This is a genomic window from Pseudomonas lini (genome assembly GCF_030812475.1).
GTDB classification, from domain to species: Bacteria; Pseudomonadota; Gammaproteobacteria; order Pseudomonadales; family Pseudomonadaceae; genus Aquipseudomonas; species Aquipseudomonas lini_A.
Window position 1 is genome coordinate 1 of sequence record NZ_JAUSSR010000018.1, and the last position, 55,350, is coordinate 55,350.

At 58.9% G+C, this 55,350-nt stretch carries 55 protein-coding genes, 1 tRNA gene and 5 pseudogenes (1 of these 61 only partly in view); 21 read left to right on the forward strand and 40 right to left on the reverse strand.

Annotation, left to right across the window (positions count from 1 at the left end):
* Window positions 1-263: 263 nt before the first annotated feature.
* Window positions 264-779, forward strand: a pseudogene (locus tag J2W17_RS27330) (pyridoxal-phosphate dependent enzyme); the annotation flags it as partial.
* Window positions 780-828: 49 nt separating this feature from the next.
* Here the strand turns inward: J2W17_RS27330 and J2W17_RS27335 are convergent.
* A pseudogene (locus tag J2W17_RS27335) lies at window positions 829-1,209 on the reverse strand (diguanylate cyclase domain-containing protein); the annotation flags it as partial.
* A gap of 341 nt (window positions 1,210-1,550) precedes the next feature.
* Here J2W17_RS27335 and J2W17_RS27340 point away from each other — a divergent pair.
* Window positions 1,551-2,195 carry a hypothetical protein gene (locus J2W17_RS27340; RefSeq protein ID WP_307342169.1) on the forward strand — a complete coding sequence of 215 codons (645 nt, stop codon included), beginning with the start codon at window positions 1,551-1,553 and terminating at the stop codon, window positions 2,193-2,195.
* 164 nt (window positions 2,196-2,359) lie between these two features.
* Here the strand turns inward: J2W17_RS27340 and J2W17_RS27345 are convergent, their stop codons facing one another.
* Both J2W17_RS27345 and J2W17_RS27350 read right to left on the reverse strand, forming a co-directional pair.
* Window positions 2,360-2,794: a PRC-barrel domain-containing protein gene (locus J2W17_RS27345; RefSeq protein WP_307342173.1), complete on the reverse strand. Its 435-nt coding sequence runs from the start codon at window positions 2,792-2,794 to the stop codon at window positions 2,360-2,362.
* Between the two features lie 534 nt (window positions 2,795-3,328).
* Window positions 3,329-3,823 (reverse strand): PaaI family thioesterase, encoded by a 495-nt coding sequence (locus J2W17_RS27350; RefSeq protein WP_307342176.1) that lies wholly within the window; start codon window positions 3,821-3,823, stop codon window positions 3,329-3,331.
* A gap of 124 nt (window positions 3,824-3,947) precedes the next feature.
* Between J2W17_RS27350 and J2W17_RS27355 the strand changes: the two genes are divergently transcribed.
* Window positions 3,948-4,313 carry a hypothetical protein gene (locus tag J2W17_RS27355; RefSeq protein ID WP_307342179.1) on the forward strand — a complete coding sequence of 122 codons (366 nt, stop codon included), beginning with the start codon at window positions 3,948-3,950 and terminating at the stop codon, window positions 4,311-4,313.
* 51 nt (window positions 4,314-4,364) lie between these two features.
* Here the strand turns inward: J2W17_RS27355 and J2W17_RS27360 are convergent, their stop codons facing one another.
* Both J2W17_RS27360 and J2W17_RS31280 read right to left on the reverse strand, forming a co-directional pair.
* Window positions 4,365-5,429: a methyl-accepting chemotaxis protein gene (locus J2W17_RS27360; protein WP_444965464.1), complete on the reverse strand. Its 1,065-nt coding sequence runs from the start codon at window positions 5,427-5,429 to the stop codon at window positions 4,365-4,367.
* Between the two features lie 186 nt (window positions 5,430-5,615).
* Window positions 5,616-5,930: pseudogene (locus J2W17_RS31280) on the reverse strand (PAS domain-containing protein); the annotation flags it as partial.
* Window positions 5,931-6,080: 150 nt separating this feature from the next.
* Between J2W17_RS31280 and J2W17_RS27365 the strand changes: the two are divergent.
* Complete coding sequence (locus tag J2W17_RS27365) at window positions 6,081-6,539, forward strand: metallophosphoesterase family protein (RefSeq protein WP_307342185.1); 459 nt, start codon at window positions 6,081-6,083, stop codon at window positions 6,537-6,539.
* A gap of 67 nt (window positions 6,540-6,606) precedes the next feature.
* Here the strand turns inward: J2W17_RS27365 and J2W17_RS27370 are convergent, their stop codons facing one another.
* Window positions 6,607-6,966, reverse strand: coding sequence for a DUF6124 family protein (locus J2W17_RS27370; RefSeq protein WP_307342188.1), 360 nt, complete (start codon window positions 6,964-6,966; stop codon window positions 6,607-6,609).
* 633 nt (window positions 6,967-7,599) lie between these two features.
* Between J2W17_RS27370 and J2W17_RS27375 the strand changes: the two genes are divergently transcribed.
* Entirely contained in the window at window positions 7,600-7,695 is a 96-nt protein-coding gene (locus J2W17_RS27375; RefSeq protein WP_307342510.1) for an antitoxin Xre/MbcA/ParS toxin-binding domain-containing protein, read from the forward strand.
* Window positions 7,696-7,798: 103 nt separating this feature from the next.
* Complete coding sequence (locus tag J2W17_RS27380) at window positions 7,799-8,047, forward strand: hypothetical protein (RefSeq protein ID WP_307342191.1); 249 nt, start codon at window positions 7,799-7,801, stop codon at window positions 8,045-8,047.
* A gap of 200 nt (window positions 8,048-8,247) precedes the next feature.
* Here J2W17_RS27380 and J2W17_RS27385 read toward each other — a convergent pair whose 3' ends face one another.
* Complete coding sequence (locus J2W17_RS27385; protein WP_307342194.1) at window positions 8,248-8,880, reverse strand: alpha/beta fold hydrolase; 633 nt, start codon at window positions 8,878-8,880, stop codon at window positions 8,248-8,250.
* A gap of 274 nt (window positions 8,881-9,154) precedes the next feature.
* Here J2W17_RS27385 and J2W17_RS27390 point away from each other — a divergent pair, with 274 nt between their 5' ends.
* Entirely contained in the window at window positions 9,155-9,622 is a 468-nt protein-coding gene (locus J2W17_RS27390; RefSeq protein WP_307342197.1) for a hypothetical protein, read from the forward strand.
* 256 nt (window positions 9,623-9,878) lie between these two features.
* Here the strand turns inward: J2W17_RS27390 and J2W17_RS27395 are convergent, their stop codons facing one another.
* Complete coding sequence (locus tag J2W17_RS27395; RefSeq protein WP_307342200.1) at window positions 9,879-10,325, reverse strand: NUDIX hydrolase; 447 nt, start codon at window positions 10,323-10,325, stop codon at window positions 9,879-9,881.
* A gap of 152 nt (window positions 10,326-10,477) precedes the next feature.
* Here J2W17_RS27395 and J2W17_RS27400 point away from each other — a divergent pair, with 152 nt between their 5' ends.
* On the forward strand, window positions 10,478-10,912 hold the full coding sequence (locus J2W17_RS27400) for a bleomycin resistance protein (protein ID WP_307342202.1): 435 nt from the start codon (window positions 10,478-10,480) through the stop codon (window positions 10,910-10,912).
* 81 nt (window positions 10,913-10,993) lie between these two features.
* Here J2W17_RS27400 and J2W17_RS27405 read toward each other — a convergent pair.
* Window positions 10,994-11,069 (reverse strand) — tRNA-Phe (locus J2W17_RS27405).
* Window positions 11,070-11,193: 124 nt separating this feature from the next.
* Here J2W17_RS27405 and J2W17_RS31200 point away from each other — a divergent pair.
* The 3 genes from J2W17_RS31200 (at window position 11,194) to J2W17_RS31205 (ending at window position 14,062) form a co-directional block, all read left to right on the forward strand.
* Window positions 11,194-11,427: a LuxR C-terminal-related transcriptional regulator gene (locus J2W17_RS31200; RefSeq protein ID WP_373460049.1), complete on the forward strand. Its 234-nt coding sequence runs from the start codon at window positions 11,194-11,196 to the stop codon at window positions 11,425-11,427.
* Between the two features lie 29 nt (window positions 11,428-11,456).
* Entirely contained in the window at window positions 11,457-11,705 is a 249-nt protein-coding gene (locus J2W17_RS27410) for a hypothetical protein (RefSeq protein WP_307342204.1), read from the forward strand.
* Between the two features lie 1,706 nt (window positions 11,706-13,411).
* Window positions 13,412-14,062 carry a methyl-accepting chemotaxis protein gene (locus tag J2W17_RS31205; RefSeq protein ID WP_373460050.1) on the forward strand — a complete coding sequence of 217 codons (651 nt, stop codon included), beginning with the start codon at window positions 13,412-13,414 and terminating at the stop codon, window positions 14,060-14,062.
* Window positions 14,063-14,295: 233 nt separating this feature from the next.
* Here J2W17_RS31205 and J2W17_RS27420 read toward each other — a convergent pair whose 3' ends face one another.
* Window positions 14,296-16,011, reverse strand: coding sequence for an amidase (locus J2W17_RS27420; protein ID WP_307342210.1), 1,716 nt, complete (start codon window positions 16,009-16,011; stop codon window positions 14,296-14,298).
* 436 nt (window positions 16,012-16,447) lie between these two features.
* Here J2W17_RS27420 and J2W17_RS27425 point away from each other — a divergent pair, with 436 nt between their 5' ends.
* Window positions 16,448-18,124: an MFS transporter gene (locus J2W17_RS27425; RefSeq protein WP_307342213.1), complete on the forward strand. Its 1,677-nt coding sequence runs from the start codon at window positions 16,448-16,450 to the stop codon at window positions 18,122-18,124.
* Window positions 18,125-18,167: 43 nt separating this feature from the next.
* On the opposite strand, the gene J2W17_RS27430 is transcribed toward J2W17_RS27425, so the two are convergent.
* The 17 genes from J2W17_RS27430 to J2W17_RS27510 form a co-directional block, all read right to left on the reverse strand.
* Window positions 18,168-19,397, reverse strand: a complete 1,230-nt coding sequence (locus J2W17_RS27430; RefSeq protein WP_307342216.1) for a hypothetical protein — start codon at window positions 19,395-19,397, stop codon at window positions 18,168-18,170.
* Window positions 19,398-19,981: 584 nt separating this feature from the next.
* Window positions 19,982-20,941, reverse strand: a complete 960-nt coding sequence (locus J2W17_RS27435; protein WP_307342218.1) for a PDR/VanB family oxidoreductase — start codon at window positions 20,939-20,941, stop codon at window positions 19,982-19,984.
* Between the two features lie 68 nt (window positions 20,942-21,009).
* Window positions 21,010-22,044, reverse strand: a complete 1,035-nt coding sequence (locus tag J2W17_RS27440; RefSeq protein WP_154855547.1) for an aromatic ring-hydroxylating oxygenase subunit alpha — start codon at window positions 22,042-22,044, stop codon at window positions 21,010-21,012.
* 21 nt (window positions 22,045-22,065) lie between these two features.
* Window positions 22,066-22,293 (reverse strand): recombinase-like helix-turn-helix domain-containing protein, encoded by a 228-nt coding sequence (locus tag J2W17_RS27445; RefSeq protein WP_307342221.1) that lies wholly within the window; start codon window positions 22,291-22,293, stop codon window positions 22,066-22,068.
* 66 nt (window positions 22,294-22,359) lie between these two features.
* Window positions 22,360-23,325 carry a VOC family protein gene (locus J2W17_RS27450; RefSeq protein ID WP_307342225.1) on the reverse strand — a complete coding sequence of 322 codons (966 nt, stop codon included), beginning with the start codon at window positions 23,323-23,325 and terminating at the stop codon, window positions 22,360-22,362.
* The gene (locus J2W17_RS27455; RefSeq protein ID WP_307342227.1) at window positions 23,322-24,818 is read right to left on the reverse strand and encodes an aldehyde dehydrogenase; all 1,497 of its coding nucleotides are present in this window, start codon (window positions 24,816-24,818) and stop codon (window positions 23,322-23,324) included. The genes J2W17_RS27450 and J2W17_RS27455 overlap by 4 nt, the downstream gene beginning before the upstream one ends.
* Before the next feature lie 10 nt (window positions 24,819-24,828).
* Complete coding sequence (locus J2W17_RS27460; RefSeq protein WP_064678602.1) at window positions 24,829-25,632, reverse strand: aspartate dehydrogenase; 804 nt, start codon at window positions 25,630-25,632, stop codon at window positions 24,829-24,831.
* 10 nt (window positions 25,633-25,642) lie between these two features.
* Entirely contained in the window at window positions 25,643-27,325 is a 1,683-nt protein-coding gene (locus J2W17_RS27465; RefSeq protein WP_307342230.1) for a thiamine pyrophosphate-binding protein, read from the reverse strand.
* Complete coding sequence (locus tag J2W17_RS27470) at window positions 27,318-28,115, reverse strand: SDR family oxidoreductase (RefSeq protein WP_307342234.1); 798 nt, start codon at window positions 28,113-28,115, stop codon at window positions 27,318-27,320. Before J2W17_RS27470 ends, J2W17_RS27465 begins: the two co-directional genes overlap by 8 nt.
* 1 nt (window position 28,116) lies before the next feature.
* Window positions 28,117-28,953 (reverse strand): IclR family transcriptional regulator, encoded by an 837-nt coding sequence (locus J2W17_RS27475; RefSeq protein ID WP_082930373.1) that lies wholly within the window; start codon window positions 28,951-28,953, stop codon window positions 28,117-28,119.
* A complete protein-coding gene (locus J2W17_RS27480; RefSeq protein ID WP_307342238.1) occupies window positions 28,950-29,834 on the reverse strand; it encodes an alpha/beta fold hydrolase in 885 nt (294 codons plus the stop codon). Before J2W17_RS27480 ends, J2W17_RS27475 begins: the two co-directional genes overlap by 4 nt.
* A gap of 4 nt (window positions 29,835-29,838) precedes the next feature.
* Window positions 29,839-30,390 carry a cupin domain-containing protein gene (locus tag J2W17_RS27485; RefSeq protein WP_307342241.1) on the reverse strand — a complete coding sequence of 184 codons (552 nt, stop codon included), beginning with the start codon at window positions 30,388-30,390 and terminating at the stop codon, window positions 29,839-29,841.
* Window positions 30,391-30,403: 13 nt separating this feature from the next.
* On the reverse strand, window positions 30,404-31,171 hold the full coding sequence (locus J2W17_RS27490; protein WP_307342244.1) for an SDR family oxidoreductase: 768 nt from the start codon (window positions 31,169-31,171) through the stop codon (window positions 30,404-30,406).
* On the reverse strand, window positions 31,168-31,944 hold the full coding sequence (locus J2W17_RS27495; RefSeq protein WP_307342247.1) for an ABC transporter permease: 777 nt from the start codon (window positions 31,942-31,944) through the stop codon (window positions 31,168-31,170). The genes J2W17_RS27490 and J2W17_RS27495 overlap by 4 nt, the downstream gene beginning before the upstream one ends.
* A gap of 28 nt (window positions 31,945-31,972) precedes the next feature.
* Window positions 31,973-32,974, reverse strand: coding sequence for an ABC transporter substrate-binding protein (locus tag J2W17_RS27500; protein WP_307342250.1), 1,002 nt, complete (start codon window positions 32,972-32,974; stop codon window positions 31,973-31,975).
* Window positions 32,975-33,013: 39 nt separating this feature from the next.
* The gene (locus tag J2W17_RS27505) at window positions 33,014-33,865 is read right to left on the reverse strand and encodes an ABC transporter ATP-binding protein (protein ID WP_154855565.1); all 852 of its coding nucleotides are present in this window, start codon (window positions 33,863-33,865) and stop codon (window positions 33,014-33,016) included.
* 380 nt (window positions 33,866-34,245) lie between these two features.
* Window positions 34,246-35,160 (reverse strand): AraC family transcriptional regulator, encoded by a 915-nt coding sequence (locus J2W17_RS27510; protein WP_307342253.1) that lies wholly within the window; start codon window positions 35,158-35,160, stop codon window positions 34,246-34,248.
* Window positions 35,161-35,297: 137 nt separating this feature from the next.
* On the opposite strand from J2W17_RS27510, the gene J2W17_RS27515 reads away from it, so the two are divergent.
* From J2W17_RS27515 to J2W17_RS27525, 3 genes are read left to right on the forward strand one after another with little or no spacing between them, the layout of a single operon-like run.
* Complete coding sequence (locus J2W17_RS27515) at window positions 35,298-36,041, forward strand: SDR family NAD(P)-dependent oxidoreductase (RefSeq protein WP_307342258.1); 744 nt, start codon at window positions 35,298-35,300, stop codon at window positions 36,039-36,041.
* Window positions 36,042-36,071: 30 nt separating this feature from the next.
* Window positions 36,072-36,473 carry a VOC family protein gene (locus tag J2W17_RS27520; RefSeq protein ID WP_307342261.1) on the forward strand — a complete coding sequence of 134 codons (402 nt, stop codon included), beginning with the start codon at window positions 36,072-36,074 and terminating at the stop codon, window positions 36,471-36,473.
* Window positions 36,470-37,453 (forward strand): saccharopine dehydrogenase family protein, encoded by a 984-nt coding sequence (locus tag J2W17_RS27525; protein WP_307342264.1) that lies wholly within the window; start codon window positions 36,470-36,472, stop codon window positions 37,451-37,453. Before J2W17_RS27520 ends, J2W17_RS27525 begins: the two co-directional genes overlap by 4 nt.
* A gap of 123 nt (window positions 37,454-37,576) precedes the next feature.
* On the opposite strand, the gene J2W17_RS27530 is transcribed toward J2W17_RS27525, so the two are convergent.
* The 3 genes from J2W17_RS27530 to J2W17_RS27540 form a co-directional block, all read right to left on the reverse strand.
* The gene (locus J2W17_RS27530) at window positions 37,577-38,293 is read right to left on the reverse strand and encodes a class I SAM-dependent methyltransferase (RefSeq protein WP_307342267.1); all 717 of its coding nucleotides are present in this window, start codon (window positions 38,291-38,293) and stop codon (window positions 37,577-37,579) included.
* Window positions 38,294-38,489: 196 nt separating this feature from the next.
* Complete coding sequence (locus tag J2W17_RS27535) at window positions 38,490-39,044, reverse strand: YdeI/OmpD-associated family protein (RefSeq protein WP_307342270.1); 555 nt, start codon at window positions 39,042-39,044, stop codon at window positions 38,490-38,492.
* A gap of 52 nt (window positions 39,045-39,096) precedes the next feature.
* A complete protein-coding gene (locus J2W17_RS27540; protein WP_307342273.1) occupies window positions 39,097-40,104 on the reverse strand; it encodes an aldo/keto reductase in 1,008 nt (335 codons plus the stop codon).
* A 92-nt stretch (window positions 40,105-40,196) separates the two neighbouring features.
* On the opposite strand from J2W17_RS27540, the gene J2W17_RS27545 reads away from it, so the two are divergent.
* Window positions 40,197-41,099: a LysR family transcriptional regulator gene (locus J2W17_RS27545; RefSeq protein ID WP_307342276.1), complete on the forward strand. Its 903-nt coding sequence runs from the start codon at window positions 40,197-40,199 to the stop codon at window positions 41,097-41,099.
* Between the two features lie 113 nt (window positions 41,100-41,212).
* Here J2W17_RS27545 and J2W17_RS27550 read toward each other — a convergent pair.
* Window positions 41,213-41,537 (reverse strand): annotated as a pseudogene (locus J2W17_RS27550) (class I SAM-dependent methyltransferase).
* 135 nt (window positions 41,538-41,672) lie between these two features.
* Here J2W17_RS27550 and J2W17_RS27555 point away from each other — a divergent pair.
* The 3 genes from J2W17_RS27555 to J2W17_RS27565 all read left to right on the forward strand — a co-directional run bounded on the left by J2W17_RS27555 (window position 41,673) and on the right by J2W17_RS27565 (window position 43,874).
* Window positions 41,673-42,302 carry a hypothetical protein gene (locus J2W17_RS27555; protein WP_307342279.1) on the forward strand — a complete coding sequence of 210 codons (630 nt, stop codon included), beginning with the start codon at window positions 41,673-41,675 and terminating at the stop codon, window positions 42,300-42,302.
* Window positions 42,303-42,403: 101 nt separating this feature from the next.
* A complete protein-coding gene (locus J2W17_RS27560; protein ID WP_307342283.1) occupies window positions 42,404-42,673 on the forward strand; it encodes a hypothetical protein in 270 nt (89 codons plus the stop codon).
* The gene (locus J2W17_RS27565) at window positions 42,663-43,874 is read left to right on the forward strand and encodes a hypothetical protein (protein WP_307342286.1); all 1,212 of its coding nucleotides are present in this window, start codon (window positions 42,663-42,665) and stop codon (window positions 43,872-43,874) included. Before J2W17_RS27560 ends, J2W17_RS27565 begins: the two co-directional genes overlap by 11 nt.
* A 40-nt stretch (window positions 43,875-43,914) precedes the next feature.
* Here the strand turns inward: J2W17_RS27565 and J2W17_RS27570 are convergent, their stop codons facing one another.
* The 5 genes from J2W17_RS27570 to J2W17_RS27590 form a co-directional block, all read right to left on the reverse strand.
* Window positions 43,915-44,154 carry a hypothetical protein gene (locus J2W17_RS27570; RefSeq protein WP_307342289.1) on the reverse strand — a complete coding sequence of 80 codons (240 nt, stop codon included), beginning with the start codon at window positions 44,152-44,154 and terminating at the stop codon, window positions 43,915-43,917.
* Between the two features lie 183 nt (window positions 44,155-44,337).
* Window positions 44,338-45,945, reverse strand: a complete 1,608-nt coding sequence (locus tag J2W17_RS27575) for an MFS transporter (RefSeq protein ID WP_307342292.1) — start codon at window positions 45,943-45,945, stop codon at window positions 44,338-44,340.
* Window positions 45,946-46,047: 102 nt separating this feature from the next.
* Window positions 46,048-47,889: an amidohydrolase gene (locus J2W17_RS27580; RefSeq protein ID WP_307342295.1), complete on the reverse strand. Its 1,842-nt coding sequence runs from the start codon at window positions 47,887-47,889 to the stop codon at window positions 46,048-46,050.
* 128 nt (window positions 47,890-48,017) lie between these two features.
* Entirely contained in the window at window positions 48,018-48,590 is a 573-nt protein-coding gene (locus J2W17_RS27585; RefSeq protein WP_307342297.1) for an antibiotic biosynthesis monooxygenase, read from the reverse strand.
* Between the two features lie 66 nt (window positions 48,591-48,656).
* On the reverse strand, window positions 48,657-49,343 hold the full coding sequence (locus tag J2W17_RS27590; protein WP_307342300.1) for a hydrolase: 687 nt from the start codon (window positions 49,341-49,343) through the stop codon (window positions 48,657-48,659).
* 275 nt (window positions 49,344-49,618) lie between these two features.
* Between J2W17_RS27590 and J2W17_RS27595 the strand changes: the two genes are divergently transcribed.
* Window positions 49,619-50,080, forward strand: coding sequence for a Rid family hydrolase (locus tag J2W17_RS27595; RefSeq protein WP_307342304.1), 462 nt, complete (start codon window positions 49,619-49,621; stop codon window positions 50,078-50,080).
* An 18-nt stretch (window positions 50,081-50,098) separates the two neighbouring features.
* Here the strand turns inward: J2W17_RS27595 and J2W17_RS27600 are convergent, their stop codons facing one another.
* A complete protein-coding gene (locus tag J2W17_RS27600; protein ID WP_307342307.1) occupies window positions 50,099-51,076 on the reverse strand; it encodes a LysR family transcriptional regulator in 978 nt (325 codons plus the stop codon).
* Window positions 51,077-51,573: 497 nt separating this feature from the next.
* On the opposite strand from J2W17_RS27600, the pseudogene J2W17_RS27605 reads away from it, so the two are divergent.
* Window positions 51,574-51,696 (forward strand): annotated as a pseudogene (locus J2W17_RS27605) (GNAT family N-acetyltransferase); the annotation flags it as partial.
* Between the two features lie 83 nt (window positions 51,697-51,779).
* Here J2W17_RS27605 and J2W17_RS27610 read toward each other — a convergent pair.
* The 3 genes in view from J2W17_RS27610 to J2W17_RS27620 are tightly spaced (at most 9 nt apart) and all read right to left on the reverse strand, a layout consistent with a single transcriptional unit that may run on beyond the window.
* A complete protein-coding gene (locus J2W17_RS27610; protein ID WP_307342310.1) occupies window positions 51,780-53,408 on the reverse strand; it encodes an AMP-binding protein in 1,629 nt (542 codons plus the stop codon).
* Window positions 53,409-53,417: 9 nt separating this feature from the next.
* The gene (locus J2W17_RS27615) at window positions 53,418-54,170 is read right to left on the reverse strand and encodes an enoyl-CoA hydratase/isomerase family protein (RefSeq protein ID WP_307342313.1); all 753 of its coding nucleotides are present in this window, start codon (window positions 54,168-54,170) and stop codon (window positions 53,418-53,420) included.
* A 2-nt stretch (window positions 54,171-54,172) separates the two neighbouring features.
* Window positions 54,173-55,350 carry the 3' portion of a CaiB/BaiF CoA transferase family protein gene (locus J2W17_RS27620; protein ID WP_307342316.1) on the reverse strand. The gene runs 64 nt beyond the window's last position, so the window shows 1,178 of its 1,242 coding nt (coding positions 65-1,242); its start codon lies beyond the right edge, outside the window — the gene reads right to left on this strand; its stop codon occupies window positions 54,173-54,175.

Genomic DNA, 55,350 nt, shown 5'->3' on the forward strand with positions numbered 1-55,350 from the left:
CAGCAGTGAAACGATGCATCGCCGATGGTAGTGTGGGGTTTCCCCATGTGAGAGTAGGTCATCGTCAAGATTGAATTCCGAAACCCCTATCTGCGTATGCAGGTAGGGGTTTTGTTTTTGTCCGCTGTTTGTAGGAAGCTGCACACATGCCCGAACCGATAGTTAGCTGTGTGCTGATCCTGCTGATTCCAAAAGCGATGCTCTCCAAAGACATCAAGGCCTGACTGACTGCCGGCTGGCTCGACTCTATTCCATGAACAGGCGGGCAGGGCACGGTCGCCATGGAAATCCTGCGTCAACATCAAGGGCCGTTAGATGCAATCTTTGTCCCGGTGGGCGGTGGCGGCTTGATTGCCGGCATCGCCGCGTACGTCAAATACCTGCGGCCAGAGGTACGCATCATAGGCGTCGAGTCGGAACACTCCGCCTGCCTGTACGCTGCTTTACAGGCCGGTGAGCGGGTAATCCTGCCAAGCGTGGGCACCTTTGCCGATGGCGTAGCGGTCGCGCAGATCGGAGCCCATGGTTTCGAAGTGTGCCGGTTCTGCGTCGATGAGGTGATAACTGTCAGCAACGATGAGTTGTGCATGGCGACAAAGAATATCTACGACGACACCCGCTCGATCACCGAGCCTTCCGGGGCCCTGGCCGTGGCCGGAATCAAGAAGTACGTAGCGCGCACGGGTGTCAGGGGGCAGACCCTGATCGCCATCGACTCCGGTGCCAACATCAATTTCGACACGTTACGGCACGTGGCCGAACGAGCGGCATTGGGTGAGGTGTTGGCGTAATGGCGACTCTCTGATGACGATCTCCACAATCAGCGAATCAACGTGCCCGCTGCGGCTCGGCACTGGCGAGGGGCCGGTCGAGGCGGATACCGTCGCGTCCGCCACGCTTGGACGCATAAAGCGCGGTATCGCCTTGCTCGATCAGTGCTGCCAGGCTGCCCGGCGGATGGTCGAACAGAGTGGCCCCGATGCTCAGGGTCACCGCTTCGGGCGTGGCGAAGTCCTGTGAGGCAGCCTGGTGAAACCGGTCGCGTAGCGCACTGCCCAGTTCTAGGATTCGCTCATTCGATGCGTTATCCAGCAGGATGGCGGTCTCGCCGCCGCCCAACCGGGCCGTCAGCGCCCCATCGGGCAGTGCCGAACGAATCATCTCGCTCAGCGCGCCCAGCAATCGGCCGTCAGCCGTATGGTCGTGCAGTAATAGAAAAGCAAGCTAAGTAAGTTGCGCAATTTCATCCATATCCATTGATATCGATTGGCTATTTAGTCGAGAATAATTCGTTTTAATGAACGTTCGACGGGGAACTAATATTTACGAGCCAGGAATAAGATTGCTTACAGGATGCAGAGTTTTTCCCTATTCAGGGTATACCGCAGCGCACGGCTGTTTATATTGCTTTGGACATCAACAATCTGTTCCGCCATGACTCGATTTATCATCATTAGATAGCGTTCTGCAAGAAACTAGTATCCGTGATGCGCTTCCTCGGCCGCGCGGCACGGTCCTCCATAAATGCCGAAGGCTAGGAGACTACGAGCATGAACGAGAAACTCACCAACATCAGTCCTGAACTGACTTACGAGAGCGCGTTAAGTAAATCATCTGGATCGAGATCGGAGCTGACAATTCAAGGTCGGATAATCAGCCGGCCCGCCAATCAAATTGCCGGACCACGCGGGTGTATCCCGATTTTGTGGTGCCTCTGTGTGCACGATTCACCGGATAATCCTTGCCCCTGTAACGGGCCCATCATTTGGTTTCCCGAGCGTTCCATCAGAAGCCGCAGGAAGATGAAGCACGGGGGTGAAGGTTTAGTCGAGATTGATGTAGAGGCCAGCACCAGGGTCTTTCTGGAAGATACCCGAGAAGTTGGCGGCAAGGAGTCGGGCGCACGGCTAATGCGATTGGGGGCTGATGGTCAGTTTGAAGCAGTGGCAGATACGCTCTGGGTTCAAGAATTCACCTCAATGCGTATCGACCGGCTCCAGAGAGCCCTGGAGTTGATTGAAGGACATCCTCAACTCAGCGCTATCGCCAAGAAGAAGGGTGGGGGATTCTGGGGAAAGATCGTCGCTGCGTTTGAAGCTGGCTGGGCGATCGGTACTTTTATCGATGAAGAAACCGGTCTCTCGGACAAGATTTCTGATTGGATGATCGACACCTTTGGGCCTTGGCCTTTCTGATTCGTTTTAAAGAGGACAGCCGGAGATTCCGTTTAATCAGCTGGCCGTACTCTGACTCATACCCAGCTGTTACAGCGACCACTCCAACCGGGAACGGGCCTTCTGCTGAAAGCAGAAGGCCCGGGTGGCCGGCGCGCATCATTCTTCCGTTCGGATATAATCAGCTAGTTATTGTAATCGTAAGGTTTGGTTCCATAGAAAGTATGAATTTCTGATGCCCAAGATTCGTCGGCCATATTTGGCCAACTGTCCTTGTCAAAACCTGGAGCATTTTCGAGGCGCTCTTTCTCTACGTTTAGTACGAAGCGCTTGTTTACAGTATCGAGCGTCAGTGCATTCCAGGGTACCGCAAACAGTTTTTCGCCCATGCCAAGAAATCCGCCAAAGGACAGCACGGCATAACTCACTCTGCCGCTGCGAACATCAAGCATGATTTCCTTGATGTCCCCCAGGTCTTCTTCATTATGGTTATAAACATCATTTCCAATGAGTGTGTCTGCCCCCATCAGGTCCGGGCCAGGCCCCTGTTCCTCGGAGCCGGCATCTCGCAGGAGGTTGGTTTTATAAATGCCATAGGTATCGCGATCTACGTAGTTCATTACTATCTCCTATCAGCAATCGCCTATCAATCAGAATTGCACATACCGCCTTCATGGGCTGTATAGTTGGGAGTGATTCGCTTTGGAAAAAGTCGAATTTTTTGTCCGCGTGACGACGAGTGGCGATGGGAAGGTAAGACATAATTAATCAGCTTTTAATTAGGAAGCTGTTCATGTGTGGCGGCAGTATTGGTGTTATATAAAGGGGTATTCGTTCTATCGGATTTTGAATACTTGAACGAATCTGTTTCCTGTAATGGCAGATACGTCGTGATTTTTCGCCAGCGTGAGGGGGTACACAATAAGCTGTCTCGTCAATCGACCCAAGCGGTCATCGGGACTGTGGCCACTGATCCTCGATTTCATACCAGGACGCGTTAGGTCACTTCGACATGCTGCTGCTTGTCCGACGAAAACGATGTGTCCAGCGTGCCCAGCGCGATGGAAATCCAGTCCGCGGAGTCACCTCGGCTTCTCAACCAGAACAGCGACGAACCTGAATCGACGGTTGGCAGGTGCAGTATCGAACGACTGCTAGCGCCCGTGCGCCGCATCCGCCAGTTGCCCGGCATCGACCCTAACGAAAACCGAGTCGCCAACCGCCGTCAGCACGTCCCCCGCATACACCTCGCAGATGACCCGGGTCTTGCGTCCGACATCACCTTCGACCCTTGCCCGTAGCGTCAGCGGCACGCCCATGGGGGTCGGCTTGATAAACTTGATGCCCAGGTTGCCGGTGACGCAGTTGATGCGCGGAAGGCTGTCAGCCTCACGTTGTTCCTGCCGGTAGTGATAGGCCATCGCCGTCCAGTTCGAATGGCAATCGACCAGCATTGCGATGAGTCCGCCGTAGACCAGGTCCGGCCAGCCGCAGTACTTGGCTTCGGGCCTGTGCTCGGCCATGACATGCACGCCGTCCTCATCCCAGAAGCTCTTGATCTGCAGCCCGTGCGGGTTGCTGCTGCCGCAGCCGTAACACACGCCTTCCGGCGCGGCGCTGTCTTGCAGGGAGGTGTCGAGCGGGGCCATGTCTTGTCATCCTCAGGGAAGTGAAACTCGGTTATTTTAACCTCAGTGCCTTCATCGGTCGCGACAAAACAGGTTAGGCTCTTCGAACTGGAACGTAATATCTCGACTAAAGGACGCGACATTTATGGACATCCCTTTTGCTCAAATCAGCGAGCGCTTGGACAATCGCCGGTTTACGGTCGCGGACAACACCCACGGGCTATCCGGTACCGGCACCGTGTTTCATTACCATGTCGAGGGAAATGCCATTTCCGGCACCTACGAAGGCGGCCGGATCCGCATGGGTCAACAAGTCGGACGCGCGACAGGTCCCGATACCATCGAGCTTCTTTACCACTGCTTGACCACGGATGGCGAGATGCTCGCCGGCTGGTCTCGTGGCACGGTAGGCCTTGACCACGCAGGACGGACCACGCTGACCTTCGTATGGGGTTGGTTGTCGGGCGCAACGGGGGGTGGGGAGTCGAGCTACGTCGAGCTTGCCGTGTAGCGGTAGGAACTCAAAGCCCGCAGGAGCGGGCTTTTTAAGAAAGTTGATGGTTTATCTGTTAAATCGCTCGACCAATGAATACTGAGTTTTAGCGGTCTGGGTTAATTCCTTGCTCAGCTCTGCCGAATGCCTGGCTTGTTCAGATGTCTGGTCCGCCAGTTGAGCAATGGTCGTGATGTTACGGCTGATTTCCTCGGCCACGGCGGTTTGCTCTTCGGTCGCCGCGGCAATCTGGGTGGTCATGTCCGTGATATTCGCGACGGCCTCACTGATACCGACTAATGCCTTATCTGCCTCAAGCACCCACGCCACGCCTTCTTCGGCCTGTCGATGTCCGCTTTCCATGGTTTTAACCGCGTTGCTGGATGAGACCTGCAACTTGGAAATCAGGTTATGGATCTGGATCGTGGACTGAGTCGTGCGCTGTGCCAGCTGACGCACTTCATCCGCGACTACCGCGAAACCTCGACCCATGTCGCCCGCACGCGCGGCTTCGATGGCTGCGTTAAGCGCCAGCAGGTTGGTTTGATCGGCGATGCCTTTGATGACATCCACCACTGTCCCGATTTCATTGCTGTCCTTGGCCAACTGCGCCACCGTCAGCCCTGTCTCGCCCACCACCACGGAGAGGCGCTGAATGGCTTCTCGAGTGTCTCGGGCCACTTCGCGTCCACGTCCGGTCAGCACATTGGCTTCTTGAGTGGCATCGGCAGTGCGCTGGACGTGGCTGGCAACCTCCTGCGTGGTGGCCGCCATTTGATTGACTGCGGCCGACACCTGCTCGGTCTCTACCCGTTGGCGGTCCAGTCCACGGGAGCTATCGGCGGCGAGGCCATCGGATCTCCCGGCCAGACTGGTCAGTTGCTCTGCCGTGTCTTGCAGCCGAGTGAGGCAGGTCTTGAGCCGAGATGCCTGACTGACAAACGCCGTTTCAAGGCGTGCCTGAGAACCGCGTTCATCGCTGTACATCTGGGCCAGCAACGAGTCGGAGGTAGAGGCCTCAGCCATATCCAGTAGATGCAGCGCCCCTCGGTTCTGCCTGCGGGACACAAGCCACCCGATGGGAATCGATACCCCGACAGCCAAAATGAAAGCCACAGGCGCGCTGAGGAACATGCCGCCCAGCGTCCCCACCAACCCGATCGTCACCACAGGCAACCAGGCGAGCAGGGCGGGTTGCCATTGATCGCTGCGCGGGATGGCTGATTTTCCGAGACTGATGCGTTTGTAGAGGGCTTCGGCGCGGCGGATCTGCTCGGCCGTCGGCTTGACCCTGACCGATTCATAGCCAACGATCTCACGCCCTTCGAAGATCGGCGTGACGTACGCGTTGACCCAATAGTGGTCGCCGTTTTTGGAGCGGTTCTTGACGATGCCCATCCACGGCTTGCCAAGCTTGAGCGCGCCCCACATATGGGCAAAGATGGCGGAGGGTACATCGGGGTGACGAACGATATTTTGAGGCGCCCCGATCAGGTCGGATTTGTTGAAACCGCTGATATCAACGAACGCGTCATTGCAGTACGTGATGACGCCTCGTGCATCCGTTGTCGAGATGAGTTTTTGTTGAGGTCCAAGGGCAACCTCGCGCTGCGTAACCGGTTGGTTGTTTCTCATCTGTATTGCTCCTATGCCCTAAGCTAGGGGCATCGGCTGCAATGAGTGAAAGATTAACGAGTTATTCCAAAAGGACAGGTTGTGCGTCGGAAAAGCCGGTGGTCTCCGACAACGCCCCCCCTTCACCTTGAGCCCGCTTTGGAGCCCTGAATGAAAGTTGGCGTCATCTCCGATACCCATGGCCTGCTCCGCGCGGAAGCCCTCGCGGCCCTGGAAGGATGTGAACGGATCATCCACGCCGGCGACATCGGAAAACCCGAGATCCTCGAGCAACTGGCGTCAATTGCCCCGCTGCACGTAGTACGCGGGAACAATGACCTGGGCGCGCCTTGGGCAGACACACTCGCTGACCAGCTGCATTTTGATCTGAACGGCTGGCAGTCCTTGCTGGTGCATGACATTGCCGACGTTCCGGCGACGCTGGATGCCGGGATAAAGCTGGTGATCACCGGCCATTCGCATCAGCCACGGATTGAATGGCGCGGTGAACGGCTGTACCTCAATCCAGGCAGCGCGGGGCGGCGCAGGTTCAAGCTGCCGGTGACGCTGGCGCTGCTTGAGGTGCTTGATGGTTCGATTGAGTCGCGGCTGGTCTCGTTACTGGAATGACCAGTTGCTGAAATGCGGTCCCCAAAGAAAGAGACCGCTGCACAGCTTGTGTCGCTGACTCGTTCGCCTACGCGCGCGGATCGATCTGATCCAACACCTGGTTCGCCGTGATTTCCGCCAGCATGATGTTGTTGGAAATGCCCAGCAGGGCGTTGCGTGATCCGCCGTCCAGATGATCCACCAGGTGATGGACCATTACATCTACCGAGGCCAGTGTTTCGACGAGATAAACCACCAGGGTTTCAGTCGTGGCCTGTGGGTCTACGGTAAACAGGGTGCTGGGTTTGCGCGGCGTGGCCTTGATGTCGGCAGTCGAGGGGAAGTGGAGGTCGAGGGCGCGTTCGGCGGCTTCGTTGAGTTTGTTTGAATCGGGTTCGTACGGGGATACTGGATCGGCGTCCGGCGGGTTTGGTGAAGGTTTTATCATGTTTTCGTGCTCCAAAAATGTGGAGCCGTCACCCGACTTGCGACTAAACAAGGGGTGGCAGCTGTACGCAGGTTAGTCGACCGGGGAGACACGAAACCGGCGCGCCCAAAGGCGCCCTGCGCACAGCTACCATGAAGTGCAGGTATGAAATGACCTGACTGTCTGGATGCAAATACGCTTCGTGAAACCACGGGCGACTAAACCCGATCACTGATGGGCAGTGACACGAATCAAGTTACCGAGTGACCCCAAGGCGCACAAGCCGGCGGATTCTGGCGTACCCGTAGGCAACGGCGCAAGGTCTTGTAGCTTTCAGGAAGTAAGTTGTAGGGCGCTTAAACAAGTGCCTTCTGTGGATGTTTAAAGTGCATGAGCGCACGTTTCTGCACGCCTGATTTTTCGACCGGCAAGCCCCACCTTGAAGGTCTCCCCCGGCAAAGTTTTCACACAGGTTTGCTCCATAGTGGCTGACCAAATCTGTTGCATCGCACGCGCTAAATCCGCAATACTTCGCTCAACAACTAACCCTCACGACCGGCATGGCTTGACCATCTGGTTGGAGGGGGAAAAAGCCGGCGCTAGCCGGTTTTTTCGTTTCTGGAGTACGAGAAATGCAAGGATCGCCTGAGCCACCTGGACGGCGAGATTCCGATTGAGCTTGCGGAAACAATGGAAGGCGCGAATCGTGTTCTGGAGTACATAAGGAACTGCATTGCGCAGCGTGCTTGAAGACCCATCAAAAAAATTGGAACCGCTTTCAGACACGCTCACCTAATGATCAGCTAGTGGGTAATCCCACAGGCAATTTGCCAATACCGGCATACTCCGAGAGGTGGGCGACGTGGCTAAAGACGAGAAGAAAAGCAAAGGTGACGCTTCGAAAGCCAGCAAGGACTTGAAAGACAAAAAGTCATCACCGGCAAAGAAAACAGCAGCGGCCTCGGCTCTTTCGAAATCTTCCGACAAGAAAGACAAGAAAAAAGATGCCGAACCAAAGAAATCTGCAAAAAAAGCTGATAGCAAGCCAGAAAAGGCTAAGAAGTCAGAGAAGGCAGACAAGCCGGCGAAAAAGAAAAAATGACATCTGCAGTCTGCTAGGGCTTTACGCCCTAGCTTCCTCAGGCTGTTCGGCGCGGGCTCTTCATCGCCGTACTACTGGCGAAGGAATTCGCGTATCGCTTCGGCGGTTCGCCTGGCGCTGGTCACCACGAAAAAATGCCCCTCGCCCTGCAGGACCTGCAGTTCAGCACAGCGAATGGCGCGCCGCAGGATGTGTGCGTTTTACAGCCGCACCAGTGTGTCGCGGTCGCCGGTGAGGATCAGCGTGGGCTGGCGCAAACGGAACAGCCGCAGCAGGCTGGTCCAGCCGACCAAGGCGGTGAGCTGGTGGTAATAGGTTCGCGGGTTGACCGTGAGCATGCCGTTCACCATACCGAGGCGCAGCAGCGTCTGTATCGAATTGCGCGAGCCTTCTTGCTTGCGCAGTCTGGCACTTTTACTCCTGCCAAAAAAATCCAGAATGTCGGCGGGCTTCACCAGCATCGCCGGGCCGGCCGAGGTCGCCGCGAGGATCAGCCGGCGCACCCTGCTCGGGTAACGCAGGGCGAATTCTTGCGCCAACGCACCGCCCCAACTGAGGCCGAACACATCGACCTGGTCGATTCCCAATTGCTTGAGCATCTCGGCGATCAGGTCGGCATGACGCGGCAGACGCATCGGCCAGTGGGGCATTTGCGATTTGCCGACCCCGGGCACGTCCAACGTAATGGTCCTGTAGTCCATCAGTTCTTCGCGCAGGGGATCGAAGGTACGGATCAACCCACCCAGGCCGTTGAGCAAGAGCAGCGGTGAGCCTTGGCCGCGGATTGAAACGTTCAACTGCAAGTCTTCAATGGTTAATTTGCGCGTGGTCATGATGTCCCCCTTGGCCTACCCGCTGTTAAGACAGCGTCTGGTGCCAAACGACTGATTTTTGCCGATGGCTGCCTGTCGAATATCCAGATTCCAATGGAAAAATAATCCGGTCCGGGAGTTGAGCTGCAAAAAGAATCGGAATGTTTTTAGAGAGGTTTTTATAGTGTTTTGTCTGGGAGGTGACTTCGCCGGACATTTACGGTAAATGTGGCGGTGCGACATATCATTTAACTATAGCTTTTTTATTGAGTTTTGGGGCAAGGAGCAGCAAAATATGAAGCATTACTTTATTTTAGTCGTTGCGATGGCGCTGGGAAACATCTCCACGGCCTTCGCTAACTCCATGGCGGTCAACATGGATTCCTTGGAAAGTAGCTATGTAAGATGCATCGAGTCGCGTTTTGAAAACAGCTGCTGGGACAAGGCGTTTATTGGTCACTTCGACAAGTGGCAAAAAAACGAAACTACAATAATTACCAAAAGCCAAGAGGCATATCTTGCCTGGTTGGATGGGCGCTCGGTATACAAAGTTCACCTCGGCCCAAGTGTAAAACGAGCGGGAGTATTCGAGAATAGAAACTATCTAATTGAACGAGATGATGGCGAAGTCATAGGTCTGCATGTGGGCTACAGAAAAATTTTAGGCAGTTGGTACGTATATGCCCTCCAAGGCGGGCCTGATGACAAATTTATTCGATCAATACTCGACATGCCCGCTCCAGGCACGATCCCAACTAAATGATAGGAATATATATTTGGTACATGTTGGTCGTTTTTAGTTTTAAATAGATAGGCCGAGTGCACTGGCCGCTCTTCGCCGATTGCTGTCCCTCGCGACCGGTAGCAGGCCAAAAGCAGCCGTTTATGGAAGACCGCTTCCGACCCCTTGCAGGCATCAGTTTATGAGCCACTGGAGTAGATGAGCCAGGCTATGAAAGCCGCGAATGGAGAGAGGCCGCCACTCAGCAGGCCCCTCAGGTTCTGGTCTGAGGATTGTCCTACTCAAGTAGCGACAGCGTCTTGAGCAGATCCTGAAGGCCCTCAGGTATCAGAGGGGAGGCGGGGCTGAAATCCGTGCTGTTGCACCATCTGGCGGTGAACGATGCTCCGTCGCTTTCGTGACCTGCCAGTTCTTTTGTTTGGTAGACGAGTTCGTTATCGAATGTAGCGTCATAGACCTGAACGATTTCGTGCCCCGGCTTGCCGGCATAGGTGAAGAGGCTTTCCAGAGTGCCCAGCAGGCGAACGCCATGAATAGACAAGCCCAGCTCCTCCTGCACTTCCCTGACAATGGCATCAGCACTTCTTTCGCCAAACTCGATACCTCCACCGATGGGGCGGAAGAGGGATCGTTGGTTTTCGTTGTCGTGGAACTGGTTGACCAGGATCTTGCCGTGATGATGAAAGATACAGAGGGCGAGGGGGCGGATGCGGTATTCGGACAACGGTGGAACTCCTTTGCGGTATTGGACAAGTCCGTTTGGAAGTGGCGGTGATCGGTAAGGCACCTGCGCATCAATCATGGTACAACCGGCCCCGGCAGGGAGCGACAACGTATTGCTGCCAGAGGTGTTCTACAACGACAAGGAGTTCCTTCATGAAGATGAATGCATTGGTTCCAGAGATGATTGTCTCTGACCAGCAACGAAGCCTGGCGTTTTACTGCCGGGTACTGGGCTTTCAGATTGAATACGAAAGGCCCGAACACAAATTCGCTTTCCTGTCGTTTCAAGGCAGCCAATTGATGCTGGAAGAGGATGACCGACAAGCGTCGCCATGGCGGGTTGGCCCACTGGAATCACCCTATGGCCGAGGGATGAACCTTTCGATCCGCTGCGCTGATATCCAGGTTTTGGCCAAGGCCCTTGCGAATGCAGGAGTGGAATTGCACAGGCCCATTGAAGAGTGCTGGTATCGGGATAATCAGCGCGAGCATGGAGAGCTTAATTTTCTGGTGCTGGATCCGGATGGTTATCTGTTGCGATTCAATCAAAGCCTGGGCTTCAGGGCTGTCGCTAGGGGAGCAGGCTGATAGACCGTGTTTTTACAAACAGCAGCGGCGCCAAAAAAAGAAAACCCCTGAAGCCATCAGGAGTCAGGGGTTTGGAAGCAATGGTGCCCAGAGACGGAATCGAACCGCCGACACGGGGATTTTCAATCCCCTGCTCTACCGACTGAGCTATCTGGGCCGCGGCGGAATTAAACGTTTTTTACGGGTGGGACGTCAAGCACGAAATCAAAAAAACCTAATGAATACCTACGTTTACGCGGCTGGCATAACCACCTGTAACGGGTAGGGAGGGGATCGAACCGCTGACCAAGCGTGAGCAGGGTGTTCTCGCGCTGCTGAAGCAATCCATGTCGAACAAGCACATCGCTCTGGCATTGAACATCAGTGTGCTGCGCTTTGCGGTGAAGGGCCGGAGATTGGGTAGTCGGTGTTGGAGCTGGTGCTGGATGAGATGGTGCGCGGCTTCTGAGTTTCGTGGTCCTGTAGGAGCGAGCTTGCTCGTGAAAAACACGAGGGCGCCGGAGGGATTCAGTTAGCAAGCGTTGCCGAAATACCCAAGGCGCAGATGAGCGACGCTTCAACCCTGTTCAGCATGTTCTTACAGCTGAGCATGGCGATGGGGGTGGCCATCGGCGCGTTGCTGCTGCGTCTGGTGATGAACGTCCACGGCACCACCGGGCAGGCCGAGACCGTCGACTTTCAGCTGACATTTCTCTGTGTGGCGGTGATTGCGGCCATGGCCTTGCTGGATAATCTGCGACTGCCGCCACAGGCGGGGGAGTCAGTGTTGCAGGGTGAGGAGACCAAGGACTGACGAACGCCTGCGCAAGTGTATAGTGCTCGCGCTTTTGCGGGGCATGTCGCGGTGTGCGCACTGAGTTGAAGCAGTGGTATTCGACGCGCCAAGGCTATTTTCCTGCTATCGGCGGGATGATTAGCCTGCTTACGAATTGGCCTGGTATTTGCTATTAAATTGCCATCTGAATGTCGCAGTTGGTGAATTGAATGTCGCTATCAAGTAACTCCATGCCATTATCGCCAAGTGAGAAGCGCTGGTTACCCTGGTTCGGCAGAACCGGAAAAATAGCGATGGGCTGGTCATGCCGGCTCAATCGATCGGTTTACCCGGTGATCGAGCAAACCTTCGAAGCCATCGCTGAAACCCGCTTGCAGTTGCTGCACAACTGGACCCGCGAGCAGTGGGAACACCTGGCTGAACTGGCCGACAATCTCGGCCGTGATTTCGCCCACCTCGACAGTGCACCCTTGATCGACATGCTGCGCCAGGCGGAAGATTTTTCCGAGTTGTTCGTGGTGGATGTCGCCGGCAACGTCATCGTCTCGACCTGGAATCGTCGCGGCAAAACCCGACACGAGCACACCCGTGCATTGGCCGAAGGATTGAAGGCGCCGTTTCTCCACGGTCCTTACCGCGATCCACTGACCTTGCCCATCGGTCCATCCTCTTCACGCTTCCACGATGAAGTCACCTTGATGTTCTATCAGCCCCTGAAGGCCGACGGGAAAGTCCTTGGCTGCCTTTGTGGCCGCGTGCCCAACGATGTGCTGGGTGATCTGATCCAGCGCGAGGCCGGGCACATTTTTGCAGAGTCCGGCGACAACTATCTGTTCATGGCGCAATCGCGATTCGATCACGCCATCGAGCCGGGAACCGCCTTGTCGCGCTCACGTTTCGAGGACGGCACCTTTACCCACGGCGAAAACCTCAAGAGCGGGGTGCACACGCCGTGGAAGACCGTGCAGATCCAGCGCCACACCGAACTGGAGCTGCGCTTTACCGACCCGGCGACCCAGCAACTGCACCCAGGCGTACGCGAGACTATCCGCAAGGGCTCCAACCTGTTCGTGACCTATCCCGGTTATTCGGATTACCGGCACGTTCCGGTGGTTGGCAAGGGCGTCACCTTCCAGTTGCCAGGCTCGCCTGACCGCTGGGGGATGATGTGTGAGGCCGACCTGGAGGAGGTCTACCGCCGGCGCTCGCTCAGCCATGGCCTGATGAAGCCTTATCTGGCGACCATGACCGGGTTGTTTGCCTGCAATTTTCTGGTCCAGCATTACAGTGGCCTGACGCAGGGCCTGATCGATGCCGTCGAAGTGGTGAGCATGGTGGGCGCCGCGCTTCTGTTCAGCCTGCTGGGGCCCAAGCGCCTGGCGGCAAGGCTGGATGGGATGACGAGTGTGATCAGGACCATTGCCGAGGGCGAGGGCAACTTGCGTCAACGCCTGGATCCCACGACCATGGCCAACGATGAGACCGGTGACATGGGGCGCTGGATCAACAGTTTCATCGACCACCTGGACTCGGTGGTCGGGCAGGTGGTGAAGGCCAGTCGCAACGTCGGCACCACCAATCAGATGATGCTGGGTCGCAGCCAGGAAGCCGGCATTACCTCGGCCGAGGTGTCCGACGCGGTGCACCGCATGATGATTATCGTGGAAGACCAGTTGGGCGAGATCCAGCAGGCCTCTGCCGGCGCCGAGCAGATGAAGCAGGTGATGGACGAAGTGGTGACCCGTGCCCGTGAACAGTTTCTCGCGGTGCAAGCAGGCACTCAGTCGATACGGGATGTGGTCGAGCGCTCGTCTTCCAGCGTGCAGTTGCTCGACAGCCGCATGACGCAGATCGGCAACATCACCAGCCTGATCAGTGACATCACCAACCAGACCAATCTGCTGGCGCTCAATGCCGCCATCGAGGCGGCGCGCGCAGGCGAGCATGGGCGAGGCTTTGCGGTGGTGGCCGATGAGGTACGCAGCCTCGCCGCGCGCACGTCACGGGCGGCCGACGACATCCGGCAGATGGTCGAAGGCCTGCAAGGCGAAACGCAAAAAGCCGTCAGCTTCATGGAGGAGGGGGTCAAGGACGTCGATAACAGCCTGCGCCTGGCCGAAGATGCCTCCTCGGAAAACGTGCAGTTGCATCAAGCGGTGGAGAGCATGTTTGCGATCATTCAGCAGCTCAACAAGCACAGCCTCGATTATGGCAAGACGATCCGGCAGGTCGATCAGTCTTCCACCGAGATGCGCCAGACGGTGGTGGTGCTGCAGAGCAGTGCCGAAACCGTGAGGCTCAATGCCAACAAACTGCAAAAACTGGTGGGGCAGTTTGAGGTGAGTAACAGCAGTGAACGGGTGGCGGCGGCTTGAAAACGGGAGGGAGCGGACAGATCACCCTGTAGGAGCTGGCTTGCCAGCGAAAGCGGAGGATCAGTCGACCCCGGCATTTGTGCAGCACACCGATCCCCTGTAGGAGCTGGCTTGCCAGCGAAGGCGTCCGATCAGAGATAAACCAGTCGACTGACCCATCGCTTTCGCTGGCAAGCCAGCTCCTACAGGGGATCGGTGTAATGCCCTGAACAGGGCAAGCCAATACACCGCTGCTATTTTTCGCCACCTGCCAATGGCGGCGTCCGAGGCGGAATCAAGCGCTTGGCTCCCGTCGATTCAAACGCCGCCGCCAAACGCAACAACGTCGAATCGTCATACGCCCGCCCGGCAAACGTCAGCCCGACCGGCATGCCGATGTCGGGCATGATCCCCATTGGCACCGTGACCGTGGGCACCCCCAGGTGGCGGATGGCGAGGTTGCCGTTGGCGACCCAGATGCCGTTGCTCCAGGCGATATCCGCAGACTGCGGGTCGACGTCGGCATTTGCCGGCGCAACGTCGGCGACTGTCGGGAAGATCACCGCATCGAGCCCCAGCCGATCCATCCATTCCTCCAGATCGATTCGACGGGTCTGTTCCAGACCGCGTAATCCATCCGGCACGGTGGCGATCTGGTCCCAGGGGGTAATGCCGCGCTCGGCCATCCGCACATACTCGTCCATGCCCGCAGCCAGGTCGCCCTCGCGATTGGGCAGGGTCCCCGGGTCGTGGGGGAAAATCAGCGGCCCGTCGACATCGACCAGGCGATTCAGGTTCGGATCGCCGTTGGCCTGCAGGAAATCATCGAACGCCCAGGCCGTCAGATCCCACAACTCATGGTGCAGGAACTCCTTGGACACCAGGCCCCGGGTGAACACCGTCGGTGCGCCCGGACGATCACCCTCGCAATTGCTGACTATCGGGAAATCGACCTCGAGCACTTCGGCGCCTGCCGCTTCCAGAGCCTGGCGGGCCTCTTCCCAGAGCCCGATCACCGAGGCCCGGGTGTTGATCCGCTGCCCGGTCGGCCCACCAATACCTGGCGAATCCGCCGTGCCCGCTTCGGGATCGGCATTGATGTACATGCGCGGCACGCCAAAGCGTTTGCCGGCGAGCGCAGCGCCATCCGCCGCGAGCGATGCATAGGAGGCCGGGCGCACCGAGGCGACACTCGGAATCGGTACCCAGGGTTGCATCCGCCACAGATCGCCGCGGGTGTCGGGATCTTCCGCGACCACCACGTCGAGCACTTCGAGCAGGTCGGCCATGGTTCGGGCAAACGGCACCACCACGTCCATGGTGGGGGTCAACGGCCAGTTGCCACGCACCGAGATCACCCCCCGTGACGGCGTGTAGGCACACAGGCCATTGTTCGACGCAGGCCCGCGTCCGCTCGACCACGTCTCCTCAGCCAGGCCGAAGGCCGCGAAACTGGCGGCGGTGGCGGTCCCGGCGCCGTTCGACGAGCCCGAGGCGAAGGGGGCGGTAAGGTAGTCGACGTTGTACGGACTCTCCGCGCGGCCATAGACCCCACGCTGCATGCCGCCGTTGGCCATGGGCGGCATATTGGTCTTGCCCAGGCAGATCGCACCCGCGGCGCGCAGCCGTTCGATGGTGAACGCATCGCGATAAGCGACCAGGTTGGCAAATGCCGGACTGCCCGACGCTGCGGTCAGGCCCTTGACCAGATAACTGTCCTTGGCCGTATAGGGGATGCCATCGAGCGGGCCCAGGGTTTCGCCCTTGGCGCGACGGGCATCGGACGCCCGGGCCTCTTCGAGTGCATCGGGGTTGCGCACCACGACCGCGTTGAGGGCGGTGGCGGTTTGGGGGCCGTCGTAGGCGTCGACCCGGGCAAGATAGGCCTGGACCAGCTCGACCGCAGTGGTGCTGCCTGATTCGAGCGCCGCACGCAGGTCGGCAATGGAGACTTCGGTGACTTCGATCATGGGGTTACCGCCGGCTGCGCAAGGGCGACGCGATGAGTGTTTACAGCAAGCGCGGTCCTGGAGGCAGGGACAGCGCAGGTCTTGAAATGGGGGTTCATAACGGTTCTCGTGGCAGTGCATTTCGCGACAGGGCCGGGCTGACACCCTGAGCGTCCTATTTAACACCAAGCACGGGGATCGGTGAAACGCTTCGACCGCCCGTGTGGGGTTCTGGCCGCAAAGGGTCGAGGTCCGGCAAGTAACTGTCGCCTGCGAGTGGATATCTGCGCGAAGCCGATTATGCTTCAGGAAACCTTGCAGCAATGCGAGGCCGTCAACCTGTGTGCATGCTTTGCGCAATCCGTAATCCGATGGAAATCAGCCCTAGGGCCTGGGTGCGGCAAAAAGGTAGTGGGGTACTCCGGCCTATACATAACAAAAAAGACGGAGAAGACTTATGGCCGCAATCGACAATACAACCACGGGCAGCGCGCCCCACCACGGGATCACCAAGGAGGAGCGCAAGGTCATCTTTGCCTCTTCCCTGGGCACCGTGTTCGAGTGGTACGACTTCTACCTTTACGGCTCGCTTGCCGCGATCATCGCCAAGCATTTCTTCGCCGGGGTCAACGAAACGACGTCCTTCATCTTCGCGTTGCTCGCATTCGCCGCGGGCTTCGCCGTTCGCCCCTTCGGCGCCATTGTGTTCGGCCGCCTGGGTGACATGATCGGGCGCAAGCACACCTTCCTCATCACCATCGTGATCATGGGTATCTCCACGGCCATTGTCGGCTTCCTGCCGGGCTACGCGACCATCGGCGTCGCAGCGCCGATCATCCTCATCACCTTGCGCCTGTTGCAAGGCCTGGCCCTGGGGGGGGAATACGGCGGTGCGGCGACCTACGTCGCCGAGCATGCGCCCAAAGGCAAGCGCGGCTACTTCACTTCGTGGATCCAGACCACCGCGACCTTGGGCCTGTTCCTGTCACTGCTGGTGATCCTCGCCTGCCGCACCATTCTAGGCACTGAAGCTTTCGAGGCCTGGGGCTGGCGGATTCCGTTCCTGCTGTCGATCCTGCTGCTGATCATCTCGGTGTACATCCGCCTGCAACTCAGCGAGTCGCCGGTGTTCCTGAAAATGAAGGCTGAAGGCAAGTCTTCCAAGGCACCGCTGACCGAATCCTTCGCCCGCTGGGACAACCTCAAGATCGTCATCATGGCCCTGCTCGGCGGCACTGCCGGCCAGGCCGTGGTCTGGTACACCGGGCAGTTCTACGCGCTGTTCTTCCTGCTGCAGACACTGAAGATCGACGCGCAGACCGCCAACCTGCTGATCGCCGGCTCGCTGCTGATCGGTACGCCGTTCTTCGTCATATTCGGCAGCCTGTCCGACCGCATCGGCCGCAAGGGCATCATCATGGCAGGCTGTATTCTTGCGGCGCTGACCTACTTCCCGATCTTCCATGCGCTGACCCAGTACGGTAACCCCGATGTGTTCGCCGCGCAGGCGAAGAACCCGGTGAAGGTGATCGCCGATCCCGACCAGTGCTCGTTCCAGTTCGACCCGGTGGGCAAGGCCAAATTCACCAGCTCCTGCGACCTGGCCAAGACGGTGTTGGCGAAACGGGCCATCCCCTATGAGAACGTGAAGGCCGAACCCGGCACCGTGGCGCAGGTGCGCATCGGCGACAAAGTCATCCAGAGCTTCGAGGGCACCGGCATGCCGGCCGCCGACTTCAAGGCCAAGAATGACGCCTTCGTCGCGACCCTGGGTTCGTCGCTCAAGCAAGCCGGCTACCCCGAGAAGGCCGACCCGGCCAAGACCAACTATCCGATGGTGCTGCTGCTCCTGACTATCCTGGTGATCTACGTGACCATGGTCTACGGCCCGATCGCCGCCTGGCTGGTGGAACTGTTCCCGGCGCGCATCCGCTACACCTCGATGTCGCTGCCGTACCACATCGGCAACGGCTGGTTCGGCGGCTTTCTGCCTACGGTAGCGTTCGCGATGGTCGCGGCTACCGGTGATATCTACTACGGGCTGTGGTACCCGATCGTCATCGCGGTGATGACGGCGATCCTGGGTATCTTCTTCCTGCCGGAAACCAAGGATCGGGAAATCCATCACACCTGATCCTGGCGTTTGCCCTCTCCCCCGGGGGAGAGGGCAACACTTCTCAGAAGTAGTAGCCGATGTTGATGTTGGTCCGGTAGTACCACTCGTTGCTGCCGATCGAGCTTGTGTTAGTGAAGCCGGTACCGTTTTCCGCACCGCCGTAGGGGTTGGCGTTTCTCGCCCACGTCAGGTCGACCCACGCCATGATCGGCATCGCCAGGAACTGTGCGCCGACGGTGTACATCTGCGAATCATCCCAACCGCTCTGGTCTTTCATCATGCGGCTGTAGTCGTTGTACAGTTTGATCTTCTTCAATTGCCCCAGCTTCGGCGTCGCAATGTCATAGCCGACGTTCAGCGAGGCGATGGTTGCCTTGGAGGCGATCAGGTACGCGGGCGTCAGGCCGTTGCCGCCCATCAGCACCGAGTCGTTGCTGACGCCGGCGGGATTTTTCGGGTCGTACTCGTAGCGGATGCCCTGGGTGCTGACGGTCCATTGGCCGGCATTGATCACGGCGTGAATGCCGCCGGCCCAGTAATCACCGTCATCGCGGGTCGTGGCGTTGTACAGCTGGGCCGCGGCCACTGAAGCACCGACCTCGGCTTTCCAGCCGTCGTTGACAAAGGTCCGCGTCACGCGGGCGTTGATCTGATTGTGCTTCTCGTTGTCCTGGCGCGACTGGGTGAAGGGGATCGCGTTGTCCTTGAGGTCGGCGTAGCGTCCGACTTCCGGCGAGTAGCGGATGTCCGAGGGCAACATGCGCGGAAAGTACCCCAGTTGCAGATCCCAGTCCTTGTCCTTGTAGCTGTACTTCAGGCCCGACCCGGCGCTGACGCCATAGCCCATGAAGAATGGCAGGTGATAACTCCAGCCGAATTGCGGGTAGGGTTCCAGGCCGAACGGTTTGAACGGCGCGCCCAGTTGCAGGTTCGAATTGCTGTTGAAGCGATAGCCGACGAAGCCGCGATCGATGGAGCGTTTGCCGTCGTCCTGGAACCAGTAACCGACGTCACTGAACAGATTCTTGTAAGTCGCCTGGACGTCGATGCGGAAGGTGTCGAACAGGAACCGGCCATTGTTTTCAGTGGTGTCCCAATGCTCGTCGCGGTAGTTGGTGCGCAACGCGCCACCGATGTCCAGGCTGCTCTGGCCATCGTCGCTGCGCCAGGCGATATGCGGGAAAGGCTTTTTACCTTTAGTCGAGGTCACGGGCGCGGCAGGGCCGGGCTCGCCGGCGAAACTTGCGCAGCTGGTCATCATCAGCCCGAGACATATCACGTAATTCTTCATGCTCACTTCCCCTGCAATAGTGGGCGCTACAAAGTGACCGGCAACACTTTCCCGCTTGCCTTGAAAGCGGCAATGAGTGAGTGACTTCGAGTGTTGCGGTATTGGAGTGCGTTGTTGTTTTTGCTGTTTCGTAGGTGATACGGCGTCTGACCTATGAACCTGATTGGGATAGAGCAGAAACTATGCCAAGTGGGAGAGGGTGCTTGATGGTTGAATAAAATCCTGTAAAAACAATTGTTTATATGGGAAACGAATTTATTTGTATTGCCCGTGAAACGTGGACTTCAGGGAGTAACGAAACTGCACGTTATGTGTGCGTCCTTACTCGACTTGCTTTCAAAAGGGCCTTTCATAAGGAAACACAGATAACGCAATACCTGTAGGAGCCAGCTTGCTGGCGATGGACTCAAGTGCGCCGCGTTGAACCAGATTGCACGCGTTATCGTTCACGACCATCGCTGGCAAGCCAGCTCCTACAGGGGACCGGGTTCAAGCTGGAACGCGAGGTGGCTTCCAAACGGGTGAAAACCAAAAAAAAGGCCGACAAAGTGTCGGCCTGTTTAATGGATGAACTAGAACAACGGTTATAAGTCGAGTACCAACCGCCGACTCTTGCAACCCGACACACATACCATCATCGACTTGTTCGCCGCACGCTCGGCTTTGGTCAGCACGCCGTCGCGATGATCGACGTCACCTTCCAGGACCCGTGTTTCGCACGAACCACACACCCCTTCACGACAGCTGTATTCAATGTCGCAACCCGCCTCGAGCAGCACGTCGAGCAAACTCAAGCCCGGTTCGATGGACAGGGTCTTGCCGGTTTTTTTCAGCTCCACGCTGTAGCTGCTCTGCGCATCTTCGGACGGTGGCAACTCCGCCGCGGCGAAGCGCTCGATATGGGCGTGGGGGTAACCCAGGCCTTCGCAGGTGCTTTCGAAGGCGTCGAGCATCGGCGTCGGCCCGCAGCAATAGAAGTGCGTGTCAGCCGGCTGGCCCGCCAGGTAGGCGCTCAAGTCCGGTGGCATGCCTTTTTCGTCGTTGAAGTGGTACAGCACGTTGGCGCCCAGGCCGCTGAGTTCTTCGACCAGCGCGGCTTCCTGCCGTGAGCGGGCGCAATAGATCAGCTCGGCGGATTTTCCCAGGGCCAGCAGTTGGCGGAACATGCAGTAGATCGGCGTGATGCCGATGCCACCGGCCACCAGCACGCTGTGTCTGGCGTTGAGGTCGAGCTGGAAGTTATTGCGCGGCGAAGAGATCGGCAATTGCATGCCGACCCGCAATTGCCCGTGCACGAACTCCGAGCCACCACGGCTGTTGCGATCGCGCAGGATGCCGACCACGTAACGGCCGCGATCGCTCGGCGAATTGAGCAACGAGTAGCTGCGCACCAGGCCGTTGGGCAGGTGCAGGTCAATGTGCGAGCCGGCTTCGAACGGAGGAAAGACCGTGTCGCCATACGGCCGCAACTCGACGCTGATGATGCCTTCGGCTTCGTAGCGCAGGGTATGCACGAGCGCGGTGAGGGGGGAGGAATTGGACATCGGTCACCTCTTTTCGACAGTTCGCAAATCGACACGCCCGCCGGCCTGAACGGGATGCACGATCCGGTTCATGGCAACTGCTTCGCATCAATAAGCTCAAGCTGAGCCTTGGCCGCATTTTTCAGGTAGCGACGCAGGCGCACCACACCGAGGTCATGCTGGTACAGGTTTTCCCGTTGGTTGGCGTCCGGCTCCATGAATTCGAGCAGCACCCGATCCTGTTCCAGCACCGCCCAGTGCCGCGCTTCCAGACGGTTCTTGTAGAGGAAGCGCCAAGTGTCCCGCTGCCAGCCGGTCAGTGGCCGGCAACGCCAGTGGAACACCGCCGACAAGGAACGGCTGCTCGGCGTGTAGCTGCCGATGATGGTGAAGTTGCCGCCGGGACCGCCGGTTTTCGGGTACGGTATTTCCAGTCGCAGCCAGTGGCAGCTGTTGTCCATGAATTCGGTCCAGTCGAAGTTCACCCCGCGCTGGCCTTCCTTCTCGAAGAAGAAACCATGGTCGGTGTCGCGGGTGACGAACTTGGCCGTGGCTTCGCCTTCGCTCATGGAGTGCGACATCTTGTGCAGGTAAGTGCCGTGCATCGGGTCCATGACGTTGTCGATGACGTAGCGGTAATCGCCTTTCCACTCGGCGTAGCACAGGAAGCTGCTCCATTCCGGGGAGGTCAGTTGCTCGGGCAACACCAGTTCCGGCGGGGAGTCCTCGTGAGGATTGGCGGCGTTGTAGAGAAAGATCGCGCCCGCGGCTTCACGGGTGTGGAACATCCGCGTCGGGCGGCTGCCTTCGAGTTTGCAACCGGGGCTGCCGGGGACTTTGGTCACGGTGCCATCGCAGCGCACTTCGACGCCGTGATAAGGGCATTGCAGGCGATCACCCAGCACCGGGCCCTGGGACAACGGCGCACCGCGATGGGGGCAGTGATCTTCCAGGGCATGCACGCTGCCATCATTGTCGCGCCACAGGGCAATCTTGTAGCCCAGGCGACGGATCGACAGCGGCTTTTCGCCCAGTTGATCGGACGGCAGCACCGGGAACCACAGGTTCTTCAAGCCATTGGCCAATAGATTTTCAACAGGATCGACGGTTGTATTCATGTTCATTTCTTATTGTCCTCCGGCGGGTCATTCGCCCAGCCGAACCATCAGGGTTTTATAGGCATCCACAGTCCACTCGCCGGTGGTCAGCGGGCAGGGCGGCCCGGCCAGGTTCAGGTGCGCGAGCAGGTCGGGCAGCTCGGTCACGCCATTGCCGAAAGCGCGTTCGATGGAGTCGCCCAGCAACTCTTCGAACTGGGTGTTGGGCCGTTTGCGAGCCTGATGGGGCTCCAGGTAGGGTTCGGTATTGCTCATCTCATTGACCTCCATTGCGTACTCGTTCGCGGATCATTTCGCGCACGGGAATAAAGTCGTGTTCGCTCAAGGTTTCGGTTTGTCGGTGAGGAACTTGCCCTGGGGCGCTTCGACGTGTTGCTGGCGCCGGGTATTGCCATCGATGCCGCCGGCGATCGCCCATTCGGCGAACACCGTGGGGCCGGGCTCGAAGGTGCGGGGCTCCCATTCGCCGGTCAGCTGGTCTTCGTCGGCGTAGTACTCGACCAGCGCGCCGGCCGGGTTCTTGAAGTACCAGAAAAACGCGGACGACACCGGGTGCCGGCCGGGGCCGATTTCCGTGGCCCAGCCGCGGCGGGAAATGTGCATGCCGCCACCGAACACTTCGTGCACATCGCGCACGGTGAAGGCGACGTGGTTCAGGCCGGCGCGAGGGGCGGGCAGTTGCAACATGAACAGGTCGTGGTGGCCGCCTTCCTCGGCAGTGCGCAGGAACGCGCCGCGGTCCGGATAACGGTCCGAGGCCTGGAAGCCGAAGCGCTCGTGGTAGAAGGCTTCGCAGGCGTTGACGTCCGTGACGAAGAACACCACGTGCCCGACTTCGATCGGCGTGGCGTGGTCGTAGATCGGCGCCGCCTTGTTGATCCGGCCTTTTGTCTGCCAGGTGTTATGGCCACTGCACTCGATCTGCAGTTCCCGCTTGCGCGTCACCTGCAGACGGATCGCCAGGCCATTGGGGTCCGTGCAACCAATGCGCCCGTCAGCTTCGATGAAGCCGGGATCGTTGGCGATGCGCTCGCTATACAGTTTCAGGTCGGCCTCGCTGTCGACGCCCCAGACCACTTCGCGTACGGTCGAACCGGCTTCGATCGCCGGCGGCAAACCAGCCTTGTTGATGTCGGCGAGCACCACGCGGCAGCCGTTGAGGGTTTCGAAGATCACCTCGTCAGGCTGCTCGCTGACCTTGCTCAGGCCCCAGTCGCTGAAAAACCGCACGCTGGTCTCGAGGTCCTCGACGCCGTAGGTGACTTCATCAATACCTAGAACGCTCATAACCCTACCTCTCGTTGCACACTGGCCCAGGCCAGTGGCTGTTCATTCATGCCCCAATAGAGGCTCTTCTGTTCCATGTACTGCAGGATGCCCAGGCGGCCTTTTTCACGGCCCAGGCCGCTGTCGCGCCAGCCACCGAACGGGGTGGAAATCGAGAACTGCTTGTAGGTGTTGATCCACACCGTACCGGCCTGGATTTTTCGACCCAGGGCCCAGGCGCGCTTGTAGTCGCGGGTCCAGATGCCGGCGGCGAGGGCGTACAGGCTGTCGTTGGCCTGCTCGAGCAATTGCGCTTCGTCATCGAAGGGCATGGCCACCAGCACCGGGCCGAAGATCTCTTCCTGGCACACCTGCTGACTGTTGTTCAAGCCTTCGAGGATGGTCGGCGGGTAGTAATAACCCTGGTCGTACACGCCGCCGCCCGGGCGATCGCCACCGAGCAGCAGGCGTCCGCCTTCGGCTATCCCAAGCGCAACATAACGCTCCACCGACTCGCGGTGTGCGGCGCTGATCAACGGCCCCATCTGGGTACGTTCATCGGCCGGATCACCAACGCGCAGATCGGCCGCAGCCGCCACCAGGCGCGCCATGAAGGGTTCGTACAACGCGCGGGCGACAAACAACCGCGAGCCGGCGATGCAGGCTTCGCCTGAAGAGCTGAAGATGCCGTACAGCACACCGGCCACCGCGTGGTCGAGGTCGGCGTCGTCGAGGACGATGGTCGGCGATTTGCCGCCCAGTTCCAGCGACACCGGCATCATCTTGTCGGCGGCAATGTGGGCAATGTGTTTGCCGGTCTTGGTGCCGCCGGTGAACGACACACGCTTGACCAGCGGATGGCGGGTCAAGGCATCACCGAGCAGAGAACCCTTGCCCGGCAACACGCTGAGCAAGCCCTTCGGCAACCCGGCCTCTTCGCAGATATGCGCCAGCTGCAAGGCCATCAGCGGGGTGATTTCCGCCGGTTTGATCACCACCGCGTTGCCCGCCGCCAGGGCCGGCGCGACCTTCTGCGCTTCGCTGGCAATCGGCGAGTTCCACGGGGTAATCGCGGCGATCACGCCCATGGGTTCGTAGACGCTCATGCTGACGAAGTCACCACGGGACGGCGTGATGGTTTCCTCGAGGGTTTCACAGGCCGCGGCGAAGAACTGGAAGGTGCCGGCCGCGCTGGCCACCAGGGCACGGGTTTCGTTGATCGGTTTGCCGTTGTCCTGGCGCTGCAACTGCGCCAGTTCTTCACTGCGTGCGCGGATCAGTTCGGCGATGCGGTACAGCACACTGGCGCGTTCATGGGGTTTGCGCTGCGCCCAGCCGCTGTGCAGAAACGCCTGGTGGGCACCTTGCACGGCGTCTTCCACGTCGTCGACACTGGCGGCGTTGAGCCAGGCCACGGCCTCGCCGGTGGCGGGGTAGCAGGTGGCGTAGCGCTCGCCACGCCCCAGGCGCCAGTCGCCGGCAATGCAGATAGGTAAAGTCTGTTCGAGAGTCATGGACTGTCCCTTAAATCGAAATCGCGTGGGCATGGTTGCCCAGTGCGCGGACCACGCTGTACACGGTCAACGCCGAGGTCTTCGGGTTGGCCACCAGCGGCTTGCCGCGCAAACTCAGTTCGAAACCGCCAAAAGCGCCGCGAGCTTCGAAGTGATGCACGTTCTCCTCGCTCAGCGGGTCGGCGATCAGCGTCACGTGGGTGCGATCCAGGCCGAGCCCGGCCAGCGACAGGGTCGCGGCGACGTTGGCATTCTTCGGGTAGAGCCGGGCCGCTTCCCGGGCGCTGCCCTGGAAGATCACCGTGGCTTCGCTGATGCTGTCCAGATCGCAGGCCTGTTCGGCCGGGGTGTTTTTCCAGGCGCGGGCCGGCTTGCGCCCGGTGTAGTTGACCGAGTCGAGACCGCCGACCTTGGCCGCCGACAGCGCATCGATGCCGCCGATGGCGCCGGGCAACAATTCGATGCGGGTCTGGCCGCGTTCGGCCGCCGCCTCCAGGCGTTCCACCAGGCCGACTTCGGACAGCGCGCCGACCGAGACGATCAGGCAGGCGATGCCGCGTTCCAGCGCCGGCAACACATGTTCCTCTATGGCGCGATGGCCGGCGCACTCGACCAACAGGTCGGGGCGCGCATCGGCCGGCAGCGCGGTGAGCACCTGCGGCGGTTGTTTGAAACTGGCAAGCCGCTGGCGAACAAGCTCTTCCGAGCCGGCCGAGGCGATCACATAGTCGACGCACAGCTGCGGGTCTTTCTCCAGCAGTTCGAGCACGCCGACGCCGATGGCGCCGCAGCCGATCATGGTGATGTGCAACATGACGAAGTCCTCAAGCCGTGGCTTTCTGCGCTTTGGTTTCGCTGTTGGGCGGGCCGGCGAACTGGGTGGCGAAGCTGCCGACGGCGAGCATGTCGACTTCCAGCAGGAACGGACCGGGTTGCGCCAATGCGCCGTCGACCACGCGACCGAGATCCTTCAGGTCGGTGACCAGGCCGTGGCGCAGGTTCAGCGATTCGGCCAGCTTGGAATAATCCGGGGTGTGCAGGTCGACGTAGCAGTGACGGCTGCCGTAGACCGCATCCTGAATGTTGCGGATCACGCCGTAGCGCTGGTCGTTCATCAGCAGGATCACCACGTTGGCCTTCTCTTGCACCAGGGTCGCCAGCTCGCCGAGGTTGAGGATGAAACCGCCGTCACCGGCCAGGGCGAAGACCTTGCGCTCAGGCGCCGTTTCCGCCGCCGCGACTGCTGCGCCAATACCCATCGACAAGCCCTGGCCAATGCCACCGCCGAGGGCATGCACGCCGGCGCGTGGGTGGTACAACGTCAGCAGGCGGTTGCCCCAGATGCTGTTGGACAGCGTGACGTCGCGTACCCAGGAGAAATTGCGCCCGGTGAGGGCTTGCAGCTGTTCAACCATGGCCGAGTAGGGACCGAGGTCGGCGATCAGTTGTGTGCGGGATTTTTCGCGAACGGCCTTGAGTTCGGCGAGGAACGTCGAGTCGATCTGCAAGCGACCTTCCAGGCGATCCGCCAGGCCTTCAAGGGCCAGTGCCGCGTCACCGCAGATGAACAGCTCGCTGTTGTAGCTGCGACCTTCGATGGCCGGGTTGGCGTCGATGCGCAAGGTGTTGCGCGGCAACTTCAGCGCGTATTTGAAGGTCTCGTTGCTGCGCAGGCGGGAACCGGCGATCAGCAAGGCATCGCAGCTTTGCAGGAACTGCTCCACCAATTTGTTCTGCGAGAACGCGCCGAGGCAGCGTTCGTCATCTTCGTTGACCACCCCGCGACCTTGAGTCGAAGTGATCACGCCAACGCCCATGTCCAGCAGGCGTTTTACTTGCGGGCCGGCATGCCGTGCGCCGCCGCCCAGCCACAGCAGGGGACGGGTGGCACTGGCCAGGCGCTCGGCGACCAGGTCCAGCGCTTCAGGCGCAGGTACGGCCACCGGTATCGGCAGCGGCGACAGGTCGGTCGGCATCGGGATAAAGGTCGACTGGATGTCGATCGGGATTTCCACGCTCACCGGTCCGGTCGGCGCGGTCAGTGCGGTCTGCACGGCCAGCTTCAGGGTGCTGATCGCGGTTTCGACGCTGCGCACCCGGAACGCGGCCTTCGACACGGCCTTGAGCATGGTCAGCTGATCGCGGGCTTCGTGGATGTAGGCGAATTCCTGATCCAGGTACGGCGTTTCGATCTGGCCGGTGATGTGCAGCAACGGCGTGCCGGCGGTCAGTGCTTCGACCAGAGCTCCGGCGGCGTTACCGGCCGCGGTACCGGTGGACGTCAGGCACACGCCCAGGCCACCGGTGGTGCGGGCATAGGCATCGGCCATGTTGGTGGCGCCGGCTTCACCCCGGGCCATGACGAAGCGGATATTGCCGCGCACGGCGAACGCATCGAGGATCGGCATGTTGTGGATCGAGATCACGCCGAACGCGGCCTTGACGTCGCACTGCTCGAGAAACGCGGTGATGGCGGCGCCAACGGTGACAGTATTTTCATTACGCATGGCGGGACAGGCCTCCGGAAACATCGATATGGCTGCCTGTGGTGTAAGCCGACAGAGGCGAGGCCAGGAACAGGATCGCGCGGGCCGCTTCAATCGGCAGGCCCAGGCGCCCCAAGGGAATATGTTTTTGTTGAGCCAGGCGGGCGGTCCATTGGCTCCAGTCCAGCTCGCGCTCTTCGCGGGCTTCGAAACGTCGGCGCCATTGCCCGGACTCGACCAGGCCAATCAGGATGCCGTTGACCCGAATGCCATCGACGGCGAACTCGGTAGCCATCGAGCGCACCAGGTTCATCACCCCGGCACGGGCGGCCGAGGTGGCGACCATGTGCGGCTCCGGCTGGCTGGCCAACAGCGAATTGACGCAGACGATGGCGGCGTGCGGTTCACCTTGCAGTTGCGCCTTGAAGGCACGAACCGGGTTGATCACAGAGAAGAATTTCAGGTTCAGCTCTTCGGTCCAGGCGCTGTCAGTGGTGTCGGCGAAGGTCGATACCCGACCTTGTCCGGCGTTGTTGATCAGCACGCTGGCCGGCCCCAATGCGGCCAGGCTGGCGGCGGCAAAGGCATTGACCGAGTCGGCATCGAGCACGTTGCACACCCGGGCCAGCAACCGCGCCTCGGGGAAGCGTTGGCGCAAGGCGGCTTCGACACTGCGCAGGCGGTCTTCATCGCGGCCGCAGAAGGCTACGGCGGCGCCGGCTTCGAGCAGCAACTCGACACAGGCCAGGCCAATCCCCGAGGAGCCGCCGGTCACGATGGCCGTGCTGTCTTGCAGTTGATAGAAACTCATCTCAATCCCTCATCAGGGCGGTCACGCGGTGCTGGCCGTCGTGGCCGGCAGCGCTGTTATAGTCGAGCAACCGCGACAGCTCGTCGGCGCTGCGGCGCACCTGCAGGAGCAATTCGTTGAAGTTGACGTGGGCGATCTGCGTGGTCGGAATGGTCACGCCCAGGGCCGCGACGATCTGCCCGGATTGATCGCGCACCGGTGCGGCGACGGTGGAAATGGCCGACTCGAAGAAGCCTTCACCGCTGACAAACCCGCGCTGACGGTCGGCTTGGACCATGTCGAACAGCTCCATCACGGTCTTCGGCGTGCAGGGCGAGAACTGCTCCAGATGATCTTCCGGGTACAGCTCGCGCAGCTCGGCCAGCGACAGGTCTTCGAGCAGGATGCGCCCCAGGACCGTGGCGTGGGCGGGCAGGCGGGTGCCGACATTCACCGCGCTGGAGAACACCGACGGCGGCGAGACCTTGGCCACGTACACGATCGAGCGGCCGTCGCGCACCACCAGGTTGCTCGGGTAGTTGAGGCGGTCGCACAGGCGGGCCAGCAGCGGCTGGCCGAGCTCGGTCAGTTCCAGCGAGGCCAGGTATTCGAAGCCCAGGCGCAGCACCGACATGCCCAGGCGATATTCATTGCCGCTGCGGGTGACGAAGCCCATGGTTTCCAGGGTCGTCAGCAAGCGGAAAATCGTCGAACGTGGCAATGCCAGGCGGCGGGCCAGTTCCGGCGCGGTCAGCGTGCGGTTGCGCCGGCTGAACTCGCAGAGCAGCAGCAGGCCGCGCTCCAGACCCGGCACGATGTATTTGTCCTGAGCGTCCTTCAGCAGATCTGAGTCGTTCATAGCGATGCACCTGTCAGGGATTCGTTGATGGCACAGGCCAGGCGGCCCGCCACCACACAAGGTTGTTCGATGGGGCTGGCGTGCCCGGCATCGGCGATAAGGTTGAACGTGCCGCCCAGGGCCTTGGCCAGGGTCAGGCAGCTTTCGGGCGCTGTGATGCCATCGGCTTCACCGCAATGCACTTCGCACGGCATCGACAGCGGCGCGTGGCGCAATAGGTCATCGCCGCACAACAACTCAATGGCCTGGCGATAGCCCTCGGGATTGAGCCGGGCCATGTTCCATTGCACCCAGGCGTGCGCCTTGGGGCTGGCGTTGGGCGAGAGCATGTAGGCACTGCGCTGCTCGGCCATGCCCTGGATGCCCAGTTGATCCAGGGCACGCAGGCGTTTGTTGCGCACTTCCTGGCGCTGCAGAGCGCGCGCTGGATGGCCGTAGCCCTGGGCCGGGCTGATCAACACCAGGCGGCTGATGCGCTGTTGGTGCACGCCGCTGGCAAAGGCGGTGGCGGTGATCGCGCCCAGGGAGTGCCCCACCAGCACACACCGCTGGATGTCCAAGGCGTCGAGCATCTGCAGCAGCCGTTCGGCGTAGTCCGAAGCGTCCGGAGCCAACGCCCTCAAAGGCGTGGAGTCGCCATAGCCGGGCGCGTCCCAGGTAATCACCCGGGCACTCTGGCCCAGCTCCTGCGCCACCTGCAGCCACGACGCCGAGCCCGAGCCGATCCCGTGCAGCAACACGATGGCCGGCCCGGCCCCGCATTCGCGCACGGCCTGGCGGGCGCCTGCAAGCTCCAGCGTGCGCTGGGGAAAGTGCAGGGCCAGCTGGGCCTGGAGGTCGGCCGTGAGTGAGGGTACGAGCGTGTCGATGGCGTGCAACATGGGTTTATCCGCGCTTGATCGAGGCCAGGGGATGTTCTGGCGGGTAGGTCGGGGTGACGGGTTTTTTCGCGCCGAGCATCACGCACATCAGCGCGTCTTCATCGCCGATGTTGATCTCTTCGCGGTACACGCCGGGCGGCACGGAAATCACGTCGCGGTCGGTGAGGATGGTTTCGAAACGCTCACCGTCCTTTTCGATCACCACCTTGAGTTTGCCGCGCAGCACGAAGAACACTTCTTCCACGTCGGTGTGCAGGTGCGGCGGGCCTTCGTGACCGGCCGGAATCACCATGGTGGAGAAGGTGAAGTTCTCCGACGGAATTGTGTTCATGTCAGTGCTGACGCCGGTGCCACCGGTGCCGATGTAGCGCATTTGCGCGCGGCGGAATTTCGGGTCGTAGTCGGCCTGGAATTTCAGGGCGTTCCAGTCGTACTTGCGCGTCTCGTAGCGGGCGATGCGGGTTTGCATCCAGCTTGCAAGGTCGCTGCCGGCGGGTTGTTCCCAGCTTTTCGGGGTGGCTTGCTGTGAAGATGAGTGTGCAGATAGATCGGTCATGTCAGTCTCCTGATCAAGGCATGACGAACCCGCCGTTGACCGGCAGGGTTTGTCCAGTGATGAAACGGGCGAGGTCGGACAGCGCGAACAGCACGGCGCCGCTGACGTCTTCGGGAAGTTGTGGGCGCTGAATCGCCCGCTGGTCGTTGTACAAGCGGTGACGCGCTTCGGGCACGTAGGCGGTGGCTTCGACCAGCACCAGGCCGGGCGCGATGGCATTGACCGTGACGTTGTCGCCGCCCAGTTCCCGGGCCAGGCTGCGGGTCATGGCGATGATCGCGCCTTTGCTGGCGACATAGGCCAACAGGTTCGGCGCGCCCCACAGCGGGGTGTCGGACGCCAGGTTGACGATGGCGCCATGGCCACTGGCGCGCAGGGCCGGCAGGCAAGCCTTGGTCATCAGCCAGGTGCCGCGCACATTGACCTGCATCACCTGGTCCCAGGTATCGAGGCTCAGCTCTTCGCAGGTCTTGCCGCCGGAATTGGTGATCGACGCGTTGTTCACCAGGCCGTCCAGCCCCCCGAGCAAACGAGTGGTTTCAGCGATGCAGGCATCGATCGAATCCGGTTGTGCCAGGTCCACGGTCACGCCATGAACGGTCAGGCCTTCAGCGACCAGTTCGGCGGCCGACTGCTGGACGCGCTCGGCGAGAATGTCGGCGATCACCACCTGGGCACCGGCGCGGCCGATGGCCTGGGCGAAGGCGTAACCCAGGCCGCGGGCGCCACCGGTGACCAGCACGCGACGGCCTTCGAGCAAACGATTGAGGGCCGTCATCATTGAGTACTCAGCATGGCTTTGGGCATGTAGTGCAGGATGCGTTTCTCGGCCCAGACCACCGCGCCGTAAGCAAGTACACCGATCAGGGTCAGCATGACGATGGCGACAAACACGCCCGCGGTATTGCCCTGGCCTTCGGCATCCACCAGCAGGAAGCCCAGGCCCTGGTTGCCGCCGACCAGCTCACCGACGGTGACGCCGATCACGGCCAGGGTCGAGGCAATGCGCAGACCGGAGAACAACGCGGCCATGGCCGACGGAAATTCCACCAGGCGGAAAATCTGCCAGCGGCTGGCGTTCATGGTCCGCACGAGGTTGATCATGTCCGGGTCCACGGTGCGGATCGCCGACAGCACGTTGATCATCACCGGGAAGAACACGATCAGGATGGCGATCAGGATCTTCGGGTAGATGGTGTAGCCCAGCCACATCACGAACAGCGGTGCGAAGGCGACTTTCGGCGCGATCTGCAGCGCCAGGATGTACGGCGACAGCATGGCTTCAGCGGCGGGCGAGAGACCCAGCGACACGCCGATCGCCACGCCGAGCAGGGCGCCCAGGCCGAAGCCGACGATGATCTCGAACGCGGTGATCAAGGTGTGCTGCAGCAGGCCGCCGGTCTGCCACATCACCACGCTTTCCTGGGCCACGCGGCTCAGTTGCGGCATGACGAACTCGGGCATGCCGAGCAGTCCCGGGCCCCATTGCCAGAGCACCAGGAACAGGACCAGCAGGGCGACGCTGCCGAGCATGGAGTTATTGAGGTTTTTCATCGTGTCGTTACCTTGTTGTCACTGACCGTCATTGCGCGGCGGTTTGGGTGTCGATGAACTGGTTGGTGTACAGGTCGTCGAGCTTCGGCTCCTGGGTGACGATGCCTTCGCTGACATAGAACTGGCGGACCGCTTCCAGTCGGGCCGGATCGATGCGGCCCAATACGGTCTGGTTGGCATAGACATGCTCGACATAGAGCTTGAAGATTTTCTCCAGCGAATCTTCCTTGCCGGCATAGGCGGGGACAGCCTTGGCGAAAGTCACGGCGGCAGCGCGTGGGTCCGCAATGATGTCGCGCATGCCCTGCAGCGTTGCCTGGACCGTGCCGCGAACAATGTCCGGGTGATGCTTGATGGCGTCGTCGGAGGCGATGATCGACTGGGCCATGCTTTCGAAAATCTGCGATTGCGGGATCAGCTTGATCTTCATCCCTGCTTCTTCGGCGTTGACCACCCAATCCGGCACGCCGGCCATGGCCTCGGCTTTGTCCGCCGAGAACAATTGCCAGACACCTGCCGGGCCGGCAGCCTGGATATTCACATCGTTTTTGCTCAGGCCGGCTTTACGCAGGGAGGCAAGCAGGGCGTAGTAGGTGGTGTCCGAGTAAGACATCACCGTCATTGTCTTGCCCTTGAGATCGGTGATCGAGTTAATGTTTGCGTCGGCATTGGTGGCAATCATCGTCACGCCGCCGGCACCCAGCACCGCGACCGCGCGTACCGGTATTCCATTGGCCCGCACCACAATCGGCGTATCACCGAGGGCGCCACCGAGCATGGCGTTACCGGCCCCGATCTGCTTCGCGACATCCACACCGCCCTTGGCCGCGATGAACTTCATGTTCAGGTTCCGGGCGGCGTAGTAACCCTTTTGCTGGGCGATGATCCACGGCGCGAACGCCGGCAGGTTAGGCGGTGCCGGTAACAAATAGGTCACGTCGGTCGACTGCGCCTGGGCAGCAAAGGCCAGGCCCAGGCCGAGCGCAACGGCGCTGGCCTGGCTGAAACGTTGAAACAGAGACTTGAGCATGAGTACTCCTGAAAAGGTTGATGGCCACAAGGGCGTTGATCAATGCAGTTCGGTGTCTTCGCCGACTTTCAGCAGTTCCATCAGGCGCCCGGCCAGCGGACCGATCTCCGGCAGCTTGCGACGCTCCAGCGGGTTGTCGCGAAACGGCAGGTCGACTGTGATTTCTTCGATGATGGTGCCGGGGCGGGCGCTCATGACCAGCAAGCGGTCGGACATGGCGATGGCTTCGATCAGGTCGTGGGTGATGAACAGGGCGGTTTTCTTTTCATCGAACAGCATCCGCGCCATGTCCTGCTGCAGGATCATCTTGGTCTGCGCATCCAGGGCCGAAAACGGCTCGTCGAGGAACAGCACCTGCGGATCGATGGCCAGGGTCCGGGCCAGGGCGGCACGCTGGCGCATGCCACCCGACAGCTGGAAGGGATAGTGGTCGGCAAAGCCTTGCAGGTGGCAGCGATCGAGCAGATCTTTGGCCACCGCCTGGCGCTTGGCGGCCGGCACGCCCTGGATTTCCAGGCCCAGTTCAACGTTGCGGCGAATACTGCGCCACGGCATCAGCAGATCTTTTTGCAGCATGAACGCGACCTGGCGGACCGGCCCGGTGACGGCTTCACCGCCGACGAAGACTTCGCCTTCGGTGGGGCGATACAGCCCGGATCCCATATTGAGGATGGTGCTCTTGCCGCAACCGGACGGGCCGATGATCGACACCACTTCACCGCGACGGATTTTGAAATTCACCTCGCGAATGGCGAACGGCGCTTCGGACTTTCCCTTGGCCGGAAAGCATTTGCCGACATTGCGGAATTCAATTTCGGTGGGCTCCGGATTGTCCTTGGGAGCGGGTTTATTCCATTGCGGGGCGACGGCGTACATCTCGTTCACAGCCATTGGGAAGGGTCTCTGGTCTGTTTTATATGTGATACGCCGTTTAGTGCATGAACAATGCCAGAGCTGTTAAAATTTTGTTTTTTGTAAAAAACTCCTTTGTTATTAGATGTTTAAGAAGAATTCAGTTTATTTCTAACGTTTCATATGTGAAACGTGGTTTCTTATTTGGCACGAAATTGCCCATCGACTGTGCGACGCGAGGAAAAATGCGAGTGCGCAGTGCCTTATTAGGTAACGTCGAATGTCTGGAAAAAGCGAAATTGTTTCGTGTATGAAACGAAGGTGGGGACGCAACGCTCGGAGGTAACGCTGGCCGTCGTCGACTTGAGCGACAGCCGGCCAGGCCTTGGGTGGGGTGACGCTCACAGATTTGGCTTCAATCAACTACGTGCGGCACCATGCTCTGCGGCTGGGGGGACTTTCTCCAACAGGATTCTTGCGGCGTCTCGTGCAGGAGGCAGGCCAAATACCCGCGCGTAATCACGGCTGAACTGAGTCGCGCTTTCATAGCCGACCTCGAAGGCAGCGCTCGTGACACTCCGGGCATTGACCACCATGAGCGTGCGAGCCTGTAGCAGTCGAACCCTTTTTTGATACTGCAACGGGCTTAATGTAGTGACGGCTTTGAAGTGACGGTGGAAGGCGGACACGCTCATCGCCGCTTGTTGGGCAAGCGTGTCGACTCTAATGGACTGGGCGAAATCTCGACGAATCCACTGAATGGCCAGACTGACTCGGGCCATTGCGGTATCAGGAGCCGCAATCTCACGCAGCATCCAGCCGTGTGGACCTTGCAGAACCCGGTACAGAATCTCCCGTTCGTAAGCGGGGGCGAGGGCCGCTATATCCTCGGGGCGGTCCATCAATCGCAACATACGTACCCAGGCGTCCATTAATTCGGGCGTGACGGCGGCTACCGAAAATCCTGCATCGTTATCGTAACGCCCGGTGGGCTTGGGAAGGTCGGCGAGCAGCGTCGACAGTACCAACGGGTCAAGTGTCAGGCTGACTGCGAGATAGGGCTCCCCCGAGGAAGCCGGGTGCACGGTTCCCACCGCTGGCAACTCGATGGACATAACGAAGTACGTCGCCGGGTCGTACCGCAATGTGCGGTCGCCGACGGTCATCGTTTTGCTGCCTTGCAGGATCAGGTTGATCATCGGATCGTAGACGGCGGCCAGCATGTGTTCAGGAACTTTGCCCTGGACCATGGCCACGCGTGGAATGCCCGTTTCGGTACGGCGGTTTTGGGCCTTGGAAGCCAAGGACCGAAGCTCGGTCAATTGATTGTTCATGGGGGCATGCTGATCGCAGGAGGGAGCCCCGTGCAAGCGAAAAGCAGAAACAGGCAGGTTTTGAGTAGGAACGGCTGCGTGTTTACGCAGCATCATGGTTACCGTAATAGCTCATCTGATCAACAGTGGAGCACCCCATGAGCGTTATCCTTATCACCGGAGGCAGCCGTGGCATCGGTGCCAGCGCGGCCGAACACTGCGCGCAACGAGGCATGGGGGTCATCCTCACTTATAAAAGTAATCCTCAGGCCGCCGATTCAGTTGTGAGTCGTATCAAGGCGGCAGGTGGCAAGGCCGCCGCGCTTGAACTTGATGTTGCCAATATCGGCAGTTTCGAGAAGTTTCGCGATTCGATAGTGCTGACATTACAGGCAACGTGGGGCGTGACCAGCCTCAGTGGTTTGGTCAACAACGCTGGCTATGGCCTGTTCAACCCACTTGAGTCGGTCACAGAGGCACAGTTTGATGGCCTGCTGAACGTGCATCTCAAAGGTCCGTTTTTCCTCACCCAGGCGTTGCTTCCTTTGATGGAGACTGACTCCAGCATCGTCAATTTGACCAGTGCTACCACGCGTGTGGCGACGGCGGGCGTGGCGCCTTACGCCGCCTTCAAGGGTGGGTTGGACGTGCTCACCCGTTACATGGCTAAAGAATTTGGTGATCGGCGCATACGGGCGAATTCGGTATCGCCTGGCGCGATCCGCACTGAGTTGGGCGGCGGTCTGAACAGCGAATTCGAGGTGCTGCTTGCTTCGCAAACAGCCCTTGGCAGGGTGGGCGAGCCGCAGGATGTCGGTCGCGTTATCGCCATGCTGCTTAGCGAGGAGGGACGCTGGATCAATGCCCAGACTATCGAAGTAGCGGGCGGCTACAGCATCTGAATCAGTAACTGAAAAAAGCGAGACTATCCCATGCTGGATCACATCTTTATTTCTGTGAGCGACATCGAGCGCTCCATTCATTTCTACGACGCAGCACTCACTCCGCTCGGGATTACCGCGCGACTCGATTATGACGGCAAGGATGGCCCTGCGGGTCACCCCGACCTCAAAGGCTTTGGGGCCGATGGCCGAATGTTTTTCTGGTTGCGCGAGGGCGTTGTAGAGGGACGAGCTGTGCACGTTGGCTTCGTGGCGAGCAGCAAGGCTGAGGTAGACGCTGCCTACGCCGCCGCCATGGCGGCTGGTGCTATCGACAAGGGTGCCCCTGGTGCACGCCTGTATTACGACCCAAATTATTACGCCGCCAACGTCCTTGACCCTGACGGTTACAGTCTTGAATTTGTTTACAAGAATTGGCAGCACGCGCAATGAATACCCTGCTGATTTACGGTGCTACAGGCTATACCGGCCGCATGGCGGCAGAACGAGCCAAAATGTTGGGGCTGAATGTCGAGATTGCCGGGCGCAATGCCCAGCGGTTGCAATCCCTTGCTACGCTTCTGGACGTTCCTTACCGAGTATTCACGCCCGATGACCGACCAGAGCGATATCTGGACGGTATCGACACGCTGTTGAACTTTGCGGGGCCTTTCGCGCAAACGGCGCAAGCGCTGATGCGCGCATGCATCAAAACCGGGGTCAACTATCTGGACATCACGGCCGAGATCAATATTTATCGCCTCGCGGAAGGCTTGGATGCTCAGGCCGCAAAGGCGAACGTCATGTTGATGCCCGGAGTAGGCTGGGACGTCGTACCGACGGACTGCCTGGCCGTGCATGTTGCGCGGCGCGTACTGCAACCGCACTCGCTGAACGTTGCACTTCAGGTCCCTGGCTCCATGTCGCGGGGTTCCGCAATGAGCGTCGCTGAAATCATGGGCGCCGGCCTGTTGGCGAGAGTCGACGGTCAGCTCGTTTCGACGCCGGACGCGCAGCCGCGACACTTCGATTTTGGCGATGGCCCGGTCCTCTGCGTACCACTGTCCTTCGGTGACCTCGTCACAGGTTGGCATTCGACGGGTATCCCCAACATCGCCATGTATGTACACATCTCTGAAGATGCCTTCCCCGAGGGTGATCTATCACAACTACCGGAGGGTCCGAGCGCTCAGCAGCGTGATGCTCATCGCGCTCGTGCAGTGGCTGAAGTATCTGGGGCTGACGGTAATGTTGCGCGGTCGATGATCGAGACCGTCAACGGTTATTCCTACACGCCACTTGCCGCCATTGAGGCCGCGCGACGGGTATTGGGTGGCGAGCGCAGGCCAGGTTTTGAAACGCCTGCGCGTTTGTTTGGCGATGGATTCGCCGAGACTATTGCGGGTACGACAATCACCGATTTCGTGGACTAGATCTGTCTCATGGTTCAGGGCCTACTGATGCTTATGCGCCTGGGCATCCGCCCTTAAACGAATAGGCGGCGCCAACGTGTGGCAGCAGCTGGCCGCAAAGGACAGCAATCGGCCCGTTCCGTTTTAAGTGGTCTTGCGCGTTAGCCAGGCACCCCAGAACAGACTACTGAAGAAACGAGTAGCGTCTCCGAACCCGGCGTCATGCATCAATTGTTGAACCGCTGCCTCGGAATGTGGCGGGTCAGCGCCCTGAAGAATTTTCCCTAACTTGGCCTTCACTTCGTCCGGACTGGCGCCATGCTGCCGCCACCGTTGCCCCCAGGCGGCAAGCAATAACGGTTGGCTGGCATACGCATAGTGATTGCCCGCGACTATCAGTGGTGCCTCTGGCTTTAGATGAGCCCGAATGGATTGTAAAACCTGTCGCTTCGCAACATCCCCATCGAGATGATGGAGCACTCCGATCAAGGTGGCCGCGTCGTATGACTCGTCCGCTGCCAGATCTTCAACGTGGCCAAGATGCAGGCTTGTTCTTTCGAGCAAATTGTTTGCCTTCAGCTGCTGCGCCGCGGCCTCCAGCATCGGCTCGGATGGATCAACGGCAGTGAAGCGCCATGTCGGCTCCAGCGCTGCCATCGCAATAATCTCCTGAGCCGTGCCGCCAGCGCCAACGACCAGTATGTTCGCGGAGCGTGCATGGCCGAGGCTTGCGGCCAGCATGCACGCAGCAAGATCCTGGCAGGCGTCATACCCGGCCAATGCGATGCGGCTCTGCTGTCCGTACTCGTTGGCCCGTGACGTATCAAATTTTTCAGCTGTGTTCAGAGGGGTTGATTTCAAGGCGGTTCTCCGTGTCCTTGAAACAAGTTATGTCACTTAATGAGATAATGAAAATTCATTAATTTTATAAAATGCATTCCTGTGAGGAATAGTGAGCTCGCCTTTGCGTTCGAGAAAGCACGAGAAGAATACGAGCATCTTGCGAAGGGAGCATTTGGAGAAGGTAGATATCGAAGTCGCCTGAGACCTGCTCCATTTATGAGTTTTCCGCCTCGGGGGCACGGAAAGCCTTGCTGTAGTAGCCGGACGGGTCGAAACAGCAAACCTTCTTCTTGCCGGATGCAAGCATATCGCAGGCATCATCGATTCGTTTTGCGCGCGTCTTGAGCTGTTTGGCTGAAGTAATCCAGTGTATCCAGTCTAATCGTGCGAGGGTCGTCGTATTGTTCCAGACTTTATGAGCCTCAGGAGCGGCTGCCAGTGCCTCCTTAAAATCTGCCGGGATATCAGGCTCGGGTTCCTTCTTCACAGGGGTTAGCTCCAGCGTAACGATATCCCCAACGACCGAGCCTGCGGCTTCGAGTAACTCTCTGCTTACCTGCAGCCAATGGCTCAACTGACCATCTGGCTCAAGAGTTGCCTGGAAGGGGTGCCCATTGAGTGTGCCTTCAACTGTCGTCCTTCCTCGCCTCGGAAGCTGCTCACTTGCGTCTCTTGGCAGTACGACGAACGCCCAGGACTTATCATTACCAGGCTTTGCCGGACGAAGAAGCTTTGCTTCGAATCGGCATTTCACTTCGATTGTTGTCATTGCAGCGCCTCCAATTGATACGCCTGACTACAGTTCAAAGCCACCCCGGGTGTCAGGCGGCGGCAGGAACATTTGTGCCCATGCCCGTCGGCAGAAACGGTCGAATTTCGTCGATTTCCACGGCGCTAAGGCGCAACACCGAGGCTTCAATCAGCCCGTCTACTTGTTCTGGACGGCGGGCTCCGACAATGGCACCCGTCACTACCGGTTGGCGAAGTACCCAGGCGATGGCAACCGCCGCAGCGCTCACCCCATGCCTTTCCCCAATACGTGCCATGACGTCAACCAATGCCAGGTTCGCACTCAAACGGGGCTCCTGGAAGTCAGCACTTCGGGATTTGCGCCAATCGTCTTCGGGCAGTTGCGAGATGCGTTCGCGCGTCATGCTGCCGGACAGTAGCCCCGATTGAAGTGTGGAATAGGCAAGGACACCCAACCTGGCCTGCTCACAGAATGGCAGGACATCGTTCTCGATGTCCCGCATCAAGGCGGAGTAGGGCGGCTGGAGCGAAACGATCTCTGTCACCGCCTGCGCCCGCTTGAGTTGAGCGACATCGAAATTCGATACGCCGATAGCGCGGATTTTTCCTTGGGCGCGCGCGGCTGCCAAAGCCGAAAGCGCCATTTCAAGACCTTCACTGCTCGCGTCGGCAGGAAAGGCAGGCCAGTGGATCTGATACAGATCGATAGTCTCGACTTGGAGCCTGCGCAAGCTTGCGTCGATCTCGGCGAGTAAGGACTGGGGGGCCAGGGAGTGCGAAATCTGCTTCGTGACCGGGTCCCAGACCAAGCTGCCTTTGGTGAACACCAAAGGACGCCGCGAGACCGGCACCCGACGCAGCAATTGCCCCACCAATTGCTCCGCATGGCCCAAGCCATAAACCGCAGCGGTATCAATCCAGTTCACGCCGCGTTCGACGGCATATTCAAGTGCGCCCAGGCTGTCATTGTCATCCTGCGCTCCCCAACTGTACTCCCAACCTGTGCCAGCGATTGCCCATGTCCCCAGGCCAATAGGCGAAATCAGAAAATCCGATGATCCTAGACGATTCTTTTGCATAGCGACCTCTCCACAAATGATGTGAGAAGTATCCGGGAGAGATCTGATGGCGATAAGATGGGTAATCGTGTTTGAACTGCTGAACTAAATTCATGAGTAATCACCCCGACCTCTCTGAACTCGATGCCTTTGCCGCCGTCGCTCGCCATCGCAGCTTTCGCAAGGCCGCCGACGAACGTGGCGTTTCGGCTTCCGCGTTGAGTCATGCGATGCGAGCGTTGGAGGCACGCCTGGGCATCAGGCTGCTGAACCGAACCACGCGTAGCGTGACCCCGACCGAGGCCGGCCAACAGCTATTGGCGACGCTGGTCCCGACCCTGCACCAGGTTGCCGATGTGTTGGCGCAATTGACCTCGATGCAGGAAGTTCCCGCAGGCAAACTCCGCCTCAACGTGGCGCGCCCGGCGGCTCGTATCGTGTTTGCTCAAGTGCTCGCGCCCTTCGTGGCCAGGTATCCACGTATTCAGTTGGACCTGATCACCGACGATGGGTTGACCGATATTGTGAACGGCGGATTTGACGCTGGAGTCCGCTTTGGTGAAAGCCTGGCCGGCGACATGATCGCAGTTCCTGTCGGCGCCCCTCAATCGTTCGTGACCGTTGCTTCAGATGCCTATCTGGACGCAAAGGGGATCGCACACACCCCCCGCGACTTGCTCGAGCATGCGTGTATTGCCAGGCGTTTTCCCAGCGGCAAACTTTACGCCTGGGAGTATCAAGCAGGCGGTCAACCGATACGGATATCCGTCACAGGCCCGCTCATTCTGGAAGACGATGCGCTGATGATCCAGGCGGCGAAAGATGGTGCTGGTATTGCCTATGTCTACGAGGAGTTGGCGCGCGACGAAATCCGCAACGGGCATCTCAGAGAAATACTCCTGGAATGGAAAGCACCGCCAAGCCGATTCTTTCTTTATTACCCCAGCCGGCGCCATGTGCCGCCGGCCTTGAACGCCCTCATCGAATTCATCAGAGCGGGCGACTTGCGAACCTGATTCAGAACCATCGCGACCAGCAGTCTCGATGATGCTCCGGATTGAATCCACTGTCGGAAGCAACCCTTCGGGTCGAATAGCAATCGGCCAGACGCAGCCACCCGCTTCCAGGTTCAACCCGTTTTACATGTCAACCAGGCACTCCAGAACAGGCTGCTGAAGAAACGAGTAGCGTCTCCAAATCCGGCGTCATGCAAAAGTTTTTGGCCGTCCTTTCAAGCAAATTGTTTGCCTCTAACTGCTGCTTCGCTGCCTCCAGCATCGGCTCAGATGGATCAACGGCAGTGAAGCGCCAATCCGGCTCAAGTTTGGCCATAGCAATAATTTCCTGTGCGGTACCGCCAGCATGTATGCAGTCAGGTCGTGGCAGGCGTCATATCCGGTTAGTGCGATACGGCACTGTCGTCCGTAAGTGCAGATTCTGAACAAATGTGTCACGTAACAACCTCAAGTAACTTAACGGCTAACATCCCACGTGAGGAAATTGCCAGCACGGTATAGCGAGTAGAGCACTAGAGATCGGCAGGCGATCCATGACTCATTCCAAACTCAATAATCGACGGGAGCCATGATATGAACAAGCTGGGCGCGATTTTTCTTCTACTCGTGGCAGGTAGCGCCCATTCTGCTGAACGACTGAAAACCGTTCAGGTGTCGGGACTCTCCGTTCCCGGTACCCAGGCGCTGGGGAAAGCGCAAGGATTTACAACGTGTGTTGATTTCCAAAACTACCTATCGTGCACACGCAGCAAGCCGATGGTCATTTTTGGCGCAACGGCCAATAGCGCTGAAATAACACTGGATGTCACCGACAACTTTGCCAGCGAGGCGGATCCTATGGGAAGCCCCAAGATCGCGGGTGTGGCACTGGAGAAACTGACTTATCGATCCATTCGCCTGGAATTTCAACCAAAAGAGCGCGAGGCTCTGGAAAAGGCATTGCGCGCTGATGGATGGTTCGCCGTAGGCACCGTAAAACGTCTTGAGTTTTATAAGGAAGGCATCCCCGCAACCTTCCGCGTCGGCAGCGCCTATACCACATTGAGTCCCGTCGACATCAACGAGGTTAGAAAAAAGGCTTCCAGACTGGAGGCAAAGGCCGACCATTCAAGCATCAACTCGGATATACCCGATCCGGCACGGGCAATGCTGCGTGACTCAGAGCCTCGTGGCGCGGGCTCAACTCGCCCGCCTCGATTTTAATCAGCGGCATTATCAGACCTTCTATAACACCCAAAGCACTCAAGGCCAGCAGATCTAGCGGTCGCTTGTCGACGACGCGTATTGGCCGCTTTGGACTTAGAGTGTGTAAGAACTTCGTCAAAGTTGAATTTTTGCGCGCCTATGCGAAATCTGAAAATTATCGGCTGCTCAAAAACCTGGATTTTTGGCTTCAGTCCCCGGAAACCTTGGATCGGCATGTATGGAAAATATACGATCGGCGCGAACAACACATGAGGATTTTATTGGCTGGCGAGAAGTCGATACCGCACAGCATTGCGACACTCGACAAGGTTCACGGTGTAGCGCTGGTGGGGGATATTGGGATGGGAAAACACACACATGAACAGTAACCCACATCAGCGGTTCGCTCACTCTTTGGCACGCGCCGCGTTATGCGCTGGTGCGCTCTGCTTAAGCGCGGCAAATGCGCAAGCACGGCCGCACGACCAGGAAGATTTGCGCTCCTATATGCATGGCATCGAAGCGGTCAAAGGGGCCGACGGCCGTTTTTTGATTTTCATTAGCAGTTCCGGAATTCCACCAAAAGGCGAGGACGAAAACGGCAACTGGCCGCACGACATCTACCTTTCGAAATGGGGAATCAATGATACGCGGATCAGTCCGCCCACACTATTCATCCAAAAGCCGGAAGCGCAAGAACCCGTGTCGGTCGCCCAAACAACTGACGGCAATGTCATGCTTTCGTTTGAAGACGGCTGGAATACCACGAACGAAGTCAATCAACGTTATGGCGTTTACGATGCGAAGCTGCGACCGATCGCGCCGTATCCGCGCGCCGTTGCGACCGGCGGACATTCCGGCCATGTTGCCGCGGTAGGAAAGCATTTCGTCGTGTTGTATTCCAAGGACTGGGTGAACGGTGGCGGTGTCGATGATCTCGGTACCGGCAATGGTGTATATGCAAAGGTCTTCGATAATCACGGCCACCTGCTCAGTACGTACGATGTCGCACCCAAGCGGCGTGAATGGTGGCCGATGATTGCTGGTTCCAGCAATCGCGCGCTACTGGTCTGGCAACAATTCGTACCTGATCAAACCTCTGCAAATTTGAAGATAACGGTACTCGATCCTGAGACCGGGAAACTCTCCGCCCATAAGATCCTGAGATCCGGCTTGAATTACTACACCTACAAAGCCAAATATATTCCATTGATCGATCGTTTTCTCGTGACCGGTACAACGGTGAACGGTAAAGGGTTTGCGTACTTGATCAACAACGACGGCAACGTCAGCGCGACGTTGGAATGCATGCCGGCAACTGTGAGGGGAGCCGATGTTGTCGCCAGCGAGAATATCGCCTATACGCCTTCGCAAGACAACCGCCTTCTGCACCTGGAGCTCACACCCTCTTCAATCAAGCTGAAAGCTGTGCAGCGCTCGCCACTGACTTGGTCCTATATCGGGAGCCTCGGATTGATGCGAAATCCCTCTTCAATTCATTGGATATCGCTGACAAAGAATGGAGTCGAGGAAACCGATTTTGATTTGCGCAATGCGGTGCAACCCGATCGATCCGACCTGTGCCGATGATGGGCAGTTAATGCTGGTTTGCAGCACCTGACAATCGCAGTTATTCCTGGTCGAAAAGCGTCTTGATTGCAGGCTTGGGCGTTTTCAAATGCAGGCCGTTACAACGAGTGTAGATGAGCCAGGCTACGAAAGCCGCGAATAGGGATAACGGTATCAAGCCGCCGACAGCGACTGCCCAACCCCAGGCAAAACCACTTTCTCCTTTGAAACAGCCGCCACTCAGCAAGCCCGGCACGTAAACGCCAATGCGATAAGCTACCGCATCCAAGATAAAATCCATTTGATCCTCGTGTCTCCTTGTTGGTTTTCGTAGACACATCCCAATGACTGCTTCTGGCCGGTTTTCTGCCAGTCATGACGGGCGAAATTCGACCCATAGCTGACGGTCGCGATCAAGCAGAAATCGGCCAATTGCTGCCTGTGGTGAGGGACAACAATCGGCCATATTCGCTCGACGATTTCCTCAATCACAGGCCAGTGGGGACAGACCCTTGGCGGGCATTAGGTAATGTTCGATCCGGATGGCCACCTCAGCTGTCTGGAAGCGCCGCGCAGCCACTTCGATCCGCTGCTCAGCACGGGTTACCCGGCCGTGATGGCGCAAATGGCCCAACCAGGATTCGTCGAAGAAAAACTCCTGCCAGTGTCGCGGGTTTTCGCTGTTCTGTACGAGCCCCCAGGAAAATGAACCGTTGCGCTTACGCATGCGTGCCACCGCGAGCATAGCCATGCGGAAGTCCGCTATTTTCTCAGGAGCTATGTCGTATTGCAGGGTGATCATCACCGGACCCCGCTCGCAGTCAGCTTCGTCGGCGAGGATCGGCATCGGCCAGTGCAGAGAGGGGGCAAGGTCTTCCGTCTCTGTCATCGGCAGCGAGAAGCTTGGTGTCAGGACCAGACCGAAAAATAGGCAGCTGGCTGCGGCAATCAGAGCGACTGGAATCGAAGCATGACTGGCGACATAACCCCAGAGTGCGCCTCCAGTGGCCATGCTGCCGAAAAACACCAGGATGTATACCGACAGTGCGCGGGCCCGTACCCAGTCGGGTACAGAAGTTTGCGCCGACACCTGCAAGCTCGACAGCACACTGATCCATGCTGCGCCGCTTAGGAGCATCACTGGTAGCAAGGCGACGAAGTCGCGCACCCAGGCGAGCGCAAGCAAGACCAGTGCGTATAGCACGCTGGCAAGCACTACCAGCTTATTGGCGCTGATGCGCTCGCGCAGTTTTGGCAGCAGCATGGCGCCGAGCACCGCGCCAATACCAACGCTGCCCAGCAGCATGCCGAAGTCGCTGGCACTACCTTTCAGCTCGCCACGCACAATCAACGGCAGCAATGACATACCGGCACTGGCTCCGACAAAGAATGCCGCAGCACGTACTAGCACCGCCTGTAATGGGCGGGAGGCGCGGCTATAGCGCCAGCCTGCGCGAATGGCACCCAACAAACGCTCGGCTGGGAAGGTGGCTACTTCGCGTTCGCGCTTCCAAGTCAGCAGTACAGCCATCACAGCAAAGAACGACACCGCGTTCAGAGCGAAAGTTGCCCATGGCCCGCTAAGGCTGACCAGGACGCCCGCAATTGCAGGGCCCAGAGCACGCGCGACATTGATACCCAAACTGGAGAGGGCGATAGCGGAGGGCAGCTCACGCTTGCTGACCAGTTCCGGCGTAAGGGCCGACCAAGCGGGCATCATCAGTGCGGTACCGACGCCCATCGCCAATGTCAGGCCAAGTAGCAACCAGACAGTCGTAAGGCCAAGCAGCGTGATTGTCGCCAACAACGTCGCTACAGCAGCCATCCACACTTGGACGATGAGTAGATAACGTCGTTTGTCGATGATATCGGCCATCGCACCAGCCGGCAGCGCCAACAGAAACATTGGCGCAGAGCCTGCCACCTGCACCAATGCCACATGCATGGGGTTACTCGACAGGTTGGTCATCAGCCAGCCCGCACCGACCTCGTGCATCCAAGTGCCAATGTTGGAGGCAATGCTGGCCAGCCATAGCCAACGAAAGGTTGTGTGATTGAGCGCGCCCCAGGGCGATTGCTTGGCGGTAGTCATGTCAAGACGGACCTTTCAACGGGTGTACGAATATGAGGTGTAGGCAGTTGATGCCAAGCCTTTAAGGTGAACGCCCAGCAAAGCTGGGCGGCAGGATCGAACTCAGAACGCGAAGCAAGAACACCCGAAGGCGCCCCAGAAGCCTTGGTGATCGCTGACCGGAACGCTGCTGCGGCGAGCGCGATCATGCTGGTGTTGATGCACGGCACAAGAACCGATGCACTGGTGGATGCTGGCGACCAGCGGCACAGAGCTGGGACTCCAGTGTCCAGGCACAATTGCTACCGGCGACCAGTCTGGCATCACTGGTACTGTCGGTGGCGATAGCTTGTCGAATTCGTGAGTGGCATGTACCACTTTGCCTCCCACTACCGTGAGGACCGATTCGAGCCACTTAATCGCTTCTTCTTCGACGCTGAAAAAGTCCGCTGTCAGTGCCACGAGGTCAGCAAGTTGGCCCACCTTGATCTGACCCTTTTTACCCTGCTCGCTGGAGAACCAGGCACTGCCATGGGTGAACAGTTGCAAGGCGGTGGAGCGAGGCAGGCCCTGCGGGTAGAGCGTGGTACCACCGACAGTTTTGCCGCTGACCAGCCAGTACAACGCGGTCCATGGGTTGTAGCTGGCCACGCGGGTCGCGTCGGTGCCTGCACCGACTGGCACACCTTCAGCCAACATGCGCTGGATAGGCGGCGTAGCTTCGGCAGCCTTGGCACCGTAGCGGTCGATAAAGTATTCACCTTGGAAGGCCATGCGGTGCTGGATAGCGATGCCGCCACCGAGGGCGCGAACGCGCTCGATATTACGCGGGCTAATGGTCTCGGCGTGGTCGAACAACCACGACAGGCCGTTAAACGGGATGTCGCGGTCGACTTTCTCGAACACATCGAGCATGCGGGAGATGGATTCGTCATAGGTGGCGTGCAGACGGAACGGCCAGCGCTGTTCGACCAGATGGCGCACCACCGGCTCCAGCTCATCCTCCATGCTCGGAGCCAGATCCGGGCGAGGCTCGAGGAAGTCTTCGAAGTCGGCGGCAGAAAACACCAGCATCTCACCAGCACCGTTATGACGGAGAAAGTCGTCGCCCTGATGCAGCTTGACGCTACCAGTCCAGTTCTTGAAGTCGGTCAGCTCTTCCTTCGGCTTCTGAGTGAACAGGTTGTAAGCAATGCGAACGGTAAGCTGGTCCTTGTCGGCCAACTCCTGGATCACCTGATAATCGTCCGGGTAGTTCTGATAGCCACCACCGGCGTCGATAGCGCTGGTCACACCCAGGCGGTTGAGTTCACGCATGAATTGGCGGGTGGAGTTGACTTGGTACTCCAGCGGCAGCTTCGGCCCTTTGGCTAGCGTCGCATAGAGAATCAGGGCATTTGGCCGCGCAATAAGCATACCGGTGGGATTGCCACTGGCATCGCGCTGGATTTCACCACCCGGTGGATTGGGCGTATTGCGGTCGTATCCGACGGCACGTAGAGCGGCGCGATTGAGCAATGCTCGGTCGTACAGGTGAAGGACGAATACTGGTGTATCCGGTGCCGCCTGATTCAGCTCCTCGATGGTCGGTAGCCGTTTCTCGGCGAACTGAAATTCGGTCCAGCCACCGACCACGCGCACCCATTGCGGTGTCGGTGTGCGGTCGGCTTGAATCTTGAGCATGCGCAGTGCGTCGGCCAAGGATGGAACACCTTCCCAACGTAATTCCAAGTTGTAATTCAGGCCACCACGAATCAGGTGCAGGTGCGAGTCGTTGAGCCCTGGGATGACGGTTCGTTTCTGCAAGTCCACCACCTTCGTGGCGCTACCACGCAACGCCATGGCTTCGGCATCACTGCCTACGACGATGAAACGACCATCTTTGATAGCAACGGCACTGACCTGTGGTTTCTCAGGATCGACTGTGTGCACGCGACCGTTGAAGAGGATGAGATCGGCGATCATGGCGCCTCCTTGGAAATTTGCAGAAGAAGTACCGGCCAAAGCGGCAATGGGCAGGGCTGACCAGGCGGCTCCAATAGCACCTAGCACACCACCTGCAACGAGAACGCGGCGACGATCTGAATCGTGGCTCATGGCCGGGCGTCTTTCGGCGTCAGCCAAGCGGCAAAGACGCGCGTGGCCATGGGCATGCACACATAAACCACCAGTAAGACGATGCTCAGGGTGATCAACACGTTGCTCATCAGGTAGCTGGAGAGCGGTGGCGCTAGGCGGAACAGCGGCAGCCACAGCTGGGGAATCAGCAAACTCAGCGGCAGGATTACAAGAAAGCTGATGACGGCTTGCTTCCAAAGCGCAGGTGGTTGCTGGGCATTGTCAGGCATGAACCAGAAGTCCTTGCCCAACAGGATCTCGGTATTGTCGCCGGCGCTCAGCAATGGCTGCACTTCTGCGACCAGCTGCTTTCGTACGTCCGAGTGCAGCCAAGCCTGCATGTGCTGAAGCTGGTCGAAACGCAGTATGCAGGTGAAATTGACGAAGTTGGCCTGACTCTCGCGCGCTACGTCTACAGCCAAGTGGCCTTGGCTTTGCCCGGCCGTGTCGATGGCCCGGTGCAACCAAGTCTCATAGTGTTGCTCGTGTCGACGATGTACTTGGTGGCGCACCACTAGCGTGACGGTATCGGCTTGCGTCTGATTCATTTCGCAGTCTCCGCATCTTAAACGAGTTAGGGAACAGCCCCCACCCAGTGGGGGGCTGGCATTGGCTCAGATAGGTGCTGCGATGGGCGCCAGGGTTGGGCCGTGCTCTACGCGCTCAGGAGCCTTGTGGACCATGGTATAGGCGTAGTCGACGCCCATACCGTATGCACCGGAGTGTTCCTTGACCAAGTCCATGACGGCGTCGTAGGTCTCGCGGTTCTTCCAGTCACGCTGCCACTCCAACAAAACCTGCTGCCAGGTGACTGGAATCACTCCTGCCTGGATCATGCGCTGCATCGCATAGTCGTGGGCATCTTTGGTGGTGCCGCCGGAAGCGTCAGCAACCATGTAAATCTCGTAACCGGCATCGTGCATGGCGGAGAGTGCAAAGGTGGTGTTGCACACCTCAGTCCACAACCCGGAGACGATGATCTTGTTGCGGCCATTCTTCTTCAAAGCATCACGAACCTTCTGGTCATCCCAGGAGTTCATCGAGGTGCGCTCAAGAAGAGGGGCGTCGGGGAATACGGCGAGGAGTTCGGGATAGGTGTGGCCGGAGAAGCTTTCGGTCTCTACCGAAGTGATGGTGGTAGGCACATTAAAGATCTTGGCGGCTTTGGCCAGGCCCACTGTGTTGTTCTTCAGAGTCTGGCGGTCGATGCTCTGTACGCCGAAGGCCATTTGAGGCTGCTGGTCGATAAAAATCAGCTGGCTGTTTTGAGGGGTCAGAACTTCGAGTTTTGCATTGTTCATATTTGTTTACCTGTCAGTTGAGTAATGGTCTGCGAATTGATCCGGACGGCCACACCTTTCTCGTTATCACGATAAGGGGATGGCACCATCTAGAGCGGCTACGGCCCGAAGTCGAATCCAAGTTAGCTGAACGACAGGAAAATTGCGCTCGCATTAATGCGCTCCTGAAGGTGCATTAATGCGCCGGCGAGACTGTCTTTGCGCTGTTAGCATTTGCCTCCCACAACTCAGATCGCAGTTATCAACGCGATCCAGAAATCGCTAGGAGAATGCAAATGTCAGCTACTCGTCCAAATGGTCAAAAAACCGCTTATTGGGGTGTTTCCTGGGAGGAAGCCTACGGCTACCCGCAAGCGAGACAGGTAGGTAATGAGATCTATGTGTCTGGCCAATTTAATCACGATGAAGACGGCAATCTGGTAGCCCCTGCGCCACTGGATAGTGAAGGTAAACCCAGCGATTTCTCCGCGATGGGAGAGCAGATGCGCACCTCTTACGACAACATCGCCAAACTGCTCGCGCTCTACGGTGCGACGCTTGAGGATGTCGTTGAAGAGACGCTGTTCGTATTGGATATGGATGCGGCATTTGCCGTAGTTGGCAAGGTGCGTAAGGCCGCCTACGGCACCGAACGCCCCCAATGCGCCAGCAACATTATTGGTGTGTCGAGATTGGCGCAGCGCCCGCAGCTGATCGAGATCGCATGCAAGGCGGTAATCGGCGCGGGAGCCGACTAAGCATAAATACCGGTTTAACTAAATAACCGGGAGATCGAGATGCCCCTCGATGAGGGGCTTTTGATTAGCTACTGCCGCTGCGCAAAACGTCATGAACGCTTTGACTCGCCACGACTTTCGTATGTCCTGGTGGGTGAGTAGCCAAAGATCATCACTAAGCTCTGGAACAACCGGGCCGACACGGACCAAGCCAGGCGTGATGTCCCCGAGCATGCAGGGAAGAAATCCGAAACCAAGCCCCGCCACGATTGCAGCACTTGCCGCAGCGACTGAATCGGTACGGTACGAAATACAGTTCGCATCCACTCGGCATTCGAGGTAGCTAGCTGCCTTCAACCCGCAAAGAGCGCCGGAGTAGGACACCCACTCTTCACCGTCAACGAACGGCGTAGACGCAGGTGCGTTTTTTACACTTCCATATGGTGCCCAGGCGATTGTCGCAAGTTTACGCCCCACCAGACTCTCAGATGGTTTATTGGTTGCTCTCACCGCAATGTCAGATTCATCTCGGGCCAGACTCAGCGTCTGGTTACCCACGAGCACCTCAATTGCTATCCCTTCGTTAACTGTCTTGAAATCAGCAATGATCGGGGTGAGGAAGTAGAGCAGCAGGGAGTCGCTGGTGGTAATTCTAAGTTTTCCGAGAGGCCCCTGACCCGCGCGCGATACGCGCCGAGCGACGCTGACAATATCAAGTTCCACTCGCTCAGCGAGCGCCCGCAACTCCGCGCCTTCGGCAGTGAGCATGTATCCAGAGCGGCGATGATCGAACAGAGCGACTCCAAGCGTTTTCTCAACCTGAGAGACACGACGCGAGACGGTGGAAACGTTGACCCCTAGCCTCTTGGCAGTGTCGGCACGATTGCCACATTCGCTAAGCGTTTTGATGATGCGCAAGTCATCCCAGGAAAGCTGGTTTACAGCATCGCTGACATCCCATTTGGCGCCGCTAGGTAAGCCCTGGCTTGGCGAAGCATTATTCGATAACGATTTCAAACCAAGACATTCCTAATATCGTGTTCAGTCATCATACGAAAACGCTAAAGGAGAACCAAGGCAATGCCTACAAGGGGACGGACGAGAGTTTGGCTGCGGTCTTTGGCTATCTGAATCTAGCGGTCTCACTGACCGTCCGCTTTTGGCCGATTGTGTTGAAAAAGTCGGTCCGCTCAAACTACCCGGATATTGACCGGTGAAAACGTCATTTTTGCACGCTGCTACGTGAAATCTGAGCCTGGAAGCCTCTGCCAAAAGCAAGAATTTCAATCTCAGACACGTCCTTTGCTGCCGTGGAAACCAAGGTCGACTTTTTCAACAGAATCGGCCGATTTCTGCCTTTCGCCACCGGCAGCTATGGGGTCGGATAGCGACGGTCTGGCGCAGACCGTCGCAGTGGATGGTCAGGCTTCTGTATGCCCTGCCATTTCCAAAGCATCATCGACCTCGATGCCCAAGTACCTGAAGCAGACAGCGAAGCAGAGCCGGCTACTGAGAAGCATGGCTGCCACCCGGTCGCTGCGACCGCGCTGGCCAACTCCCAAACTCGCCGAAATCTGCAACGTGCCGGGTTAACGGCGTCCTATGCCCAGGCACTATACCGCCTGGCAGATAGCTGAGATAAACGCATGGGCGGCAATCGGCCCCCGCCCGCCAATGGCGGGCGAAAGCTGTCCAGATATCGATTGACGCGGCGCAGTACTCAGGCAAGTCCCAGCTGGTGAATGGCAAAGTCGCGCAACCGGTTTTTCTGGATCTTGCTCGAGCCCGTCATGCCGATGCTTTCGAAGTCTTCGACAATGCACAGATAACGCGGCACCTTGAAATTGGCGCAGCGTGCCTTGCAAAAAGCGATCAGGTCTTCGCTGCTGGCCGCGGCTCCCTGCTTGAGGGTGACATAGGCCGCAGGGACCTCTCCCAGTCGCGGGTCCGGGACGCCGATCACTTGTGCCAATTCGATAGCAGGGTGTTTGAGCAGCACCTGTTCGACTTCCAGCGGCGAGACATTCTCGCCACCGACACGGAACATTTCCTTGAGTCGACCGATGAACTTCAGGCGTCCGTCCGCCGACAGCGTTCCGAGGTCTCCGGTATGCAGCCAGCCATCGCGCAAGGTGGCCGTTGTCTGATCGGGAAGCTTGTAGTAACCCTTCATCAGGCTCCAGCCGCGGGCGCAGATTTCGCCGGGCTGGTCGAATGGCATGGGCTCTGCGGTGACCGGATCGCGGACCTGGATGTCGAGCCCTGCGTGGGTGGTCATGGAGCCGTTAAGGCGTAGATCCAGCGGTTCACGGTAATCGGAAAAGACCAGGTTCGGTGACGCTTCCGAGAGGCCGTACGCGTTGCAAATGTCCTTCGCTCCCATCTTCTCGACGACGTCATGGAGGATCTGCGGACTGGCTGCCGCCCAGCCTCCGCGCAGGCACAAGCGATGAGTATTGAAGCCAGGTTCGGCGAGCATCATCAGAAACATGGTGTCGTTACCCGAGGTCAAGGTGCACTGCTCACGCGCCATGATCGCCAGCGCCTGGGCTGGATCGAACGTCGCGGCGGTGACCAGGGTCGCACCATGAACCAGTGCGACCAGCAATGACATGGTACTGCCGGCCACATGGTAAAACGGTCGAGGACTGAAGTAGCGATCCTCCGAGCGCACGCCCATGCGAACCGCCACGCACTTGGCGATCCCGAGCATAGAGGCATGGCTGAGCATGACTCCTTTTGGAAAGGCGGTGGTGCCCGAGGTGAACTGGATCAACAACGTATCGTCGGACTCTACGCGCGTGCGTGCTGCCGTCAATTCAGCGGGCTGGATATCGGTGCCGAGCTGAAGAAAGGCGGCCTCGCTCAGTGCAGCTCCTGGTACTCGTTGGCCAAAAACTACCAAGTGCTGCAAGAGCGGCAGTTTTTTTCCCGGCAGCGTGGTGTTTATCGCCGGCTCGACGTCGCCGAGCATGCCGACAAAGTCGATCTTGTCGAGAAAGGTATCGACGCAGAACAGTGCCCGCACATCTTCGTGGGCCAGGCCATAACTGAGCTCTTCGCCACGGAAACGGGTGTTGAACGGCACGCAGACCAGACCGAGCGAAGCGGCGGCGTACCAGAGCACCGCCCATTGCACGGAGTTGCCCATCAGCAGGCCAATATGTTCGCCCCGTTGCAGGCCCAGCCCGAGCATGGCGCGAGCAACGCTGTCTACCTGTTCGAGTAACTGGCCGTAACTCAGGCGACCGTCTTCGGCGATCAATGCGTCGTTGTCGGGGTGCTGCCGCGCAATGTCATTCAATACTGACCAAAGCGGACCGGGCAGCGGAGAAGTCGATACAGTCATGGGGATTCCTCAGACGAAAGATGTCATGCCGGCACGCCAGGTGCCTTCAGTCAGGTTGTCCTCGATGGCGAGGATCTCGTGGGCCAGGGCGCCGAAGCGACTGTCATCGGCGCCTTTGTCGATGGTCCGCTTGGCGCTGCGAATGGCATGGGACGGTGCCGAGGCGATCTCACGTGCCAGGCTCTCGACATAGCGATCGAACTCGGCATGAGGCAGCACTTGATTGACCAAACCAATGGATTTGGCTTCCTCGGCGCTGACTTCTCGCCCCGTGAACATCAGCTCCTTGGCTATTCGCCGGCCCACAATGCGTGGCAGCCGTTGAGTCGCGCCAACGGTGCCCCAGCGTGCCTCCGGGTAACGGAAGCTGGCCTGGTCACTGGCGACGATGAAGTCACAGGCGCTGGCAATTTCGCAGCCGGAGCCCACCGCCGGGCCCTGGACGACCGCGATCACCGGTATCGAAAGGTCTTCCAGTGCGGCATACAAAGCGAAGGCCTTGATGCGTCGCGCACGGATCTGGTCTTCATCCATCTCCTTGCGCTCCTTGAGATCGGCACCGGCACAGAACACCGGCCCGTTGGCGCGCACCAGCAACAGATGAATATCGTCGCGCTTGCCAACCTCACGAATCGCCAAGTGCAGCTCAAGGCAGAGTTGCGTATTCAAGGCGTTGCGTGCCTGAGGGCGGTTAAGGGTCAGGGTGGCGATATTTTCCACCACGGTGAGAGTGACAACCGAGGACAGATCAGGCTGAGTCATGGCTATACCGCTCCGGAACGGTGTAAGGCTTCGATGTCTTGCGGGTTGTAACCCAGGTCTTGCAACACCTGATCGGTGTGCTCGCCCAACAGTGGCGGGCGATTGGCCGCCGGGTTGTCGTAACCGTTGAACTGAAACGGCAACTGAATGGCCGGGAAGCGTCCGCCCTCTGGATGCTCGAAGTCAGCAAATACGCCGCGTGCACGCAGGTGTGGGTCGACCACCACCTCGTCGAGGGTTTTCAGCGGCCCGGCAGGTACTCCCGCTGCGTCACAGGCAGTGCAGAGCTGATCGCGGGTCAGCAGGGCGATGGCGTCGGTCAAGGTCGCCATCACTTCATCGCGGTGCAGAACACGGCCACTGTTGTGTTGCAGGCGAGGGTCCGTTCCCAGCGACTCGAGGCCGAGCAGGGCGCAGAGCGGATGCCAGTGCTGATCGGCGCCGGTGATGTGCACGTAACCGCCATCGGCACAGCGGAAACTGGCCGACGGGACGCGGCCGGGGTGCTCGGTGCCCAAACGCTCGGGCACCTCATCCAGTGCAAAATAGCGGGCAGCCGCCAAGGCCAGCAGACTGATTTGTCCGTCAAGCATGGAGAAGTCAAGGTAGGCGCCCACGCCTTCTTTTTGTCTGCCCTGGAGCATGGACACGATACCCAGCGCAATCCACAACCCGGAGCTCAAATCCGAGACCGGTATCCCCGGTTTAACCGGACCGCCATCTTTCTCGCCAGTCAGGCTCATGATGCCGCTCATGGCCTGGAACACGGTGTCGTAACCCTTGCGGCTGGCATAGGGCCCGGTCTGCCCAAACCCGGTGCAGGAGATATAGAGCAGGCGCGGATTGAGCGCCTTGAGCACTGGCCAGTCCAGACCGTAGCGCTTGAGCGTGCCCACCGGAAAATTCTCCAGGATCACGTCGGCTTCGCAGGCCAGTTTGCGGACGATTTCCTGGCCTTCAGTCGTGCGCAGATTGACGGTGATCGATTCCTTGCTCCGATTGAAGGCATAGAAATAGGCGCTGCGCTCACGGCCCAGTGCCTCGGCTTGGGCATCCTCGTCGAGGTGGTCGACGTTCTCGTCTGCCTGACGCACAAAAGGCTCATAGCCACGGGTCTCGTCACCGTCGCCCGGTTGTTCGACCTTGATCACGCGGGCCCCCAGTTCAGCGAGTATCATGC

Coding starts and splice junctions, on each gene's coding strand:
- J2W17_RS27340 (WP_307342169.1), top strand. CDS start 1,551: ATGAACGAGAAACTCACCAACATCAGTCCTGAACTGACTTACGAGAGC.
- J2W17_RS27345 (WP_307342173.1), bottom strand. CDS start 2,794: ATGAACTACGTAGATCGCGATACCTATGGCATTTATAAAACCAACCTC.
- J2W17_RS27350 (WP_307342176.1), bottom strand. CDS start 3,823: ATGGCCCCGCTCGACACCTCCCTGCAAGACAGCGCCGCGCCGGAAGGC.
- J2W17_RS27355 (WP_307342179.1), top strand. CDS start 3,948: ATGGACATCCCTTTTGCTCAAATCAGCGAGCGCTTGGACAATCGCCGG.
- J2W17_RS27360 (WP_444965464.1), bottom strand. CDS start 5,429: ATGTTCCTCAGCGCGCCTGTGGCTTTCATTTTGGCTGTCGGGGTATCG.
- J2W17_RS27365 (WP_307342185.1), top strand. CDS start 6,081: ATGAAAGTTGGCGTCATCTCCGATACCCATGGCCTGCTCCGCGCGGAA.
- J2W17_RS27370 (WP_307342188.1), bottom strand. CDS start 6,966: ATGATAAAACCTTCACCAAACCCGCCGGACGCCGATCCAGTATCCCCG.
- J2W17_RS27385 (WP_307342194.1), bottom strand. CDS start 8,880: ATGACCACGCGCAAATTAACCATTGAAGACTTGCAGTTGAACGTTTCA.
- J2W17_RS27390 (WP_307342197.1), top strand. CDS start 9,155: ATGAAGCATTACTTTATTTTAGTCGTTGCGATGGCGCTGGGAAACATC.
- J2W17_RS27400 (WP_307342202.1), top strand. CDS start 10,478: ATGAAGATGAATGCATTGGTTCCAGAGATGATTGTCTCTGACCAGCAA.
- J2W17_RS27410 (WP_307342204.1), top strand. CDS start 11,457: ATGAGCGACGCTTCAACCCTGTTCAGCATGTTCTTACAGCTGAGCATG.
- J2W17_RS31205 (WP_373460050.1), top strand. CDS start 13,412: ATGGACGAAGTGGTGACCCGTGCCCGTGAACAGTTTCTCGCGGTGCAA.
- J2W17_RS27420 (WP_307342210.1), bottom strand. CDS start 16,011: ATGATCGAAGTCACCGAAGTCTCCATTGCCGACCTGCGTGCGGCGCTC.
- J2W17_RS27425 (WP_307342213.1), top strand. CDS start 16,448: ATGGCCGCAATCGACAATACAACCACGGGCAGCGCGCCCCACCACGGG.
- J2W17_RS27430 (WP_307342216.1), bottom strand. CDS start 19,397: ATGAAGAATTACGTGATATGTCTCGGGCTGATGATGACCAGCTGCGCA.
- J2W17_RS27435 (WP_307342218.1), bottom strand. CDS start 20,941: ATGTCCAATTCCTCCCCCCTCACCGCGCTCGTGCATACCCTGCGCTAC.
- J2W17_RS27440 (WP_154855547.1), bottom strand. CDS start 22,044: ATGAACATGAATACAACCGTCGATCCTGTTGAAAATCTATTGGCCAAT.
- J2W17_RS27445 (WP_307342221.1), bottom strand. CDS start 22,293: ATGAGCAATACCGAACCCTACCTGGAGCCCCATCAGGCTCGCAAACGG.
- J2W17_RS27450 (WP_307342225.1), bottom strand. CDS start 23,325: ATGAGCGTTCTAGGTATTGATGAAGTCACCTACGGCGTCGAGGACCTC.
- J2W17_RS27455 (WP_307342227.1), bottom strand. CDS start 24,818: ATGACTCTCGAACAGACTTTACCTATCTGCATTGCCGGCGACTGGCGC.
- J2W17_RS27460 (WP_064678602.1), bottom strand. CDS start 25,632: ATGTTGCACATCACCATGATCGGCTGCGGCGCCATCGGCGTCGGCGTG.
- J2W17_RS27465 (WP_307342230.1), bottom strand. CDS start 27,325: ATGCGTAATGAAAATACTGTCACCGTTGGCGCCGCCATCACCGCGTTT.
- J2W17_RS27470 (WP_307342234.1), bottom strand. CDS start 28,115: ATGAGTTTCTATCAACTGCAAGACAGCACGGCCATCGTGACCGGCGGC.
- J2W17_RS27475 (WP_082930373.1), bottom strand. CDS start 28,953: ATGAACGACTCAGATCTGCTGAAGGACGCTCAGGACAAATACATCGTG.
- J2W17_RS27480 (WP_307342238.1), bottom strand. CDS start 29,834: ATGTTGCACGCCATCGACACGCTCGTACCCTCACTCACGGCCGACCTC.
- J2W17_RS27485 (WP_307342241.1), bottom strand. CDS start 30,390: ATGACCGATCTATCTGCACACTCATCTTCACAGCAAGCCACCCCGAAA.
- J2W17_RS27490 (WP_307342244.1), bottom strand. CDS start 31,171: ATGATGACGGCCCTCAATCGTTTGCTCGAAGGCCGTCGCGTGCTGGTC.
- J2W17_RS27495 (WP_307342247.1), bottom strand. CDS start 31,944: ATGAAAAACCTCAATAACTCCATGCTCGGCAGCGTCGCCCTGCTGGTC.
- J2W17_RS27500 (WP_307342250.1), bottom strand. CDS start 32,974: ATGCTCAAGTCTCTGTTTCAACGTTTCAGCCAGGCCAGCGCCGTTGCG.
- J2W17_RS27505 (WP_154855565.1), bottom strand. CDS start 33,865: ATGGCTGTGAACGAGATGTACGCCGTCGCCCCGCAATGGAATAAACCC.
- J2W17_RS27510 (WP_307342253.1), bottom strand. CDS start 35,160: ATGAACAATCAATTGACCGAGCTTCGGTCCTTGGCTTCCAAGGCCCAA.
- J2W17_RS27515 (WP_307342258.1), top strand. CDS start 35,298: ATGAGCGTTATCCTTATCACCGGAGGCAGCCGTGGCATCGGTGCCAGC.
- J2W17_RS27520 (WP_307342261.1), top strand. CDS start 36,072: ATGCTGGATCACATCTTTATTTCTGTGAGCGACATCGAGCGCTCCATT.
- J2W17_RS27525 (WP_307342264.1), top strand. CDS start 36,470: ATGAATACCCTGCTGATTTACGGTGCTACAGGCTATACCGGCCGCATG.
- J2W17_RS27535 (WP_307342270.1), bottom strand. CDS start 39,044: ATGACAACAATCGAAGTGAAATGCCGATTCGAAGCAAAGCTTCTTCGT.
- J2W17_RS27540 (WP_307342273.1), bottom strand. CDS start 40,104: ATGCAAAAGAATCGTCTAGGATCATCGGATTTTCTGATTTCGCCTATT.
- J2W17_RS27545 (WP_307342276.1), top strand. CDS start 40,197: ATGAGTAATCACCCCGACCTCTCTGAACTCGATGCCTTTGCCGCCGTC.
- J2W17_RS27555 (WP_307342279.1), top strand. CDS start 41,673: ATGAACAAGCTGGGCGCGATTTTTCTTCTACTCGTGGCAGGTAGCGCC.
- J2W17_RS27565 (WP_307342286.1), top strand. CDS start 42,663: ATGAACAGTAACCCACATCAGCGGTTCGCTCACTCTTTGGCACGCGCC.
- J2W17_RS27570 (WP_307342289.1), bottom strand. CDS start 44,154: ATGGATTTTATCTTGGATGCGGTAGCTTATCGCATTGGCGTTTACGTG.
- J2W17_RS27575 (WP_307342292.1), bottom strand. CDS start 45,945: ATGACTACCGCCAAGCAATCGCCCTGGGGCGCGCTCAATCACACAACC.
- J2W17_RS27580 (WP_307342295.1), bottom strand. CDS start 47,889: ATGATCGCCGATCTCATCCTCTTCAACGGTCGCGTGCACACAGTCGAT.
- J2W17_RS27585 (WP_307342297.1), bottom strand. CDS start 48,590: ATGAATCAGACGCAAGCCGATACCGTCACGCTAGTGGTGCGCCACCAA.
- J2W17_RS27590 (WP_307342300.1), bottom strand. CDS start 49,343: ATGAACAATGCAAAACTCGAAGTTCTGACCCCTCAAAACAGCCAGCTG.
- J2W17_RS27595 (WP_307342304.1), top strand. CDS start 49,619: ATGTCAGCTACTCGTCCAAATGGTCAAAAAACCGCTTATTGGGGTGTT.
- J2W17_RS27610 (WP_307342310.1), bottom strand. CDS start 53,408: ATGACTGTATCGACTTCTCCGCTGCCCGGTCCGCTTTGGTCAGTATTG.
- J2W17_RS27615 (WP_307342313.1), bottom strand. CDS start 54,170: ATGACTCAGCCTGATCTGTCCTCGGTTGTCACTCTCACCGTGGTGGAA.